Raw genomic sequence first — 57,045 nt, 5'->3', positions numbered from 1 at the left:
GCCTCGCGGTCCTCCCAGCACTCGTAGATGTTGGGGCAGCCGGCCTCCTGGCAGACGGTGTGCAGCCCCTCGCGCGAGACGAGCCCGCGCAGCTGGGTGTACTCCGGGCCCATCTTGGCCTTGACCTTGATCCACGGCGGCTTGCGCTCGATCGGCGTCTCGGCGTTGCGCGCCTCGATCCGCAGCATGCGTCGCCCCTCGGGGGCGACCGTCGCGGAACGCGCAGCCTGCGGGGTCGTCGTCGGCGCGGAGTGCTCGATCGTCACAAAACCGAGCCTACGCCCGACGGTTGCCGTCGATGAACGTCGGGCGACGGGCGTCACGTCGCAGATGTTGTGACACCGGACACCGGGGACGTCCGAAATGACGTCACAGCGCTCCGGTGGGGGTGCTAGCCTGCCCGGCAGAGCTGTGACGGAGCCGAGTAGCGCGTCGATCAGCCAGTGCAGAGAGCCGCCGGTTGCTGGAAGGCGGTCTGGCGCCGGCGCGTGAAGACCCTCCCGAGCTGCGGGAAGAACGGCGCCTGTGGGCGCCCGGTAGAACCCGCCGACTGGCCCACGTCACGGGCGACGAACGAGGCTCCCGCTCCGGCGGGGGCGAAGGTGTGGTGGCACCGCGAGGTTCCCGCTCGCCCACACCTCCCGGGGATCGCGTTGCGATCGATCGAGGAGGTAACCGCCGTGCAACGCATCCTGTCCTCCCAGCTCACCGCCCATGTCGGCGAGACCGTACGGCTCGCCGGGTGGGTGCACCGCCGCCGGCTGCTCAAGTCGGTGGCCTTCCTGATCGTGCGGGACGCCGCCGGCCTGGCCCAGGTCGTGCTCACCGACCCGGCCGCCCGGGCCGCCCTCGGGGAGCTTCCCGAGGAGAGCGTCGTCGAGGTCGTCGGCACGGTGGTCGCGAACGGCACCGCACCCGCCGGGGTCGAGCTGACCGACCCGACGGTACGACCGCTCGGCCCGCCCGCCGTGCCGCCGCCGTTCGACCTGTACCGGCCGGCGCTCACCGCCACGCTGCCGACCCAGTTGGACAACGCCCCGACGGCGCTGCGGCACCCGACCCGTTCGGCGGCGCTGCGGATCTCGGCGGCGGCGGTGGCCGGCTTCCGGGCCGCCCTCGACGCCCGCGACTTCGTGGAGATCCACACGCCGAAGGTGGTCGCCTCGTCCACCGAGAGCGGGGCGAACGTCTTCGCGCTGGACTGGTTCGGCCGGCCCGCGTACCTGGCCCAGTCGCCGCAGTTCTACAAGCAGCTGATGGTGGGCGTCTTCGAGCGGGTCTACGAGGTCGGACCGGTGTTCCGGGCCGAGCCGCACGACACCGTGCGGCACCTGGCCCAGTACACCTCGCTCGACGTCGAGCTGGGCTTCGTCGCCGACCACCGGGACGTGATGGCGGTGCTGCGCGACACCCTGGCCGGGATGCTCACCGCCGTGGCGGAGCGCGCCGGCGGCGCGGTGGCCACCCTGCGCCTCGACCTGCCGGCCGTGCCGGCCGAGATCCCCGCCGTGCACTTCACCGAGGCGCTGAAGATCGCCGGCGCGCCGGCCGACGAGCCGGACCTCGCCCCCGCCCACGAGCGGGCGCTGGGGGAGTGGGCCCGCGCCGAACACGGCTCGGACTTCCTCTTCGTCACCGGCTACCCGATGGCGAAGCGGCCCTTCTACACCCACCCGGACCCGCGGCGGCCGGCGTACTCGAACGGTTTCGACCTGCTCTTCCGCGGCCTGGAACTGGTCACCGGGGGGCAGCGGCTGCACCGGTACGACGACTACCTGGCGGCGCTGGCCGCGCGCGGCGAGCCGGTCGAGCCGTACGCGGGCTACGTGGAGGCGTTCCGGCACGGCATGCCGCCGCACGGCGGTTTCGCCATCGGGCTGGAACGCTTCGTCGCCCGGCTGGTCGGTGCGGCCAACGTCCGGGAGGTCACCGCCTTCCCCCGCGACCTGCACCGGCTGACCCCGTAGCGAGCGGGGCCCCTCGTCGGCGTACGGCTGTCGACGAGGGGCCCCGGCTCACCGCTGGGCCGGGGGCGCGATCGGCAGGTTCCGCTTGTGGGCGGTGGCGCGGTAGTGGGCCACCAGTGCCGCCTCCACCTCCGCCGGGACCGGTCGGCCCTCCAGGTAGTCGTCGATCTGGTCGTACGCCAGGCCGAGCGCGTCCTCGTCGAGCTTGCCCGGGGCGAGGCTCTCCAGGTCGGCGGTGGGCGCCTTGCCCACCAGGTCGGCGGGGGCGCCCAGCGCGGCGGCGATCGCCCGCACCCGGCGCTTGGTCAGCCCGGTCAGCGGGACGACGTCGGCCGCGCCGTCGCCGTGCTTGGTGAAGAAGCCGGTGACCGCCTCGGCGGCGTGGTCGGTGCCGACGACGAGTCCGCCCGTCGCGCCCGCGACCGCGTACTGGGCGATCATCCGCTGCCGGGCCTTGACGTTGCCGTGGACGAAGTCCCGCTGCCCGGCGTCGGCGAAGGTCAGCCCGGCTGCCTCCAGCGCTTCCAGGGCGGCGTCGGCGGCCGGCTTGATGTCGACCGTGAGCACCCGGTCGGGGCGGATGAAGGCCAGCGCCGCCTGGGCGTGCTCCTCGTCGACCTGCACCCCGTAGGGCAGCCGCATGGCCAGGAAGACCGCCTCGTGGCCGGCGGCGCGGGCCCGCTCGACGGCGAGCTGGCAGAGCCGGCCGGCGGTGGTGGAGTCGACCCCGCCGCTGATGCCGAGGACCAGCGTCCGCAGGCCGGTGTCGACCAGCCGGTCGGCGAGGAAGACCACCCGTCGTTCGATCTCGGTTTCCGCGTCGAAGCCCGCCGGCACCCGGAGCTCCTCGGCGATCTGTTGCTGCGTCGACATCACGTCGGTCATCGGGGGGTCCTTCCGTCGGTTGCCCGGTCTCGACAGGAGTCAACCTGCCCCCGGGCACGGGCGGTCAATCAGGTGGGCCCGATCGGCGCGAGGGCCGGCGGGCCGCTCAGGCGGGGCCGAGCAGGTCCCAGGAGTTGCCGGCGACGTCGCGGAAGACGGCGACCCGGCCGTACGGCTCGGTGCGCGGCGGCTTCACGAACTCGACGTCCGCCTCGACCATCCGGCGGTAGGTGGCGTCGAAGTCGTCAACCTGGAGGAAGAAGCCGACCCGGCCGTGGGTCTGGTCGCCCACGGCGGCCTCCTGCCGCTCGCCGTCGGCGCGGGCCAGCAGCAGCCCGGTCCCGCCGCCCGGCGGACGAACCACCACCCAGCGCTTCGGCCGCCCGTCGTTGGTCAGCGACGGGGAGTCCTCGGTCAGCTCGAAGCCGAGCACCTCGGTGAAGAAGGCGATGGCCGGGTCGTACTCGGCGACGACGAGGGTGACGAGATCGATCTGCACCGGACCGAGGGTAGGCCGTCCTCCGGCCAGCCGGGCGCGCGGCCGGGTCCTCAGACGGTGACGAGGGTGGACAGCCGCCGCTCCACCACCGGGAGCACGTCGGCGACGGTCACCGGACGGCCCAGCTCGGCGGTGAGCGAGGTGACCCCGACGTCCCGGAGGCCGCAGGGCACGATCCGGTCGTAGTACGACAGGTCGCAGTCGCAGTTGATGGCGAAGCCGTGCAGGGTCACGCCGCGGGCCACCCGGATGCCGATGGCGGCCACCTTGCGGGCCGGGCCCCGGTCGTCCTGCGGCACCCACACCCCGCTGCGTCCCTCGACCCGGCCGGCGGCCAGCCCGAACTCGGCGCAGACGTCGATCAGCAGCTGCTCGGTGCGCCGTACGTAGGCGACCACGTCGACCGGGTCGGGCAGCCGGAGGATCGGGTAGCCGACGAGCTGCCCCGGCCCGTGCCAGGTGATCTTGCCGCCGCGGTCGACGTCGACCACGGGAGTGCCGTCCATCGGCCGGTCCGACGGTTCGGTGCGCTTGCCGGCGGTGTAGACGCTCGGGTGCTCCAACAGCAGCACGGTGTCGCCCCGCTCGCCGGCCACCACCGACTCGTGCAGCCGGCGCTGCTCGTCCCAGGCGGCCTGGTAGTCGAGCAGGCCGGCGCGGACGGCCGTCACCCCGGAAGTCGTCGTAGTCACCCCGCCAGCCTAGCCCCGTCGGTGGCCGTCACCCGGGGTGAGCCTCGTCGCCATCGCGGCCCGACCAGCAGGGCGGTGACCAGCAGCGGGTCAGGCCGGCGGCACCTTCCACAGCCAGACGTCGTCGACCCGCTGCGGCTGGCCGAGCAGGGCGGTGGCGGTGCGGCGCAGGGCGTTCTCGTCCAGGTCGTACTTGGCGCCGTGCACCCGGTCGGGCAGCACGACCGCCTCGACGCCCCAGTACCGCAGGTCGGCCAGGGAGAGCCGGACGCTCCCCTCGGTGATGATCGGCACCAGACCGGTCCGTCCGGCCTGGTCCATCAGGGTGTCGAAGGTGCGCGGCGGCGGGCCGATCCGGCCCCGCCCGTCGGGGCCGCCCGGGCCGAGGAAGAAACCGGCCGGGATGCGGAACTCGCCCTGCCGGTGGGCGAGGGCGTACGCCTGCCAGCGCTGCCCGTCCGGGGTGACGTCCAGGGTCAGCGGCAGCGGGGTGAGCACCCCGTCGGGCGAGACGTGCTCGCGCCAGGTGCCGGCGGTGATGAACTCGGGGATCGGCTCGCGCGTGCTGGTCAGCAGCGGGACGGGCAGCAGCGGCAGCAGCGCCGCCGCGAAGCCCAGCGCCCACGCCGCCCGGGCGCCGCGCCGGCGCGGCGGCGCGGCCCGCAACCGGTCGATCGCGTACGCCAGCAGCACGCCGATCATCGGCGCGACCACCAGCGCCAACCGGGACGGCAGCGCGGCGTTGACCACCGGCAGGTCGTCGAGCAACCCGAACGGCAGCAGCTGCCCGGTGTGCCGCCCGTTCCACTTCGCCTGCGACCCCCAGGAGAGCACCGCGAAGACCATGGCGGTGCCGCCCAGCGCGGCGAGGGTGGCCCGGCGGCCCGGGTCGGCCCGCCGCCACAGCGCCACGAAGCAGGCGACGGCGAGGAGCAGCAGCGGCAGCCCGAAGAACGAGTTCTCCTCGGTCGGGTTGGGCGCCAGCGAGGTGCGCAACCCGGCCTCGCCGGCCAGCGAGCGCTGCGGGTAGGCCCCGAACGCGGCGATGTCCTCGGCGTGGATGACCGGGTCGAATCCGGTGCCGTGGAAGCGCTGCGGCCCGGCGAAGTGCAGCCAGAGCGGGTACGCCAGCAGCACCCCGGCCACCAGGGCGGCCACCCCGAGCCCGCGCAGGAAGGTGGGCAGCGCCGACCGGGCCTCGGCCCGTCGGGCCGGATGCAGCGACCAGATGGTGAGGAACACGCCCAGCGCCAGCGCGGTGAAGAAGAGCCCCTCGGCGGCGATGGAGAACGCGACCGCCACCAGCGCACCGAGGACGATCCCGCCGCGCAGCCAGCGCCCCGGCCGGCGCAGTACGAACACCGCGTGGACCAGCAGCGGCACCAGCCAGCCGGCGGTCCAGTTGAGGTGCGCGTTGGCATGCGACACCATGCCGGGGGAGTAGGCGATGAAGAGCGCGCCGAGCCCGGCGGCGAACCGGCTGCGGTCCAGGTGCCGGGAGAGCAGCCAGTACCAGGCCAGCGCGGTCGCGGCGAGGTTGAGGGTGAGGATCACCAGGAACGTCGCCGGCGGCCCGATCAGGTACGTCAGCGGGGCGAAGACCGCCGCGTACACGGTGACCGAGGTGTTGACCGCGAGGTTGACCCCGTCGGGAACGTTGATCAGGGTGGTGAAGAGCGGGTTCTCCCCGTGGGTGATGGCGTGCCCGCCGAAGGCGAGCAGCCACTCGAAGAGCGCCTGGTCGCTGGAGTTGACGGTGATCGCCCGGCCGTTCGGGTCCGACCAGAGGCCGCTGGTGACCCAGCCGGCCAGCAGCAGGGCGACGAGCGCCACGACCAGGTCGGCCCGACGATTCCGGCCGGTGGGCGCGGCGGTGGGCTGGTCGGCGTCCACGGTGGGGGAGGTCGGCACGGAGCGGACGTTACCAACCGGATCCGCCCCCACCGCCCGGACACGGGGCAAGGAGGACGCCTCCGGTGTCGGAGGGGGTCCCGGCGATCCCCACGCCCGCCGCGCACACATCGGCGTGGACGAATGTGTGAGCGGCGGCCATGTCGCAGGTCGGAAACACCGACGTAACGTCGCGGCAACTTGGAAGTGACCCAGTTCACACACCGCCACAGGAGGTCGCCGTGCGCCGCCCCGCATCCATCCTCGCCCGTCTCGCCGGCGCGGTCGCCGGGGTCGCGCTCGCCGCGACCGCCCTGGTCGCCGTCGCCGCACCCGCCCAGGCCGCCACCCTGACCCAGGTCACCGGCTTCGGCTCCAACCCCGGCAACCTCGCCATGTACGCCTACCGCCCGGACGGCCTGCCGGCCAACGCGCCGGCCGTCGTCCTGCTGCACGGCTGCACCCAGAACGCCGCCGGCTATTTCGCCAACTCCGGCTGGCGCAAGTACGCCGACCAGTGGAAGTTCGCCCTGATCGTGCCCCAGCAGTCCGCGTCCAACAACGCCAACTCCTGCTTCAACTGGTTCGAGGCCGGCGACACCGCGCGCGGTCAGGGCGAGGCGCTGTCGATCAAGCAGATGGTCGACCACGCCAAGGCCAACTACGCGGTGGACGGCAGCCGGATCCACGTCAGCGGGCTCTCCGCCGGTGGGGCGATGAGCGCGGTCATGCTCGCCACCTACCCCGACGTCTTCGCCGCCGGATCGGTGGTCGCCGGCCTGCCGTACCGCTGCGCCACCAGCACCGTCAACGCGTTCTCCTGCATGAACCCCGGGGTGGACAAGACCCCGGCCGCCTGGGGTGACCTGGTCCGGGGCGCGTACTCCGGCTACACCGGCCGCCGGCCCCGGGTGGCCATCTGGCACGGCACCTCCGACACCACCGTCGCCCCGCTGAACGCCACCGAGTCCCGCGACCAGTGGACCAACGTGCTCGGCGTCGGGCAGACCCCGACCAGCACGGCGTCGCTGCCCGCCGGCACCAGCCTGGAGGTGTACGGCAACGACGCGGTCCGGCTCTACCGGGTCTCCGGGATGGGGCACGGCACGCCGGTCGACCCCGGCACCGGCGCCGACCAGTGCGGCACCGCGACGTCGTACTTCCTGGACACCATCTGCTCGGCCTACCGGGACGCGCTCTTCTTCGGGCTCAACGGCGGCGTCACGCCGAGCCCCACGGCGACCGCGTCCCCCACGCCGAGCCCCACGGCCGCGCCGGTCTGCGTCACCGCCAACAACTACGCCCACGTCACCGCCGGCCGCGCCTACGCCTCCGGCGGCTACGCGTACGCCCTCGGCAGCAACCAGCGCATGGGTCTCTACAACACCTACGCCACCTCCACCCTCAAGCAGACCGCCCCCGACTACTGGGTGATCGGCTGCTGACCCCCTTTGATCATCAGGTTGTCGCCCCGACACCCCGCGGTGCGGGGCGGCAACGTCATGATCGACGGCGTCATTCGGTGAGGGCAGCCTGGAGGGCGCTGGTCAGGTCGGGGTGGTGGTAGTGGAAGTGGGCCCTGGTCAGCACGCCGGGCAGGACCCGGGTGCTGGTGAGGGCCTCCTGGGCGAAGCCGCCGAGGGCCACCTTGAGGGCCACCGCGGGGATCGGCATGATCGCGGGGCGGCGCAGCTGGCGGGCCAGCTCCCGGGTGAACTCGGCGTTGGTGACCGGGTTCGGGCCGACCCCGTTGACCGGGCCGGCGATGTCGCCCCGGTCGAGCAGGAACACCGTCGCGTCCAGCCAGTCCCGCATGGAGATCCAGGGTAGCCACTGCCGGCCGTTGCCCAGCTTTCCGGCGATGCCCAGCTTGAACGGGAGCAGCTGCGGCTTGAGCAGGCCGCCGTCGCGGTGCAGCGGCAGCCCGGTGCGCAGCCGCACCACCCGTACGCCGGCGTCCTCGGCCGGCCGGGTCGCCGCCTCCCAGACCCGGCAGACGTCGGCGAGGAAGCCCTCACCCGCCGGAGCGTCCTCCTCCACCACCCGGTCGCCGGTGTTGCCGTACCAGCCGACGGCGGAGGAGTTGAGCAGCACCGCCGGCCGGTCCGCGGCCGGCAGGCCGGCGATGGTGATGGCCAGGGTGCTGGTGGTGTCCACCCGGCTGGTCCGGATCAGCTGCCGGTACTCGTCGGTCCAGCGCTTGTCGCCGACCCCGGCGCCGGCCAGGTTCACCACCGCGTCGGCCCCGGCCACCACGGCCGGGTCGAGCTGCGCGGCGGACGGGTTCCACCGGTGTTCGTCGGAGGTGCGCGGCGCGCGCCGGACCAGCCGGGCGACCTGGTGTCCGTCGGCGGTGAGGCGGTCGACCAGCCGGGTGCCGAGGAAGCCGGACGCGCCGGCCATGAGGATCCGCATGCTCATATCTTCGGGTACGGGACACCGAACGGATGCGTTCACCCGCTTCACCGTTCTCCCCGCCGTCGGGCGGCCCGGTGGGGCGGCCGCGACCCGACCCGCCCCACCGGCCTCGTTTCCGGGCCTCGCCCCCGGCTCAGCCGACCGGCGCCCCGCGCAGGTCGGCGAGGAGGCGCTCCACCTGCGCGAACGCCTCGGCCGGCAGCGGGCCCCGGGCGAGCGTGCCGAAGTTCTCCTCGGCCTGCGCGACGGTGCGGCAGCCGGGGATGGGCACCGTCCGCGGGCTGCGGGCGAGCAGCCAGCCCAGCGCGCCCTGGGCGAGGGTACGACCGTCGGCGGTGAGCGCCTCCCGGATCTGGGCGACCCGGGCCGACCACTGCGGCGTGGGGCGCCCGTCGGCGAACCAGACCAGCCAGTCGGGGGCCCTCCCGCGCACGTCGTCCGGGCCCACGTTCCGGGTCGCGCCGGTGAGCAGGCCCATGGCGAGCGGCCCCCGGTTGAGGCTGGCCAGGTCGAGCGCGTCGCAGACCGCCAGCATCTCGGCGTTGTCCCTGAGCACCGACTCGTCGTGCTGGATCGCGGCGCAGTGCGGGCCGCCCTCGGCGAACGTCCGCGCCGACGCCGGGTTGTCGGTGCTCCAGCCGTACGCGCGGATCCTGCCCTGGGTGACCAGGGCCTCCAGGGTGTCGACCAGGTCGAGCGCGGCGGACGCCGGCAGCTCGTTGATGTGCAGCTGGTAGAGGTCGACATGGTCGGTGCCGAGCCGGCGCAGTGACTCCTCCAGGCTGGCCACCGCGTGGGCCGGGCTCGGGTCGGTGCCGATCCACCGCCGGGTCGCCTCGTCCGAGCGGTTGCCGAACTTGGTGGCGAGCACCGCGCGGTCGCGGCGGCCGGCGAGGGCGCGGCCGAGGACCCGCTCGCTGTGCCCGGCGCCGTAGTTGCTGGCCGTGTCGAAGAGGGTGACGCCGAGGTCGAGGGCGCGGTGGATGGTGCGCACCGACTCGTCGTCGTCCACCTCGCCCCAGCCGAACGGCTGGCCGCCGTCGCCCCACAACGGCCCGCCGATCGCCCAGCACCCCATGCCGACCGCGCCGACCTCGATGCCGCTGCGGCCCAGTGTCCGTGTCATCGTCATGCCGACCAGCATTCAACCTGGAGCGCGCTCCAGGTCAACCGCTAGCATCCGGCGACATGAGCGGATATTCCCCCTCGGAGGCCGCGAGCCGCAGCGGGTTCAGCCTCGACACCCTCCGCTACTACGAGAAGATCGGCCTGCTCAGCGACATCGGCCGTACCTCCGGCGGGCGCCGGGTCTTCACCGACGACGACCTGAGCTGGCTGCTGCTGTTCCGTTGCCTGCGCGACACCGGCATGCCGATCGCCGAGATGTGCCGGTACGCCGACCTCGCCCGGCAGGGAGAGCACACCGCGGGCGACCGCCAGGCCCTGCTGGAACGGCACGCGGAGCGGGTCGAGGAGCAGCTGCGCCTGCTCCGCCGCCAGTACGACCACCTCCGGGAGAAGATCCGCTTCTACCAGGGCGCCGACGGGGACCGGGGACGAGCGATCGGCTGATCCGTTTCCCGGGTCGGGTCTGCCGCTGACGCCGGCCGCAGGGGCCGCTCGGTGAGTCGCTTACGTCATCAGCTCCAAAGCGTCCGACAGGACGACCCGCCCGGCCCGCCGCCGGTGGCGCCGAGCCGCCGCCGGCCGTGTCGGCGCTCAGGCGTCCGCGCCGGCGGCCGGTGGTCCCGGCGACGCGAGGCGGGCCAGCACCGGGGCGAGCGGTTCGAGGGCGTCCCGGCGTACCACGAAGCGGGTGACGCCCCAGCGGCGCTCGTGCCCGGCGACCGCCGCGACGATCTCGTCGACGGTGCCGACCAGCACGAACGGCGTGGCGAGCAGCTCGGCGACGGTGAGGCCGACGTCGCGGGCGTGCGCCGCCGCGGCGGCCTCCGCGTCGTCGGTGACCACCACCCGCTGCACCAGCGCCTCCAGCGCGGGCGGGTCGTCCCGGCCCGCCGCGCCCGCGGCGACGCAGGCGAGCTGCGCCTCGATCTGGTCGGCCCGCCACCGCGCGTCGTGGCGGTGGCCGTCGGCGAGGGTACGCCCGAAGCCGGTCAGGCCGACCACGTCGGCGTGCGCGCCGGCCCAGCGCAGCAGCGTCGAGTTGGCGGTGCCCATGGTCAGCGGGATGCGCTCCTGCACCGGGCGCGGCGCGGTCAGCCGGGCCTCCCGGACGGTCAGCTCGGGGGAGTCCACGGTGACCTCCGCGCCGTCGAGCAGGGCGCGGACCGCCTCGGCCACCGCCACGCAGCGGCGTACCCGGCCGGCCACGTCCGGGCGTTCGCGGCCGACGGCGCGCCACTCCGCCGGGGTGTGGCCGGCGCCGACGCCGAGCCGGGCCCGCCCGCCGGAGACCAGGTCGAGGGTGGCCATGTCGGTGGCGAGCAGCAGGGGCTCGCGCACGCCCAGGTTCGACACGTACGAGCCGAGGCCGATCGTCGAGGTCACCGACGCGGCGGCGGCCAGCGCGACGAACGGGGAGGTCACGACGCCGGGGTGGTCGGCGGCGAGCAGCGCGGCGTAGCCGGCCGACTCGGCCCGCCGGGCCAGGTCGAGCCAGGTCGCCGCGTCGGTGGGGGTGGCCTGGAGCGAGAAGACGGTCACCGGGCCAGCCTGTACCGCCGAGGGGCCGCCGGCCAGCCCGGGCGGGCCGATTCTGCTGACCGGCGAATCCGCCCCCGCCGTGGGCCGGCTATGTCGAGGTGCCCATCCCGTCCGTCCCGGTCTCCTTCCACTGGGCCCGGTAGGCCGCCTCGTGCGCCTCGTGGGTGGTCTTCTCGTGGAAGACCACCTGGTGCAGCGCGCGCCGGCCCTCCTCCATGGTGACCACCTCGACCACCACCAGCCCGACGCAGATCGCGGTGAGCAGGGTGAGTGTGGCCAGCCCGGGCAGGTGGAAGCCGACCGGGATGCCGAGGGCGAGCAGGAGCACCGCGGCGACCCGGGTCCAGGACAGCGTGCGCAGCGTGCGCCACTGGAACAGCATGTTGCCGCACAGGTAGCAGATCACCCCGCCGAAGAGCAGGGGCACGCTCGGGCCGTGCGCCGGCTCCGTGAGCGGCACGGACGGGTCGGCGATGTCGTGGACGATGCCCTCCGAACCCAGGGCGAAGAGGATGATCCCGGCGATCATCGGCAGGTAGAGGTAGGCGTACGCGTCCCGGGCCATCGCCACCCGTTCCCGACCCTCGGCGACGTGCAGGGCGATCCGGGCGGCCGGCCCGATGACGTCGTAGTGGGCCCACCAGAGCGCGGCGGTGAAGAAGATGCCCAGCGTCGCCGCCGCGACCGCCGGCCAGGTCGGCGGCTGGCCGAGCAGGTTGCTGCCGACGCCGACCGAGATGACCGATTCGCCCAGCGCGATGATCAGGATGAGTTCGTAGCGTTCCGTCCAGTGCTCGGCTGACGCCACCCCCCAGCCCCCGGCGCCGCCCAGGAGACCGGACCCGTACTGGAGCACCACCACGCAGAGCCAGAGGCCGTCGCGCACCATGCCCGCCAGGTCGAGGTCGTCGATCCGGGCGGGGATCAACGCCGCGGCGAGCAGCAGGAGGGTGCTGAACACCATCTCCGGGGCGAACCGGATCAGCTGCCTGCGTTCCCGTGGGCTTTCCCGCACGACGTGCAGGTAGAGGACGAAGTGCACCGCGCGGATCACCACGTAGCTGACCGCCACGACCACCGGGCCGGCCGCGCCCGCGCGGGGGTCGGCGAACACCTGCGGCAGGGCCAGCGCGAAGCTGAACAGAGCCGCCATCCCGACGACCATCAGCACCGGTACGAAACCCTCGCCGAGCCGCACCCGGGTGGCCACCACGCTGTGCACCACCCAGGCCCACCAGAGCACCGCCAGGACCAGCATGCCGTGCAGCAGCGCCGAACCCGTGATCTCGACGGCGGTGGCCCGGGTGATGATGAAGAACGAGAAGACGAAGACCAGGTCGAAGAAGACCTCGAAGCGGTCCACCCGGGCGCCGGGGGCGACTGCGACGGCAGGCCCCAGCGTCCCGCGCCGCCTCCACTGCCCGCTGCCCACCCGTCCACTCTCGCAGCGCGCGGTCGGCCCGGAGGCGATTCCCTCAGCCTGCGGCGCGGTGCCGCAGGCCGTCCATCAGCAGGCCGGCAGCCGGCCGGCGAGGTCGCGTTGGCTCGGGTCGCCGTACGCGGAGCGAAACGGCGCAGGGCGCCCCGGTCGGTGTGACCGGGGCGCCCTGCGTACGCGGGAGAGTCAGAGGCCCAGCTCGGCCTCGAAGTTGCCACCCTCCAGGCGCTCCTTGACCGCGGCCAGGAAGCGGGCCCCGTCCGCGCCGTCGATCAGCCGGTGGTCGTAGGAGAGGGCCAGGTAGACCATCGAGCGGACCGCGACGACCTCACCCAGCTCCGGGTCGTTGACCACGACCGGGCGCTTCACCACGGCACCCGTGCCGAGCATCGCCGACTGCGGCGACGGCACGATCGGGGTGTCGAAGAGGGCGCCCCGGCTGCCGGTGTTGGTCAGCGTGAAGGTCGCGCCGGCGAGCTCGTCCGGGCTGATCTTGTTGGTCCGGGTGCGCTCGGCCAGGTCGGCGACGCGCTTGGCGATGCCGCCGAGGTTGAGGTCACCGGCGTTGTGGATGACCGGGACCAGCAGGCCCCGCTCGGTGTCCACGGCGATGCCCAGGTGCTCGGCGTCCGGGTAGGTGATCGTCCCACCCTCCAGGTCCATGCTGGCGTTGACGATCGGGTGCGTCTGGAGCGCCTCGACGGCCGCCAGGGCGAAGAACGGCAGGAAGGACAGCTTCACGCCGTGCCGCTGCTGGAAGGAGTCCTTCGCCTGGGCCCGCAGCTTGGCGATCCTGGTGACGTCCACCTCGATCACCGTGGTGAGCTGCGCCATCTCGTGCAGCGACTCGTGCATCCGCTTGGCGATGGCCTTGCGGATCCGGGGCAGCTTCTCGGTGGTGCCCCGCTTGCTGCTCGGCTGCGGCTTCGCGGCCGGCTTGGCCGGGGCCGCCGCGGCGGCCGGCTGCGGCGCCGGCGCGGCCTTGGCCGCCTTCGCCTTCTCCGCCGCCTCCAGCACGTCCTGCTTGCGGATCCGGCCACCGACGCCGGTGCCCTTGACCGAGGAGAGGTCGACGCCGTGCTCGCTGGCCAGCTTGCGGACCAGCGGGGTCACGTAACCGGCCGCCTCCTCGCCGCCACCCTGGGCGGGCGCGGAGGGACGCTGCGGGGTCGGGGTCGGGGCGGACGGCTGCGCCTCCCGCTCGGCCTTGACCGGCTCCGCCGCGACCTCGGCCTCCGCGGCCGGCTCGTTGTACGACATGCCCGGGGTCGGCTCCTCGACCTTGGGCTCCGGCTTCGCCTCGGCCTTCGGCTCCGGCTTGGGCTCCGGCTTCGGCTCGGCCTTGGGCTCCGGCTTCGGCTCGGGCTTCGCCTCGGCCGGGGCGGCTCCGGCCGCGCCGATGATCGCCAGGTCGGCGCCGACCTCGGCGGTCTCGTCCTCGGCGACCTTGATCTCCAGGACGGTGCCGGCCACCGGCGACGGGATCTCCGTGTCGACCTTGTCGGTGGAGACCTCCAGCAGCGGCTCGTCCACCTCGACGGTCTCGCCGACCTGCTTGAGCCAGCGGGTGACCGTACCCTCGGTCACGCTCTCGCCCAGGGCCGGCATCTTGACCGGGGTGCCCTCGCCCGACGGCGCCGGGGCGGCCGCGGCCTCCGGCTGCTGCGGGGCGGGCTGCTCCCGCTCCGGCTCCGGGCCGGTGCCCTCGGCGGCGGCGGTGGGCTCGGCGGCCGGCTCGGCCGCCTGCTGCGGGGCGGCCTCGCCGCCACCGGCCTCCTCGCCCTCACCGGCGATGACGGCCAGCTCGCTGCCCACCTCGGCGGTCTCGTCCTCGCCGACCACGATCCGGCTCAGCACACCCGCCGCGGGGGACGGGATCTCCGTGTCGACCTTGTCGGTCGACACCTCGAGCAGCGGCTCGTCGACCTCGACGGTGTCGCCCTCCTGCTTGAGCCAGCGCGTGACGGTGCCCTCGGTGACGCTCTCGCCGAGCCGAGGCATGGTGACCGATACCGGCATCTCTTATGACTCCTTCATTCCCCTGGTGCGATCTCGCCCGTCTGCCGCCGGACGCCGCGGAATAGGTTCTCGATCAGGCGTGCGCGTGCAGCGGCTTGCCGGCGAGGGCCAGGTGCGCCTCGCCCAGGGCCTCGTTCTGCGTCGGGTGGGCGTGCACGAGCTGCGCCACCTCGGCCGGGTACGCCTCCCAGTTGTAGATGAGCTGCGCCTCGCCGATGAGCTCACCGACCCGGGCGCCGACCATGTGCACGCCGACCACCGGGCCGTCCTCCACCCGGACCAGCTTCACGAAGCCGGCCGTCTTGAGGATCTGGCTCTTGCCGTTGCCACCCAGGTTGTAGTTGTAGGTCTTGATCTTGTCGGCGCCGTACTGCTCCTTGGCCTTCGCCTCGGTCAGACCCACCGACGCCAGCTCCGGGTCGGAGTAGGTGACCCGCGGGATGCCGGCCTCGTCGATCACGGCCGGGTTCTGGCCGGCGATCTCCTCGGCGACGAAGATGCCCTGCTGGAAGCCCCGGTGGGCGAGCTGGAGGCCGGGCACGATGTCGCCGACCGCGTAGACGTTCGGCACGCTGGTGCGCAGCCGCTCGTCGGTCAGCACGTAGCCGCGGTCCATCTTCACGCCCTGCTCCTCGTACCCGAGGTTGGCGGTGTTCGGGCCGCGACCCACGGCGACCAGCAGCAGCTCGGCCTCGACGGTGTCCCCGCCGGCGATGGTGACCTTGACGCCCTTCTCGGTCTTCTCGACCTTCTCGAACGGCTTGCCGACCTTGAAGTTGATCTTCCGCTTGCGGAAGGCCCGCTCCAGCGCCTTGGACGACTCCTCGTCCTCGGCGGCGACCAGGCGGGGCAGCGCCTCGACGATCGTGACGTCCACGCCGAAGGACTTCCACACGCTGGCGAACTCGACGCCGATCACACCGCCGCCCAGCACGATCACCGACGCCGGAACCCGGTCCAGGGTCAGCGCGTGGTCGCTGGTGATGATCCGCTCGCCGTCGATCTCCAGGCCGGGCAGGCTCTTGGCGTACGAGCCGGAGGCCAGGACGACGTTGCGGCCGGTGTAGCGCTTGCCGTCGACCTCGACCACGTTCTTGCCGACCAGCTTGCCGGCGCCGGCCACGAAGGTGATGTTCTTGGTGCCGCCCACCAGGCCCTGCAGGCCCTTGTACAGGCGGGAGATCACGCCGTCCTTGTACGAGTTGACCCCCGCCATGTCGATGCCGACCAGCTCGGCCTTGATGCCGAACTGCTCCGACTCGCGGGTCTGGTCGGCGATCTCCGCGGCGTGCAACAGCGCCTTGGTCGGGATGCAGCCGTTGTGCAGGCAGGTGCCGCCGAGCTTGCCCTTTTCGATCAGCGCGACGGAGAGGTCCAGCTGGGCGGCGCGCAGTGCGGTCGCGTAGCCGCCGCTGCCACCTCCGAGAATGACGATGTCGAAGGTCGCTTCGTTCGGCTCGCTCACGTCCAACTCCCAGGTCGCGTCGCTGCATCGGGGGGTCACGGCGGGGTCACAGGAACACACCCCACCTCGGTCATCTTGTCACTAGGGGATGCGCAGCGCGTACCGAGGTGCCCAACGACACGTCCTCGGGACGTACGCTTGGCACCGTCTTCGATGACGCCGGGGGAGGAGAGGGATCGGGTGGGGCTGTTCCGACGACGCAGGCGGACCGAGCCGGTCGGCCGGGACCGGGCCGCGGACCGCGGTGACCTGGACCACCTGGAGAACTTCGTCCGTACGCGGCGCGGCGTCGAGGCGTACATCGAGCCGCGGACCACGGTCACCGAGACCACGGTCATGCTGATCGCCGACGACGGGGAGTGGACCCGTCGCCGCATCGACGGCCCCGACGGCGCTCGGCGCTTCGCCCACAAGCTGGCGATCCCCGTCTACGACGTCCGCCTGATGGGTTATCCGCAGCGCATGCGCGACTACAACGAACGCCGCAAGCGCCGCCCCGAACTCTTCTGACGACCCGTCCCGGCCCTGCCTCGCCGCCCGGCCGGGCGTCCCTGCGCGGCGCGCGACTCGCGGCAGGTCGGGGTGTCCCGGCACCTGGACACCCCCACACGCGACAAGAGCGTGCGGGACGGCACGGCGGGGCGAGGTATCGCGCTCGCGAGCGATGGCGGCGGCGCCGACATGCTTGCTGCGCTTTGGACCTGATGACGTTGACGACTCAGCGTGCCGGTTGTCCCCGCTGTGGCGGTCCGCCAACCGTGATCAGCTGAGTCGTCTACGACATCAGCTCCAAAGGACCCGCGACAGAGTCGTCGGATCGGCAACTTCACTCCAGACTTCGATCGCCGGCCCCCGAAACGGGGCTGGCGAACCGTCAGCCTCGGGATCGGGATCGGCTCGGGACGGCCGAGGGTGAACGGGTCCTGACCGGCGTGCCGGGGCGGGGGACGCCGACGGGGCGCCTCCCGGGTGGGAGCCGCCCCGTCGAAGGTCGCGGGTGGGCGTCAGCCGTTGGCGGCGACGTCCTCGACCAGCTGCACCAGGGTGCGGACCGGTACACCGGTGCCGCCCTTGGTCCAGTAGCCGGTCGCCTCGCCCGAGTGGTAGCCCGGTCCGGCGATGTCGATGTGCGCCCAGGCCACGTCCTCGGTGACGAACTCGCGCAGGAACACCCCGCCCTGGAGCATGTGACCGGCCCGGTCCATGCCGGCGTTGACCTGGGAGATGTCCGCGACGTCGGAGTCCATGCCCTTGCGGACCTCGTCCGGCAGCGGCATCGGCCAGGCGGGCTCGCCGACGGACTCGCCGACGGCCCTGACCCGCTCGCACAGCTCGGGGGTGCCCATCACGCCGGCGATCCGCTTGCCCAGCGCGACGACCTGCCCGCCGGTCAGGGTGGAGGTCTCGAAGAGGTAGTCCGTACCGTCCTCGCAGGCCCGCGCCATCGCGTCGGCGAGGATCATCCGGCCCTCGGCGTCGGTGTTGAGCACCTCCACCTTCTTGCCGTTGTACATGGTGATCACGTCACCCGGGCGGTAGCTGGTGCCCGACGGCATGTTCTCCGCCATCGGCAGGTACGCGGTGACGGCCACCGACGGCTGCACCGCCGCGATCGCGATCATCGCCGCGCCGACCGCCGCCGCGCCCGCCATGTCGGACTTCATCTCCCACATGCCCTGGGCCGGCTTGATCGAGATGCCGCCCGTGTCGAAGGTGATGCCCTTGCCGACCAGCGCCACCCGCTTGCCGGTGCCGCCACCGGCGGGGGTGTACGTGAGCTTGACCAGGCGCGGCGGGGCCTCCGAGCCCTGCCCGACGGCGATGATGCCGCCGTACCCGCCGGCCCGCAGCGCCTCCTCGTCCAGCACCTCCACGCCGAGCCCGGCCTCGCGGGCGGCGGCGGCGACGGCCTCGGCGAAGGCCGGCGGACGCAGCTCGTTCGGCGCGGTGTTGACCCAGTCCCGGCTGGTGCGGACCGCGCCGGCCACCACCGTGGCCCGCTCGATCTCGCCCCGGGCGGTCGCCTCGGCCGCGTCCGGCACGGCGATCAGCACCTCGGCCACCGGCTCCCGGCGGGTCGGCTGCGGCTTGGTCTTGTAGCCGGCGAAGCGGTAGCCGCCGAGCAGCGCGCCCTCGGCGACCGCGCGCAGCGCGGCCGGGGCGTCGGCGTCGTCCGGCAGGGGCAGACTCAGCGCCACCCGCGGTGCCCCGGCCAGCGCCCGGACGGCCGCGCCGGCCGCCCGGCGCAGCGTCTCCGGGGCGGGGGCGGCGCCGGTCGGCTCCGGGCCGAGCCCGACGGCCGCCACGATCGGCGCGGTGACGGTGCCCAGCGTGGCCAGCTTGATCACCTCGCCCGGGCCGCCGGTCGCGCCGAGCAGCGCCAGCGTCTCGGTCAGCTTGCCGTCGAAGGCGGCCGCGATGCTCTCCGCGCCGTCGGCCAGCAGCAGGGTCCCGGTGGGGCCGTTCGTGGCGGCCGGCTGTCCGGTCTGGCTGTGCACGCCGATCACGATCGCGTCGACGGCGAGCTCGGCCGGGTCGGTGTCGACCAGGCTCAGGGTGGTGCGGGGCGATGTCACTGAAGCTACTCCGGGCGGGCCGGGCCGGTCGCGTCGTCGCGGACCAGCGATGAAGGTCTCCGGCGGCAACCTACCCGCCGGACGTCGGGTGCGTCCCGCCGTTGTTCATGACGGGTCCCGCCGATGCTAACCACCGGTGCGGCCACGGGTAAGTTGCCACCCATGACGGACGTGACCTCCGACGCCGCCGCGACCCGGCTGCGCCGTTCCCCGCTGCACGAGCGGCACACCGCTCTCGGCGCCAAGTTCGCCCCCTTCGGGGGATGGGAGATGCCGCTGGAGTACGCCGGCGGCGGCGTGCTGAAGGAGCACACCGCGGTGCGGACGGCCGTGGGCGTCTTCGACGTCTCGCACCTGGGCAAGGCGCGGGTCGCCGGCCCGGGCGCCGCGGCGTTCGTCAACGCCTGCCTCAGCAACGACCTGGGCCGGATCGGTCCCGGCCGGGCGCAGTACACGCTCTGCTGTGACGAGGCCACCGGTGGCGTGGTGGACGACATCATCGCCTACCTGCACGACGACGAGCACGTCTTCCTCATCCCGAACGCGGCGAACACCGCCGAGGTGGTGCGTCGGCTGCGCGCCGCCGCGCCGGCCGGGATCACCGTCACCGACGAGCACGAGGCGTACGCCGTGCTGGCCGTGCAGGGCCCCCGCTCGGCGGAGCTGCTCGGCGCGCTGGGCCTGCCGGTGGCGCACGACTACATGAGCTTCTCCACCGCGACGCTGGAGGGCGCCGAGCTGACCGTGTGCCGCACCGGCTACACCGGTGAGCTGGGCTACGAGCTGGTGGTGCCGGCGGAGCACTCGGTGGCCGTCTGGGACGCCCTCTTCGCGGCCGACGCCGAGCTGCGGGCCTGCGGCCTGGGCGCCCGCGACACCCTGCGCACCGAGATGGGCTACCCGCTGCACGGGCAGGACCTGTCGCTGGAGATCACCCCGCTGCAGGGCCGCTCGGGCTGGGCGGTCGGCTGGGGCAAGCCGGCCTTCTGGGGCCGGGACGCGCTGCTCGCGGAGAAGGCGGCCGGTCCCCGGCGTACGCTGCGCGGCCTGGAGGCCGTCGACCGTGCCATCCCGCGCCCCGGGATGACCGTCCTGCTGGGCGACGACCGGGTCGGCGTCATCACCAGCGGCACCTTCAGCCCCACGAAGAAGCAGGGCGTCGCCCTGGCCCTGCTGGACACCGAGCCGGGGATCGCCGACGGCGACCTGGTCGAGGTCGACATCCGGGGCCGCCGCGCCCAGATGCGCGTCACCCGACCCCCCTTCGTCCAGCCCTCGGTGAAGTAACCCCCGACCCCGTTCGTCTCGTTGATCATGAGGTTGTTGTCGCTCGCCTCGGCGTGTCGCGGCAACAAGTTCATGATCAACAGGGCCGGGGCCGGGGGCGGGGCCGGAGTCGGGCCGTGGGTGGGTGCGGTCAGGCGGGGGGTTCGCCGGCGTCCAGGACGGCCTGGGTCCAGCCGCCCTCGATGACGCCGGTGCCGTCGAGGATCGCCCAGTCGACGATGTCGCTCGCCTCCACCACCACCGGGGAGCCGATCCGCACGGTCGGGTCGGTGTTGGCGTCGCTGGCGCTGTGGCCGACGATCCGCTCCGGCGCCTCCCACGAGGTCACCCCCGCCCAGACGTACTCCGGGCCCTCGTCGCCGGGGAGGCCGTACTTCACCACCAGCTGCGACTCCGGCGGCAGGTCGTCGGCGAGGAAGCGGGCCCGGATGCCGTCCAGCCCGGCCCGGGCGGTGGCGACCGCCCTGCTCATCGCGTCGCCCGGGCGGGCGTAGCGGACGTCCGGCTGGATGCCGGAGAAGAGCGTCGCGCAGGCGGCGGCGAAGTACTTGCCGGCCGGCCCGGTGTGCCCCGGCGGCGGGCGCAGGCTGAGAAACGAGTCGCCCTCCGGGTCGGTGGCCGGGTCCAGCTCCAGCCGGAGCAGCACCGGGGCGGTCGCGCCGTGCTGCTCCGGGTTGCCGTACGCCACCGCGATGTCGTGCCCGGTGACGGTGGCCAGCACCGGCAGCTGCACGAACGCGGGCACCTCGTCGCCGGCCAGCCCGTCGGTCCAGTCCCGCAGCAGCCGTCGCGCCGCCCCGGTCATCACCGCGCCCCAGGCCCGGGTGAGGTGGTCCGGCACGCCCTGGGTCTGCAACTCCAGCAGCCCGAACCGGCGCAGCCCCTTGGTGGTGAACCAGAGCCCCTCCGCGTCGGAGGAGTAGGGGACGAGTACCCAGTCGACCAGGCGTACCCGGCCCTGCGCGTCCGGCAGCGAGCGCAGCGCGGCCGCCGGGTCCAGGAACTGCAGGCCGAACACGTCCACCACATCACCGTCGACCGACTCGGCGACCGCCGCGGCGACCGCCCGGGCCGACCACTCGTGCGCCGGCGGCCACCCCGGCCGGTACTCGGCCTGCACCACCACCAGGTGGCTCGCCGCGGCGAGGCGGCCCAGCTGCGCCTCGGTGGCGCCGAACGCGGTGAGCAGGTCCGGCGGCAACTGCGGGAACTCGTCGACCGTCCGGGTGTCCACGGTCATCAGCGGGCTGTCGAGCATCTGCCGGGCCAGCCCGTGCACCGGCTCGGCCAGCCGGCCGGCCAGGGCCTGCACCGCCGTCTTCGGGCTCACCCGCGGCAACCCCGCCATCGGCACCAGGTAGGTCGCGCTCAGCGACTCCGGAACCGGAACGGGCAGGAAGTCGTCCGTGATGAGCAAGTCGTCCCCCGGGTGGCCGCGCCGGTGCTGTCGGGGCAAACGCTACCCGCCGCCACCTGTCCGGTTCAGCCGGACAGCACCAGTCCCAGGTAGACCAGCGTGGTGACGACCTCCACGGTGGCGCCGAGCACGTCGCCGGTGACCCCGCCGAGCCGACGTACCACGTGGCGCAGCAGCCCCACCGCGACGGCCGTGGCGGCCAGCACGGCGACCGGCCCCTGCCACGGGCGGCCCGGCACGGCCGGCACCGCCGCGAGCGCGACGGCGGCCGTGCCGACGGCCAGCGCGACCGGCCCGACGGTCCCGGCGACCAGCGCGCCCAGCCCCTCCGGCCGGGCCGCCGGCACACCCCGCCGGCAGGCCACCGCCACCCCGAGCCGCCCCGCCGCCGTCGCCGCGACCACCGCCGCGAGCGCCGCCGGCCAGGACCGCCCGACCAGCTCCGCGAGCGCCGCCGTCTGGAGCAGGAGTACGACCACCAGCGCGGCCACCCCGAACGGCCCCACGTCCGGCTTCTTCATGATCTCCAGCGCCGCCGCGCCCCGCCGGTACGACCCCAGCGCGTCGACGGTGTCGGCCAGCCCGTCCAGGTGCAGTCCCCGGGTTAGCAGGGCGGCGCACCCCACGGTGACCCCGGCGGCGACCAGCGGCGGGGCGAGCGCGCCGAGGAGCAGCAGCACCCCCGCCAGCACCGCGCCGAGCAGCGCCCCGACCAGCGGGGCGAGCGCCATCGCGGTGCCCGCGACGCTCCGGTCGATCCGGCCCGCCCGCACCGGCAGCGTGGTGAAGGTGGTCAGCGCCAGCCGCAGGCCGTCGGTGCGGCCCGGCTCAGCCGGCACGCCAGCCGGACGGGTCGCGCTCCGGCTCCGGCCCGGTGCTGGTGGGGCCGGGCCCGGCCGGTTCGGGTTCGGTGAAGTCCGGCTCGGGGAAGTCCGGCCCGGTGCTGGCCGGGCCGGGGCCCGCCGGTTCCGGTTCGGTGAAGTCCGGCTCGGTGGTGGCCGGCCCCGGACCGGCGGGCTCCGGCTCGGTGAAGTCCGGTTCCTCCTCGCCGCCGCCGAGCCGGGGGTGCACCGGCAGGGCGGCGGCCAGCGCCAGCACCGACCGCAGCAGCGGCAGCGCGGCCAGCGCGTTCGCCCCCTCGCCCAGGTCGAGCCGCAGGTCCAGCAGGGGGTTCAGGCCGAGCACGTCGGCGGCGAGCCGGACGGCCGGGTGGCCGCCGTGGTCGGCCAGCAGGCACCAGTGCCGGGCCTGCCCGGCCAGGTCCCGGCTCACCATGCCGGCGGCCAGACCGACCGGGCCGTCGAGCAGCACCGGCACCCGGCGGGCGGTCGCGCCGAGCAGCACGCCGGTGGCCACCGCGATGTCGCCGCCACCCAGCTCGGCCAGCACGTCCTTGGCGTCCCGGGGGGAGCGCCGGGTCCGGTGCAGCGCGTCCCGGACCGCCGCGCAGCGGACCATCCACGCCGCGTCGTCGATCTCGCCGTTGGCGGTCACCACCCGGCCCAGCACCGCCGGGGGCTCCGCGCCGGCGGTCGCCGCGAGCACCGCGGCGGCGGCGGCCTCGGTGCCGGCGCCGCACGCTCCCAGCACCAGCAGCTCCACGCCCGCGTCGGCGGCCTCCTCGGCGAGCCGCCAGCCGTGCCGCAGGGCCGACTCGACCGCGGCGGGGCTCACCGCCGGCCCCTCCTCGATGGGAGCCGCCGAGGGGGCGTCCACCACCTGGAGGCTCGCGCCGCTCTCCGCGGCCAGCCGGGCCAGCGCGCCTCGCCCCGCGCGGGCCTGCCGGGCCCGCCGCGACGACTCGCCGGGCACCGTGCCGGCGGCGGCGCCGCCCTCGTGGTCGCCGTGCAGCAGCAGCACCCGCACCGAACCCCAGGCGCGGGGGGTCGCGGTGCCCTGGGTGGCGGCGGCGAAGCCGACCACCCGCTCCAGCACGCCCAGCCCGGCCCCCGGCACGTCCAGGCTGGCGAGCCGGTCGATGGCCTGCGGCCCGGCGTACTCGTCGGGCATCGGCAGCTCCATGCCGGGCTGGATGACCAGGCCGGTGGCGACCATCGGCAGCGCCATGGTGGGCGCCGCCCACGCGGTGCCGTCGCCGCCGGCCTTCCCGCCGGTGCTCGCCGGCACGGTGGGGGTCAGCACGTCCGGCAGCGGGGTCTCCGGCTCCGCCGTCGTTCCGTTGGCGCGGGTCGAGGGCGCGGCCTGGGTGGGTACGCCGGTGGCGCGCGGCCCGGCGGCGGGCTTGAGCCAGACCGGTTGGCCGGCGATCACCAGCGCCACCGCGTCGCAGGCGTCGGCGACGGCCCGGTTCGCCGCGCCGAGCGCGTCGGTGAACGCCCGCCCCAGCGGAGTGGTGGGCACCAGCGAGAGCCCCACCTCGGGGCTGACCAGCACGATCCGCGCCGCGCTGTCGCGGACCGCGGCGGCCAGCTCGGCGATGGTGGCCACGTCGTCGGCGGGCTGGTGGGCCGGGTCGAGCAGCACGGTCACCCAGCCGCCCAGATCGTCCACGAGCAGCGTCTCGTTCGGGCCGGCGGAGGAGATCACGTCGGCGAGCCGGCGGGGATCCGTCGCGGTCTCCTCGGTGGTCCAGCCGCCGGGCCGGCGATCCCGGTGCGCGGCCAGCCGGGCGGCCCACTCGGCGTCGCCCGGGTCGGCGTCGGCGGCCGTCGCCACGTAGCGGACGGTGGGGGCGTCGGCCACCAGGGACTCGGCGAACTCCGACTTGCCCGAGCGGATACCGCCGAGCACCAGGATCGTGTGCCACCCGTCAACGGACATGCCCGTACCTTAAAGCCGCCGGGCGCGGAGCCGCCCGCCGGCCCGTGTCCGGTCGCCGTGCGCGAACCGCCGCCGCCACCGGCGCCGCCGGTCTCCGCGCCCCACGTCACGCGGGTACCGCCGGCCCCGGCGCGAAGTGGCCGATGGCCGCCCCCGGTGCCGGTGGGGGTGAGCGTCGGGCCGTCGCGCGACCGGCCGACTACGCTTGCGGGGGTCCGTCCCCCGGGGACGGTGGAGCGGCGAGGGGAGACGCGGCATGGCGTGGAGCTGGCGGTACGAGGGCACGGACGGCGCGTCGGTCGAGGGACCGGCGGAGACGTTCGGCAGCCAGGCGGACGCCGAATCGTGGATCGGCCAGACCTGGCGGGAGCTCGCGGCGTCCGGCGTCACCTCGGTCGCGCTGGTGGAGGACGACCGGGTGGAGTACCGGATGAGCCTGCTGCCGACGGCGGAGTGATGGGCTACGACCGCCCGGGGGGTGAGCCGCTGGTTCTCGGCGTGCCCAGGGCGGCGTTCCGGCCCAGCCCGATCTTCCTCGCTCTGGTCGCGCTCTTCGTGGCCTCCGGGGTGATGGCCTGGAACGGGTACGGCAACGTCCGGTTCGACATCTTCCTCTTCGTCGTCTCGGGCTGGGTGGTCTCGCTCTGCCTGCACGAGTACGCCCACGCGGTGGTCGCGTTCCGGGCCGGCGACCGGGACATCGCCCACCGGGGCTACCTGACGCTGAACCCGTTGAAGTACAGCCACCCGCTGCTGTCGATCGCGCTGCCGGTCGTGGTGGTGCTGCTCGGCGGCATCGGCCTGCCCGGCGGCGCGGTCTGGGTGGACCGGCACGCCATCCCGGGTCGGCTGCGGCACACCCTGGTCAGCCTCGCCGGCCCGGCCACCAACGTGCTGTTCACGCTGGTGCTGGTGGCGGCGCTGCGGATCGGCTCGGAGGTCTTCGGCGGGCCGGTCCAGTTCTGGGCCGGGGTGGCGTTGCTGGCGTTCCTGCAGCTCACCGCGAGCGTGCTCAACCTGCTCCCGGTGCCCGGGCTGGACGGCGGCAACATGATCCAGCCCTGGCTGAACCCGCAGTGGCGGCGGATGTACGACATGTTCGCCCCGTACGGCTTCATCCTGCTCTTCGTGCTGCTGTGGAACCCGCGCATCGGCGGCTGGTTCTTCGGCGCCGTCTTCGCGGTCGGCGACCTGCTCGGCCTGCCGAGCTGGCTCTACGCCCTGGGCCTGGACCAGATCCGCTTCTGGCAGGGCTGAGCGGCCCGCTGGCCGGTCCGGCCGGCCCCGACGGGCCGGCCGGACCGGGTGGGCGTCAGGGCCGCTGGGCCGGGCTCTCGGTCTTCGCCGGGTCGCGCTCGGTGACCGGCTCGACGATCTCGTCGATCGCCTTCATCAGCTCGGCGTCGAGCTTCACCCCGGCCGCCTTGACATTGTCGTGCACCTGCTCCGGGCGGGAGGCGCCGACGATCGCCGAGGAGACGTTCGGGTTCTGCAGCACCCAGGCCAGGGCGAGCTGCGGCATGGTCAGCCCGGCCTGCTCGGCCAGCGGCTTGAGCCGCTGCACCCGGGTCAGCACCTCGTCGGTCAGCCACTGGGCGATGAACCCGGCGCCCGACTTCTCGTCGGTGGCCCGGGAACCGGCCGGCGGGGGCTGACCCGGCAGGTACTTGCCGGAGAGGACGCCCTGCGCCATCGGCGACCAGACGATCTGCCCGACGCCCAGCTCCTCGCTGGCGGGGACGACCTCGGCCTCGATGACCCGCCACAGCATCGAGTACTGCGGCTGGTTGGAGACCAACGGGATGCGCAGCTCACGGGCGAGCTGGTGGGCCTCGCGGAGCTGCGACGCCTTCCACTCGGATACGCCGATGTAGTGGGCCTTGCCGGCGTGCACGATGTCGGCGAAGGCCTCCATCGTCTCCTCCAGCGGGGTGCTGTAGTCGTACCGGTGGGCCTGGTAGAGGTCCACGTAGTCGGTGCGCAGCCGGCGCAGCGAGCCGTTGATCGACTCCATGATGTGCTTGCGGGACAGGCCGCGGTCGTTGCGACCCGGGCCGGTGGGCCAGTAGACCTTCGTGAAGATCTCGACGCCCTCACGGCGCTCGCCGGCGAGGGCCTTGCCGAGCACCTCCTCGGCGCGGGTGGCCGCGTACACGTCGGCGGTGTCGAAAGTGGTGATGCCGGTGTCCAGGGCGGCCCGGACGCAGGCCAGCGCCGCGTCCTCCTCCACCTGGGAGCCATGGGTGATCCAGTTGCCGTACGAGATCTCACTGACCAGCAGGCCGGAGCGGCCTAGGTGTCGGAATTCCATGCCCCGACCCTAGCCCGACCGGATCATGAACACCGGCCAGCGGGTCAGAGCACCGGGTGGGCGTCGGTCAGCAGCCGGTCCAGCTCGGCGACGACCGCCTCCCGCCCCGGGTGCACCGGGTCGATCAGCGGCTCGCCGCGCCGGTCCAGCGCGCCCCAGCGGCCGGCGCCGTCCGAGACCAGGAACGCCACCGGATGGATCACCAGCGCCCGGTGGGCCGGCTGCACCAGCACCTTGCCGTTGCGGTCCACCACGCCCCGCCGACCGGCCAGGTCCACCACGGCCAGCCCCTCGTCGGTGAAACCGTCGAAGCGGCGGCCGTCGACCAGGGTGGTGGCGAAGCCGTGGTACCGGCCCGGCACGATCATCCGGCCGTAGCGGTCCACCGCGCCCCAGCCGCCGCGGCGCACCGCGGCCACGCCGCCACGGAACGGCCGGACCTCCTCGAAACCCGCCCCCGGCACCACCACGGTGTCCTCGGCGTCGATCGCCATCCAGTCGGCCTCACCGCCGCGCGACACCCAGGCCAGGCCGTCGGCGAAGGCCCGCACCGCCGCGTACGACGGGCCGATCAGGGTGCCGCCCCGCTCGTCGATCAGCTCCCAGCCGGGGGAGTCGACGCGGCGTACCCAGGCCATCCCCTCGTGGAACGGCTGCGCCTCGGCATACTCGTAGCCGAGCACCAGCTCGCCGTCGGCGTCGGCGTACCCCCAGCGGTCCAGGCCGCCGTCGTGCGTGGGCACCGGCGACCGGCGGCCGCGCCGCACCTCCTCCCGGCTCCGGGGGTACGGCCCGAAGCCGCCCCGCGAGGTCGCCCGCGCGTGCACGGCGTCCAGGCCGGTGCGGATCCGTGCGGTCAGCTCCGGGTCGTCGCCGCGGCGCAGGTCGAGCGCCCGCTCGAAGTGCTCGCACGCCTCCATCAGCCGTCCCTGGTCGTAGCAGGACCGGCCCGCGTGCTCGTGCAGCGCCGCCCGCAACGGGGCCGGCAGCTCGGTGGAGTTGGCCTCGGCGAAGAGCCGGTCCGCCTCGGCGAACTCACCCCGCCAGCGGAGCACCTGTGCCAGCCGGGCGCGGGCCAGCGCCGTCCGGCGCAGCTCGCCCGTCGCCTCCGCGTACGTCAGGGCGAGCCGCCCGTCGGCGAGCGCGTCGTCCAGGTCACCGACGATGCGGGAGGCCACCGCACGCAGGCTCAGCAGCCGGGCCCGGGCGCGGTTGTCGAGGGACGCGCCGAGCTTCTCGGTCAGCCGGCGCCGCAGCACCCGCAGCTCGTCCGGGTCGTCGGCCACCTCCCGCAACGTCTCCGGGTCCAGCCGCCACCGGTACGCGGCCAGGACCTGCTCCGGGTCGCCCTGCAGGACGGCCGGGTTCACGCTCTTCGACGCGCCGCCCGGGGTGTCGGTGGCCGGCTTGACCGGCTCCTGGGGAGCGTCCGTGGCCGCCGGAGCCCGCTCCTGCGGGGCGTCCGGGGCCGGCTGGTCCTGCTCGCCCGGGGCGTCCGGGGCCGGCTGGGCGTGTTCCTGCGGGGTGTCCGTGGCCGGGGCCGGCTGGGCCTGGTCCCGATCGGCGTCGGTGGCCCCGGCGGAGGGCTGCTTTCCGGTGCCGTCCATCGGGGTGGCCCCGACCGGGGGCGGTACGGCGGCGCCGTCGCCCGCCGTGGCGGTGGTGGCCCGGTCCTGCTCCCGCGTTCCGGGCGGAGTCGCCGTGCCGGTCCCGTCGGTGGTGAGCCGTTCCCGCGTTTCCTGCGCCGCCGGGGTGGCGACATCGGGTGCGCTCGGCGGCTCCGGCGTCGGCTGGCCGGTCGGCGGCTTCGGCTCCGACGGCGGCTGGCCGGTCGGCTGCTCCGGGATGGCGATGCTGGCCGCTGTGGACAGTTCCTGGTGCGGCGCTGCCGGGGCGGCGGTGGGCGGGCCCGGCTGGTCCGGCTCCGGAGGGCTCTGCGGGGTGACGGCGGGCCGGTCCGGCTCCTCCTGCGGGGTGCCGGCCGGGGGCGGGGTGGACCGCTGTCGTTCCTGGGTGTCCAGCGGCGGCAGTGCGTCCTGGGTGGACGCGGCGACACGCGCCGCGGGCTCGGCGGCGTGGTCGAGCGGCGCGCCGGTCAGGCGGTCGGGCGACGGCGCGTCCGGTTCGGCGGTGGAGGACGCGGGGTCGGCCGTGGGCGGGTCCGGCAGCGGCACTGCCGAGGCCGGCGCCGGGCCCGCCGGTGCGACCTGACCCGCCGAGGACTCGGCCGACGCCGGTCCGGTCCCCGGGTGCGTCGGCGCGGTCTGCGCCGGCGCGGTGTCCGGTCGGGCCGCTGCCGGTTCGTTCCGCGTCGGGGCGGCCGGCGGCGTGACCTGGTCGAGGGGTCCGGGCACCTGCTCCGGGATCGGCGGAGCCGCAGCCACCGGCGCGGGAACCGGGGTCTGCGTCGACGACTCGTGCGGGGCCGGTCGGGCGACCAGCGGAGCCGGTGGCCCGGAGACCGGGGCGGGTGGCCCGGAGACCGGGACCGGTGGCGCGACGGTTCCCTCGTGTGGCTCGAACGGCCGGGCCGGTGGCGCGGAGACCGGGCGCGCCGGCGTCACGGCGCCGGGGGACGCCACCGACGGGGTCGGCGTGACCTGCTGCGCCTCGTCCTCGTCGGCAGGGGCGGCCGGTGCGAGGTCGTCGTCTGACCGCGCCTGCTGTGGGGTGGACACCGGCCGTGCGGTCGCCGGGTCCGGTGCCGCGGCGGGCGGCACCGGGGCCGACTGCCGGGAGGGCGCCGATGCGGTCGTCGGCTCGTGCGAGTCAGCCGACATCGCTGCAAGGGCTGAGGCGGCGGGTGGGGCCGACACCGGCCGTGTGTCGGCCAGCTCCATGGAGCCAGCCGCCGGCGCGGGCGGTGCCGAGGTGGGCCGGGCCGCCGGCACTTCCGGATCGGCGGCCCGGGTCGGGGTCGGGGCCGGGGGAGCCGACACCGGGCGGACGAGCGGCGCGGGGACTGGTGCGGTGGGCGGCCCGGACAGCTCGGTCCGCTGGTCCGGCGGGGACGAGACCGGCGCAACCGGTCCGGCCGGCGCGGCCTCGCGGCCCGGGAACGGGCGCTCCTCTGCCGGCGAGGCGAGCGCCGGGGCTCCGGCCGGGGTCGACGCGTCGTTCGCGACCGGGGCCGGCTCGTCCTTGCCGGTCGGCTCAGTGGTCGCCGGCACCGGCTTGGCCGGACTGAACCAGGCTTCGGCGCTGTTCGGCGCGGACGTCCGCGCCGGCGGCGGCGCGGGTTCGGGCGTCGGGGCCGGTGGCACGTACCGGCGCGGCCGGTCGGGCGTGATGGCGAGCCCCGAGGTGGCCGGCGGGCCGGCGGGTGGCGTCGACGGCTCGGGGCCGGCCGGCGGCGTGGCGGCGGCCGGCGGCGTGGTGGCGGATGGCCCCGAGACGGGCCCGCCGGAGACGGGCCTGACGGAGGCGGCGGCTCCCGAGACCGGCGCGTCCGGGACGCCGCGACCCGGGCCGGACGGCACGGCGCCACGCCCGGCGGAGGCCGGCGGCGCGGTGCCGGGAACGACGCCCGGCGGCGGGACCGGCCGGCCCGGCTGGTGCCCCTGCTGTCCGCGCGGCCCCGCCGCCGGCACGCCGGAGACGGGACGACCGGGGAAGGACCCACCGGAGACCGGTGCTCCGGAGACGGGACGGCCGGGGTAGGGCCCGCCGGAGGTGGGGGCCCCGGAGACGGGTGCGCCGGAGACGGGTGCGGGCGAGGTGGGCGCCCCGGAGACGGGGCGGCCCGGGTAGGGCCCGCCGGAGGTGGGGGCCCCGGAGACGGGTGCGCCGGAGACGGGTGCGGGCGAGGTGGGCGCCCCGGAGACGGGGCGGCCCGGGTAGGGCCCGCCGGAGGTGGGGGCCCCGGAGACGGGTGCGCCGGAGACGGGTGCCGGCGAGGTGGGCGCCCCGGAGACGGGGCGGCCGGGGTAGGGCCCGCCGGAGGTGGGGGCCCCGGAGACCGGGGCGCCGGAGACGGGCGCCGCCCAGGTCGGGGTGCCCGGGACCGGCCGGCCCGGGACCGGCCCGCCGGAGGTGGGGGCGCCCGAGGTCGGCCGACTCGGCGCGACCGGCCCGGACCAGGGCCCACCGGAGGTGGGCGCGCCGGAGACGGGTGCGCCGGAGACGGGTCGCGTCGGCGCGCCCGCCGTGCGCGCGGCGGGGCGCTCGTCGTACCGGGACGGACGGGCGTCCGGGTGGATGTGCGGGGTCGGCTCGGCCGGTCGGCCGTGCTCGGGTCGTGGCTCCGGACGCCGGTCGTCCCGGCCGTGCTCCGGTCGGGCCGGTCCGGTCGGGGGCCGGTGCCCGCCGTCGCGGTCCGCACCGGGTCGCGCCCAGTGCTGCTCGCGGTACGCCTCGCCGGCCGGTGCCGCCTCACGGCCGCGCCGGTCCGGGTACGTCTCGGCGGGCGGGACGGCCTCGCGGGGCCGCCGCTCCGGGTACGTCTCGGCCCGGGCCGCCGCCTCGCGGGGCGGGCCCCACCCGTCGGGCTGCCGTCGCTGGTCGGGCTGCCGTCGCTCGTCGTACCCCGGCTGCCACCGCTGGTCGGGCACCTGCCGGGCCGGGCGGGAGCCGTCCTCGTGGTCGCGGGCGGCCGGCGGGCGTTCCGCGTGGTCCCGGCGCGGCTGCCAGCGCTCGGCCTCGTCCCGGTACCGGGACGGGCCGTCGCGTTCCGCGTCGTCCCGGTACCGGGACGGGCCGTCCCGCTCGGGACGGGCGCGGCGGTCGGCCGGGCCGGGGAACTGGTCGTAGGGGTCAGCGGGTGCACCCCGGCGTCGGCCGTCGTCGACGGGCCGGCGGTCGTACCCGGGGCGCTCCGGGGCGGCGGGCCGGCGCGGCGGCAGTCCCTCGTCCGGCTCGGGCATCCAGCCGGGCTCGGCGCCGCGCGCCGGTTCGGGCCGGGGGCCGGGGGAGACCGGGGTGATGTCGGGCGCGACCCGCCCATGCCCGGGCCGGGCCTCGTACCGGTCGGGGACGCCCCGGTCGCGGTGCCACGCCGCCTCACGGGACCGGTCGTCCGGGCGCGCGTCGACCCGGCCGGGCCGCTCGTCGGGGCGCGCGTCGGAGCGGCCTGCCGGGGCGGCCTGCCGGTCGGTCTCCGGGCGGCGTCGCTCGCGCTTCCAGGTCAGCTCCGGCGCCGGTGGCCGGTACAGGTCGTGGTTGTCGGGTCGCTCGGCCGGCCGCTCGTCGGGTGCGGGACCGCCCCACCGGGGCCGTTCCTCCTCGTGGTCCTCCCAGGACCGGCCCAGGTACGTCCCGTCGGGGCGGGTCGGCGCCAGCGGGGGCACCTCGGCCCGGCCCACCGCGCCGGCGCGTCCGCGGGGCGGGGGCGCGTGCCGGGTGCCGATGTCGCCGGGGTAGCGCTGGCCGGGGAACTGGGGGTGCCACTCGGTGGTCGGTTCGACCACCCAGGACGGCTCGGCCGGATCGTGCCAGCGGTCGCGGTAGCCGCCCGTCATCGGGGGGCTCCGTCGCCGCGCGTGCGCCGCGCCCCGATGCCCGGCTCGCGTCGCTCGCTCACGGCGGTTGTCACCTCGTTGCAAATTGTCGTGCCGGGCGCCTCCGGGTGCCGGTAGAGTCGCCCGATCCGGCACACCGTGGCTGCGGATGGAGGGTAGCGGCGTGGGCTCGGTCACCGCCACTGTGGCACCGCCCACGGACCCAAACGTTATCCGATGGTTTCGGACATTCTGGGCGATATCCCGTGCGGGCTTCCGACGATACGCCACCTACCGGCAGGCCGCCGTGGCGGGCGTGGTCACCAACTCGGTCTTCGGCTTCCTCCGCTGTTACCTGCTGCTCGCCGTCGCCGGGACCGCCGGCGCCGTCGGCGGGTACGACCGCGCCCAGCTCGCCACCTTCGTCTGGGTGGGGCAGGGCCTGCTGGCGGTCGTCCTGCTCTGGGGCTGGACCGACCTGGCCGACCGGATCCGGACCGGGGACATCGCCGTCGATCTGCTCCGGCCGGTCCCCCCGGTGACCAGCTACCTCGCCACCGACCTGGGCCGGGCCGGGTACGCCGCGCTGGCCCGGCTGGTGCCGCCGGTGCTGGTCGGGCCGCTCTTCTTCGACGTCCACCTGCCCACCCGGTGGCCGACCGTACCGCTCTTCGCGCTCTCGGCGGTGACCGCGGTCGTGCTCTGCTTCGGCTGCCGGTTCCTGGTCAACGCCAGCGCGTACTGGTTGCAGGACGTCCGGGGCCCGATGATCCTCTGGACCGTCGGCTCCGGCGTGCTGGCCGGGCTCTACTTCCCGCTGCGCTTCCTGCCCGAGGGCCTCCAGTGGGCGCTCTGGCTCGGCACCCCGTTCCCGAGCCTGCTCCAGACCCCGCTCGACGTGCTGGTCGAGCGGGACCCGCCCGGCACCCAGCTGGGCCTGGTCGCCCTCCAGCTCTGCTGGACGGTGGCGATCCTGGTCGCCTGCCACCGGGTGCAGCGCCGGGCCGAGCGACGGCTGGTGGTGCAGGGTGGCTGAGGTCGGCGGCACGATCGCGGCGTACCGGGCGCTGCTGCGGGCCCAGGCCCGGTCGCAGACGGCGTACCGGACGTCCTTCGTCGTCGACGTGCTGGGCAACGTCGGGTCGACCGTGTTCGACGTGGTCACCGTGCTGGTGATCTTCGGGGTCACCCGGGAGCTGGGCGGCTTCACCCTCCGCGAGACCCTCGTCATGGTGGGGCTCTCCTCCTGCGCGTTCGCCACCGCGGACCTGCTGGTGGGCAGCATCGAGCGGCTGCCCCGCTACGTGCGCACCGGCCTGCTCGACGCGGTGCTGGTCCGCCCGCTCGGCGCGCTGCCCCAGCTGCTGCTGATGGACCTGCCGCTGCGCAAGGTGTCCCGGGCGCTGTTCGGGCTGCTGGTGCTCGTGGTGGCCCTGGTCTCGGCCGGGATCGAGTGGACGCCCGGCCGGGCGGTGCTGGCCGTCGTCGCGCCGCTGGCCGGGGTGGTCTTCTTCGGTGCGCTCTTCGTGGCCACCGCCACCGTCTCGTTCTGGTGGGTCGAGTCGGGGGAGCTGGCCAACTCGATCACCTACGGTGGGCGGGACTTCACGTCGTACCCGGTCACGGTCTTCGAGGGCTGGTTCCGCGCGGCCTTCGCGTACGGCCTGGGGTTCGCCTTCGTCAGCTACCAGCCGGCGCTGGCGCTGCTCGGCCGGACCGACCCGCTCGGCCTGCCGTCCTGGGCGGGGTGGGCCGCGCCGGCCGTCGCGCTGGTCGCCGCCGCCGGCGCGGCCGCGGCCTGGCGCACCGGCGTCCGCCACTACCGGAGTACGGGGTCATGAGCGTCATCGAACTGCGGGGTCTGCGCAAGGAGTTCACCGTCCGGGTCCGGGCCGGCCGGCTGCGCCGGGAAAAGCGGCTGGTCACCGCGGTCGACGGGGTGGACCTGCGGGTGGAGCGGGGCGAGATGCTCGGCTACATCGGCCCGAACGGCGCCGGCAAGTCCACCACCCTGAAGATGCTCACCGGCGTGCTCACCCCCTCGGCGGGGGAGGTACGGGTCTGCGGCCTGCGTCCGGTCGCCGAGCGCACCCGGCTCGCGCTGCGCATCGGCGTGGTCTTCGGCCAGCGCTCGCAGCTCTGGTGGGACCTGCCGCTGCGCGACTCGTTCGACCTGCTCCGGCACGTCTACCGGGTGCCGGCCGGCGCGCACGCCGCCCGGCTGCGCCGCTGCCGGGGGCTGCTCGACCTCGACGCGTTCCTGGACACCCCGGTCCGGCAGCTCTCCCTCGGGCAGCGGATGCGGGGTGAGCTGACCGCCGCCCTGCTGCACGGCCCGGAGGTGCTCTTCCTCGACGAGCCGACGATCGGGCTGGACGTGGTCAGCAAGCAGGCCGTCCGGGACTTCCTCGGCGAGCTGGGCCGGGCCGGGGACACCACGCTGGTGCTCACCACCCACGACCTGGCCGACATCGAACGGCTCTGCCGTCGGCTGGTCGTGATCGACCACGGCCGGGTGGTGCACGACGGCTCGATCGCCGACCTGCACGCCCGCTACGGCTCCCGCCGCCTCGTCGTCGCCGAGCTGGACGCCGCGCTGGCCGCGCCGCCGGAGCTGCCCGGCGCGCCGTTGCACCGGGTCGAGGCCGACGGCCGGCGGCTGGTCTACGCGCTGGAGTCGGCCGGGGTGGCCGAGGTGGTGTCCGGGCTGGCCGGACTGGCGACGCTGCGGGACATCTCGGTGGTGGAGCCGGACATCGAAGAGGTGGTGACCCGGCTCTACCAGGGGCGGGACGGGCCGGCGGCCAACGTCGCCGGGGCGGCGGGGGCCCCTGCCCGACCCCGGTCGGGAGCGGTCAGACCGGGTCGCCGATGTTGACCCGCGGCGCGGGGGCGCGCATCCGACGGAAGGTGATCGACCGCATGATCGCGTAGAGGTAGAGCGACGCCATCCGCTCGCCGCTGTTCGGGAAGCGCTCCCGGACCAGCTTCCTGATCTTGCGAGAGATCAGGATCGAGTCGACCACCACACCGAACGCGAGCAGGCCCCACACCACGTTCGAGGCCAGCCGGATCGCCGGCGGCATCGCCGCGTTCGACCCGATCAGCACGATCAGCGCGCCACCGAAGAACCAGGTGCCGACGGTACGCCGGGAGTCGACCACGTTGCGGGCCAGCAGCCGCTCCGGGCCCCGGTCCCGGGGGCCGCCCTCGCGGCGGAACTCCGCCGCGGCCTCGGCCCGGGCCACCCGGCGCCGCTCCCGCGCCTCCTGCTTGGTCAACGGCTTGGTCGGACCGGCCGGCCGGCGGCCGGCGACCGGCCGCTTCGGGGTCTCCCGGCCCTTGGCCGGGGTGTAACCCCGGGCGGGCGCGGCGGCCGGCTCCTCGGTCGCCACCGGGGCGGAGGAGTCGGGGAGGTCGGCGGACTTGCGGCGAAACAGCGACGGCACGAGGTGAAGGGTAGCCAAACGCCGGCGCCCGGTGCACATCACGGTGCACCGGGCGCGCGGTGGGAGCGGGGCGAGGTCGGTTACGGGCGCTCGACGTGCGCGCCGAGGCTGGCCAGCTTCGCCTCGAAGTCCTCGTAGCCGCGGTTGATCAGGTCGACGCCGTACACCCGGGAGGTGCCCTCGGCGGCGAGCGCCGCGATCAGGTGGCTGAACCCGGCGCGCAGGTCCGGGATGACCAGGTCGGCGGCGTGCAGCTTGCTCGGGCCGGCGATCACCGCGGAGTGCTTGAAGTTGCGCCGGCCGAAGCGGCACGGGGTGCCGCCGAGGCAGTCCCGGTAGACCTGGATGTTGGCGCCCATCGTGTTCAGCGCCTCGGTGTAGCCCAGCCGCTGCTCGTAGACCGTCTCGTGGACGATCGACAGGCCCCGGGCCTGGGTCAGCGCGACGACGAGCGGCTGCTGCCAGTCGGTCATGAAGCCCGGGTGCACGTCGGTCTCCAGCGCCACGGCGTTGAGCTCGCCGCCCGGGTGCCAGAACCGGATGCCGCCCTCCTGCCCCGGGTCGCCCAGCTTCGGCGGGCGGGCGTCGGTGACCTCGTACTCGCCGCCGACGGAGCGGAAGATGTTCAGGAAGGTCATCATGTCGGCCTGCTGCGCGCCGAGCACCTCGACGTGGCCGCGGGTGGCCAGCGCGGCCGCCGCCCAGCTGGCCGCCTCGATCCGGTCGGGGATCGGCCGGTGGGTGTAGCCGTGCAGCTTCTTCACACCCTGGATCTCGATCACCCGGTCGGTGTGCACCTTGATGATCGCGCCCATCTTCTGCAGGATGCAGATCAGGTCGATGATCTCCGGCTCCACCGCCGCGTTGCGCAGCTCGGTGACGCCCTCGGCCATCACCGCGGTCAGCAGCACCTGCTCGGTGGCGCCGACGCTCGGGTAGGGCAGGGCGAACTTGGTGCCGTGCAGCCCGTTCGGCGCCGACAGGTGCAGCCCCTCCGGGGTCTTCTCCACGGTCGCGCCGAACTCGCGCAGCGCCTGGAGGTGGAAGTCGATGGGGCGCGGGCCGATGTGGCAGCCGCCGAGGTCCGGGATGAACGCGTGGCCGAGCCGGTGCAGCAGCGGGCCGCAGAACAGGATCGGGATCCGGCTGGATCCGGCGTGCACGTTGATCTGGTCGGTGCTGGCGCTCTCGACGTTCGCCGGGTCGAAGACGAGCTCGCCCTCCTCCTGGCCGTCGGTGACCTTCACCCCGTGCAGGCCGAGCAGGCCGCGGACCACCTCGACGTCGCGGATGCGCGGAACGTCGAACAGTCGGCTGGGGCTGTCACCCAGCAGGGCGGCGACCATCGCCTTGGAGACCAGGTTCTTCGCGCCGCGCACGCGGATCCGCCCTTCCAGCGGAGTACCTCCGTGTACGACCAGGACGTCGTCGGTCAACGCAACCTCCAGCGCGCGTCAGGTGGTGCCATGTGTCGAGGGTGGGACAAGCTGTCCAGCTACCCGGAACGGCGCCGGGTCAAAACGGCCGCCGTGCGTCATCGCCCCGGCAGCATAGCCCTCGGTGACGGAAATGGAATCGGTCACATCACCAGTGCGGGCACGAACTGGGGTGTCCGGTGCGTATCCGTACCAGCGATGTGACCGAGGGTGATCAAGAGGCGGCGGGCGGCGCGATGACGGCGCCCGGCAGGGCGAGCATCTGGTCCAGCGCCACCCGGGCGTGGTGCGCGGTGTCCGGATCGACCGTGATCTGGTTGACCACCCGACCGGCGACCAGCTCCTCCAGCGCCCAGACCAGGTGCGGCAGGTCGATCCGGTTCATCGTCGAGCAGTAGCAGACCGCCTTGTCCAGGAACATGATCTGCTTGTCCGGGTGCGCCAGCGCCAGCCGGCGGACCAGGTTCAGCTCGGTGCCGACCGCCCACGCCGAGCCGGCCGGGGCCGCCTCGATGGTCTTGATGATGTACTCGGTCGAGCCGACGAGGTCGGCGGCGTTGACCACCTCGTGCCGGCACTCCGGGTGGACCAGCACGTTGACCCCGGGCACCCGCTCGCGGACGTCGTTGACGCTGTCCAGCGTGAAGCGGCCGTGCACCGAGCAGTGCCCGCGCCACAGGATCATCTTCGCGTCGCGCAGCTGCTCCGGGGTGAGCCCGCCGTTCGGCTTGTGCGGGTCGTAGAGGACGCAGTCGTCCAGCGAGAAGCCCATCTCCAGCACCGCCGTGTTGCGGCCCAGATGCTGGTCGGGGAAGAAGAACACCTTCGAACCCTGCTCGTACGCCCACTCCAGGGCCCGCCGGGCGTTGGACGAGGTGCACACCACGCCGCCGTTGCGCCCGACGAAGCCCTTGATGTCCGCCGAGGAGTTCATGTAGGTGACCGGGACCGTCTCCTCGGCGATGCCCAGCTCGGTGAGCACGTCCCAGGCCGTCTCGACCTGCGACAGCACCGCCATGTCCGCCATCGAGCAGCCGGCGGCCAGGTCGGGCAGGATCACCTTCTGCGCGTCCGAGGTGAGGATGTCCGCGCTCTCGGCCATGAAGTGCACGCCGCAGAAGACGATGTACTCCGCCTCGGGGCGGGCGGCCGCCTCGCGGGCCAGCTTGAACGAGTCGCCGGTCACGTCGGCGAACTGGATCACCTCGTCGCGCTGGTAGTGGTGACCCAGCACGAACACCTTCGTGCCGAGCGCGGCCTTGGCCGCCGCGGCGCGGGCCACCAGATCGGGGTCGCTCGGTGCCGGCAGGTCGCCCGGACACTCCACGCCACGCTCGGTGGCGGGGTCGCTGCCGCGGCCGAGGAGCAGCAGCGCAGTGGCGGTGTTGGAGGGTTCCACCCAGGTCGAAGTCACGCCCTCATGGTCCCACAGCGGCCCGGTTGCGCAGCTGTGGCCGGTGTGGCCTGCGGCACTGTCCCACGCCGGTGTGGCCTGCCACACTGCCAGGCATGCGCGTGCTGCTCTGTCCGGACAAGTTCGCCGGCACCCTGGCCGCCCAGGACGTCGCCGTCGCCGTGGCGGAGGGCTGGCGCACCGTCGCCGCCGCCGACGACCTGCTCATCCGGCCGCTCGCCGACGGGGGTCCGGGCTTCGTCGCGGTGCTCGCCGACGCCCTCGGCGGACGCCGGATCCCGGTGCCGACCGTCGATCCGCTCGGCCGGCCCGCCGCCGGTGAGATCCTGCTCACCGCCGACGGCGTCGCCTACCTGGAGAGCGCCCAGGCGTGCGGGCTGCACCTGCTCTCCGCCGCCGAGCGCGACCCGAAGGCGACCACCTCGTACGGGCTGGGCGCGCTGGTCACCGCCGCGGTGGAGCACGGGGCCCGGACCGTGGTGATCGGGCTGGGCGGCTCCGGCACCAACGACGGGGGCGCCGGACTACTCGCCGCGCTCGGGGCCACCCCGCTGGACGGGACCGGCCTGGCCCTGCCGTACGGCGGGGCGGCGCTGGCCGCCGTCGCCGCGCTCGACGGGGCGCCCCGGCTGCGCGGGGCCACCCTGGTCGCCGCCACCGACGTGGACAACCCGCTGCTCGGGCTGCACGGCGCCAGCAGCGTGTACGGCCCGCAGAAGGGCGCCGGCCGGGCCGACGTGCTGCTGCTCGACGCCGCGCTGGAGCGCTGGGCGGAGGTGCTCGAACGGGACCTGCCGGGGTGCCCGCCGGGGCTGGGCGCGCTGCCCGGCGGCGGGGCGGCCGGCGGTCTCGGCGCCGCGATCCTCGCCCTCGGTGGCCGTTGCGAGTCCGGTATCGACCTGGTCACCCGGGCGATCGGGCTGGACGCCGCGCTCGACGCCGCCGACCTGGTGATCACCGGCGAGGGCTCCTTCGACCACCAGTCGCTGCGCGGCAAGGTGGTCGCCGGGGTGGCCGGCGCGGCCCGGGACCGTGGGGTGCCCTGCGTGGTGCTGGCGGGACGGGTGAGCACCGGGAGGCGGGAGGCCGCCTCCGCCGGGGTGACCGAGGCGTACAGCCTGGTCGAGCACTTCGGCGGGGAGGAGCGCGGCGGGGTCGAGGCGGCGATGGGCCGGCCGGCCGAGGGGCTGCGCGCGCTGGGCGCCCGGCTGGCCCGGCAGTGGAGCCGCTGAGGCCCGTCCGCCCCACCCGCCCCGCCCGACGGCGTCGCCGCCCGGCCCGGCCGCTCCGCCCGCCGGCCCGCCGGCGTGCGGCGCGGGTCACCGCGACGGGTCACGGCCCCCGGGTGAGCCCGGCCGCGACGGCGTACGATCGGATCTGGACCACACCGGGAATCACTGGACGACGCGCGACGTTGGCCAGTGCGTCCGGACCCAACCGCGCAGGGAGATTTCCACGTGACCACGCCAGCGCAGACCGAGTCGACCGAGGCCAAGGCCCCTACTTCCGTCGTCCTCACCGACGTCGCGGCGCAGAAGGTCAAGGCCCTGATCGAGCAGGAGGGCCGCGACGACCTGCGGCTCCGGGTCGCGGTGCAGCCGGGTGGCTGCTCCGGCCTGCGGTACCAGCTCTTCTTCGACGAGCGTTCGCTCGACGGTGACGTCGTCACCGACTTCGACGGTGTCGAGGTCGTCGTCGACCGGATGAGCGCCCCCTACCTCGCCGGGGCGACCATCGACTTCGCCGACCGCATCGACGCCCAGGGCTTCACCATCGACAACCCCAACGCGGGCAGCTCCTGCGCCTGCGGCGACTCCTTCAGCTGAGTCGCCCCGAACCCCTGCGACGGGGCCGTCCCTCCCGGGCCGGCCCCGTCGCTCGTTCCCGCGCCCGTACCTGCGGTTGTGGTGCCTTGTCACCCTTCTCTCGCCCTGTGCACCCCACCGGAACTGCATGATCGACCGGACCGGGGATGGGGTCAGGGGCGGGCCGGTAGGCTGACCGCGCCGTGTTCCCGACCCTGAAGGTTGACATGAAGATCGCCGTGACCGGCTCGATCGCGACCGACCACCTGATGAGCTTCCCCGGTCGCTTCGCCGACCAGCTCATCGCCGACCAGCTGCACAAGGTGTCGCTCTCCTTCCTCGTGGACGAGCTGGTCCTCCGTCGTGGCGGCACCGCCGCGAACATCGCCTTCGGGATGGCCCAGCTCGGGCTCCGTCCGGTCCTGCTCGGCGCGGTCGGCGCCGACTTCGCCGACTACCGGTCCTGGCTGGAGCGGCACGGGGTGGACTGCGACTCGGTGCACGTCAGCGAGGTGGCGCACACCGCCCGCTTCGTCTGCACCACGGACACCGACATGTGCCAGATCGCCTCCTTCTACGCGGGGGCGATGAGCGAGGCCCGCAACATCGAGCTGCTCCCCGTCGCGCAGCGGATCGGCGGCCTGGACCTCGTCCTGGTCAGCGCCAACGACCCGGCCGCGATGATCCGCCACTCCGCGGAGTGCCGGGAGCGCGGCTACGCCTTCGTCGCCGACCCGTCCCAGCAGCTCGCCCGGATGGACGGCTCGGACGTGCTCGGCCTGATCGACGGCGCCGACTACCTGATGACCAACGAGTACGAGAAGTCGCTGCTGCAGAGCAAGGCGGGGCTCAGCGACGAGCAGCTGCTGGACCTGGTGAAGGTCCGGGTCACCACGCTGGGCAAGAACGGCGTGGAGATCGCCGGCCGGGAGATCGGCGTCATCCACGTACCGATCGCCCGGGAGATCCAGGCCATCGACCCGACCGGCGTCGGCGACGGCTTCCGCGCCGGCTTCTTCGCCGCGCTGAACTGGGGCGTCACCCTGGAGCGGGCGGCCCAGGTGGGCTGCCTGCTGGCCACCCTGGTGCTGGAGAACTTCGGCGGCCAGGAGTACGAGGTGCGCCGTGACCTCTTCGTGAAGCGCCTCGCCGAGTCGTACGGGGACGCCGCCGCCGAGGACGTGCGGCCGCACCTGCTGCCATGAGTCAGGTACTGGTCGCCTTCGCCGGGCTGCCGGGGGTGGGCAAGAGCACCCTGGCGGCCCGGGTCGGCGTGGCCCGGTCGGCGCCGGTGCTGCCGGTCGACCCGATCGAGCGGGCGATGGCCCGGTTCGGGCTGGTCGGCGACGTGCCCGGGATGGCCGCGTACGGCGCGCTGGCCGGGCTGGCCGAGGTGCAGCTCGGGCTGGGCCTGAGTGTGGTGATCGACGCGGTCAACCCGGTCGCGAGCGCGCGGGGGCTCTGGTACGACCTGGCCGAGCGGGCCGGGGTGCCGCTGCGGGTGATCGAGGTGCACTGCGGGGACGAGGCGGAGCACCGCCGCCGGGTGGAGGCGCGGCTGCCGGCCGAGCCCGACCCGCTGACCCCCACCTGGGACCAGACCCTGCTGCGCCGCGCCGAGTTCGAACCCGTCATCGGCCCCCGGCTGGTCGTCGACACCTCGGTGGACATCGACCCACTCCCCGCCATCCTCACCTACCTCACCTGAGCATCCGCCCCACCGGGGGTCAGTGGGTGCGGCGGACGTCGTAGGCGGGGCCGGGGGTGGCGGCGAGGAACTCCTGGCCGCGCAGGCGGCACCAGGCGGGGATGTCGACGGCGGCGGCGGGGTCGTCGGCCCGGACCCGCAGGACCGCACCGACCGGCAGCTCCGACAGGCGACGGGCCAGCGCGATCACCGGTAGCGGACAGCGCTGCCCCCGGCAGTCCAGCACCTCCGTGGGCTCGCTCACAGCCCCACCACCCCGGCCTCGGCCCGCAGCCCCGCGACGATCCCGGGCAGCTCGGTCAGGAAGCGCTCCACGTCCGCCTCGGTGGTCTCCCGGTGCAGCGAGACCCGGACGTTGCCGTGCGAGAGCACCCCCATGGCCTCCAGCACGTGCGAGGGCCGCAGCGTCGAGGAGGTGCAGGAGGACCCGGAGGAGACGGCGAAGCCGCGCCGGTCCAGCTCGTGCAGCAGCACCTCGCCGTCGACGTACAGGCAGGAGAAGGTGACCAGGTGGGGGAGCCGGTCGACCGGGTCGCCCACCACCTCGACGTCCGGCACCTCCGCCGCCACCCGGGCCCGGATCCGGTCCACCAGCGGCGCCAGCCGGGCCGCCTCCGCCGCGGCGTCGGCCGCCGCCGCGCGCAGGCTCGCCGCCGCCGCCACCACCGCCGGCAGGTTCACCACCCCCGGGGTACGCCCCGACTCCCGCTCGTCGGCGGGCCAGGGCGACTCCCACCGGGTGCCCTTGCGGACCACCAGCAGCCCCACCCCGGGCGGACCGCCCCACTTGTGCGCGCTGGCGGTCAGCACGGACCAGCCCGCCGGCACCGGCGCCCGGCCCACCACCTGGGCCGCGTCCACGTACAGCGGCACCCCCGCCTCCGCGCAGGCGGCGGCGGCCTCGGCGACCGGCTGGACGGTGCCCACCTCGTGGCTGGCGGCGATCAGCGCGGCGAACGCGACTCCGGGCGCCCGCACCGCGTCGGACCAGGCCGGCAGGTCGAGCCGGCCGAGCCGGTCCACCGGCACCGACACCGCCGCGCCGCCGGCCGCGACGTGCCGCTCGGCGGCGTGCAGCACGGCCGAGTGCTCGATCGCCGAGTGCACCAGGGTGGGGCCGGTCCGGCGCCGGCCGGCCAGGCCGCCGAGCACGGCGGAGTGCGCGGCGGCCGTACCGCTGGGGGTGAAGGAGAGCTCGTCGGCGCGGACGCCGAGCGTCTGCGCGGTGGCCTCGCGGGCGGCGTCGAGCAGTTGGCGGGCCCGTCGCGCCGGGGAGTACAGCCGCGCGGGGTCGGCCCAGCCGTCGTCGAGGGCGGCCAGCAGCGCCTGCCGGGCGACCGGGTGCAGCGGCGCGGCGGTGGCCGCGTCCAGGTAGACCGGGGAAGGGCTCACGGCTGCTCACGCTATCGCGCCGGTATGCCCAGGATTCCCCGATGGGGGCGGGAAGTGACCCCAACACGGCCGACCCCCCCATGGTCGAGTAATCTGCGACCGTCGGTGACGCCTTTGCCGTCGGTGTTGAGGGAAACCCACCGCGGCGCGCTAGGGAGGCAGGACCAGGTGGTCGCAAGGAGTTCGGAGGTACGGCCGTCGGCCGTACGGCACAGCGCTTCCCCAGGAGCCGGTGGACGCCGGCGGCGTGGTGCTGGTCGGCTCGCCGGGCTCGGTCTCGGCGGAGCTGCGCTGCTGGTTCTGCTCACCGGGTGTGACGTCGGCAGTGCGGTGGACGGCTTCGGCTGGCCGCAGGGCGGCATCACCCCGGAGTCGCGCCGGATGTACGACCTGTGGATCGCGTCCTGCATCGCCGCCCTCGCGGTCGGCGTCTTCGTGTGGGGCCTGATCTTCTGGTGCGTCGTGCGCTACCGCAAGCGCGGCAACGAGCTGCCGGTGCAGACCCGCTACAACATGCCGATGGAGTTCCTCTACACCATCGCGCCGATCCTCATCGTCTCCGTGCTCTTCTACTACACGGCGGTGGTGCAGACCGACGTGGTCCGGACGACGAAGAACCCGGACGTCACCGTCGAGGTCGTCGCCTTCAAGTGGAACTGGCAGTTCAACTACCGCGACGGCCAGGGCACCGAGGCCAACACCGTCGCCTCGGTGCTGGGCACCAGCGAGGTCATCCCGGTGCTGGTCCTGCCGACGGACCGGTCCATCCGGTTCGAGGAGACCAGCCGCGACGTCATCCACTCCTTCTGGGTGCCGGAGCTGCTGTTCAAGCGGGACGTCATGCCGGGCAACGTCCGCAACGTGTTCGAGGTCTCGAAGCTGCAGACCGAGGGCGCCTACGTGGGCCGCTGCGCCGAGCTGTGCGGCAGCTACCACGCCTTCATGAACTTCGAGCTGCGCGTGGTCTCCCCGGAGAAGTACGACCAGTTCCTGGCGGCCAAGCGGGACGGCAAGTCGACGCAGGAGGCGCTCAGCGCGATCGGTGAGGAGCCGTACGCGCAGACCACCAAGCCGTTCGAGACGCGGCGCAACACCGCCAACTTCAACCCGGACAACGCGTCCGCCGGCGCGGGAAAGTGAGGGATCCGGCATGAAGACTGAGTGGCGTATCTTCCTGGTCATCGCCGCGTTCCTGCTCGGCGCGGCCATCCTCTACGGCGTCTGGACCTACGGCGACGGCGGCCGGGTCGAGTGGGTCGGCACGGTGGGCCTGCTGCTGTCGTTCCTGCTCTGCGCGATGTGCGGCGGCTTCTTCTGGTTCGTCTCCCGCCGTATCGACCTGCGGCCGGAGGACCGCCCGGACGGCGAGATCGCCGACGGCGCGGGCGAGATCGGCTTCTTCAGCCCGGGCAGCTACTGGCCGTTCGGCCTGGCGCTCGCCGCCGCGGTGGCCGGTCTGGGCCTGGTGTACTGGCAGTTCTGGCTGCTGGGCGTCGGCCTGGTGGCGGTCATCCTCGCCGCCTGCGGCCTGCTGTTCGAGTACTACACCGGCACCCGCCGCACGGCCGAGCACTGATCCGACGGCTTTCTTCGTAGGCCCGCGTCCCCACTCCGGGACGCGGGCCTACGCGTGTGTGCGGTCAGGAGCACGCCGGCCCCGGGCTAGCGCCCGCCCCGGCGGTGCAGGCTGGCCGTGCGGTGCTGGGTGGCCGTGCTCATGCTGGTGGCCGCGCCCGTGTTGGTGGCCGCGCTCGTGTTGGTGGTCGTGCCCGTGTTGGTGGTCGTGCCGTGGTGGCCGCGCCCGTGTTGGTGGTCGTGCGGCTTGGTGGCCGTGCCGTGCAGGGGGTCGTGCCCGTGTCGGCGACCGCGGGGGTGCTGGTCGTCGTGCGGTGGAGTGGTCGTTCGGTGCTGGTGGGCGAGCCACGGTGGCGGTGGCGCGACCTGGTTGCTGCGCTTTGGACCTGATGACGTGAATGACTCAACGCCGCGCGTGCGTCTGCGCCTGCGCCCCCGCCCGGCGCCCCGCTGCCGGGCCGCGGTTTGCGGCGTGTCGGGGTGTTCGGCGACGGGGAAAGCCCCACACGCCGCAAACGGTGGCGGTTCGCCTTCCGCGGTCAGGGCGATCGCCATGTGCGTGGTGGTCGCGGCCCCGCCCCGTCGCTGCCTCCGCAACTGCTCTACCGCTCCGTCGCGCTCTGCATGGCCCCGGTTTTCGGCGGGTCGTGCTGTCGCCGGCGTGATCGTCGAGCCGCCGCGCCGATCGTGATCCGCTGATTCGTTTACGACATCAGCTCTAAAGGATCCGCAACAGGGTCGTGGGGGTCCGCATCTCCGCTCCGTTTCCGCTCGGGTTGGGCCGGCCGTCTCCCGTAGGCGCTGTCCGGCCGCGACGGCCGTCGGCCTGGAGGGGCCGGGCTCGGGACGGCCGACGGTGAGCTGGTCCTGACAGCCTGGCCGGGCAGGCGTAATCCCTCGACGGGAACCGCTCGTCGTGGACCAGGGACGAAGGCAGGGGAGGGCCGCGCAGGGCGGGGGCCGCGTAGGGCGGGGCCAGCGTAGGGCTGGGAAGGGCGGGTAGGGCGGGGGAGGGCTGGGAAGTGCGACGTAGGGCGGGCGAGGGCTTGGAGGGCGGCGCAGGGCGGGAGGGCCGGCGGAGGGCCAGGGAGGGTGGCGTGGGCCGGGGAGGGCGGCGCAGGGCCGGGGAGGGCGGCGCGGGGCGGGCCGGGAGGGGTCAGGCCGCGCGGCGGCGGGGACCGGACTGCCGGCGACGCGCGGCGAGCTGCGGGGCGCGGAAGGCGAAGGTGGCGATCAGCACGGCCACGCCGCAGCCGGTGCAGATCAGCTCCGGGCAGTCAATGCCGTGGCCGTCCGCGCAGGGCGGGGCCTCGAACGGCTGAACGCCCTCGCAGCTGTCGCAGTAGAGCTCGCGGTCCGACACGGGCGTCTCCTCTCGCTCCGGCGTTCCCCGACGGGCAGCACCGCCATCGGTGGAAAACGGAAAATTACTCCCGTGTAGTTTGGCACGCCCCTCCGACACTTTCGGGCACGCCACCCTCGCCCGGTCGTTCAGCCCGCGTGGGCGACCTCGATCCAGCGCTCCAGGACGGCGGCCGCCGCACCGGAGTCGATCGACTCGGCGGCCCGGTCCAGGCCGGCCCGCAGCGCCCCGGTCAGGTCCCCGTCCAGCGGGCCCTGGGTGGCCAGCGCGGCGGCGGAGTTGACCAGGACGGCGTCGCGCACCGGCCCGGTCTCGCCGGCCAGCAGCCGACGGGCCACGCCGGCGTTGTACGCCGCGTCTCCGCCCCGCAGGTCGGCCAGGGTGGACCGGGGTACCCCGAGATCGGTGGAGTCCACCAGCGCCTCCGTGACGGCGCCCTCCCGGGCCACCCAGAGGCGGGTCGGGGCGGCGGTGGTGAACTCGTCCAGGCCGTCCTCGCCGCGCATCACGATCACCGAGTCGCCGCGAGCGGCGAAGACGGCGGCCATCACCGGGGCCATCCGCCGGTCGAAGCAGCCCACCGCGCCGGAGCGGGGGCGGCCCGGGTTGGTCAGCGGGCCGAGGAAGTTGAACGCGGTGGGCACCCCCAGCTCGCGTCGGACCGGCCCGGCGTGCCGCATACCCGGGTGGAACCGGGGCGCGAAGCAGAAGCCGATGCCGGCCTCGGACACGCAGCGGGCCACCGCCTCCGGGTCCAGGTCCAGCGGCACACCGAGGAACTCCAGCAGGTCGGCGGTGCCGCAGAGCGAGGAGGCCGCGCGGTTGCCGTGCTTGACCACGCGTACGCCCGCGCCGGCCACCACCAGCGCGGTCATGGTGGAGATGTTCACCGTGTGGGCGAGGTCACCGCCGGTGCCCACCACGTCCAGCGCGGTGCGGCGCACCTCCTCCGGGAGCTTCACCTCCACCGACCGGCCGAGCATCGCCTCGACCAGGCCGGCCAGCTCGGCGGGAGTCTCACCCTTCGCCCGCAGCGCGACCGCGAAGCCGGCGACCTGGGCGGGGCTGGCCGCGCCGGCCATGATCTCGTCCATCGCCCAGGCGGTGTCGCCGGTGGAGAGCTCCTCACCGCGCAGCAGCGCGTTGAGCAGGTGCGGCCAGGTCCGATCGCCCATGGCGGGCCTCCCGAGCGGGCGTGAGGTGCGGGTGGGACGGATCGCGCCCGTCACCCCGGGCGCCGGGGGCGCCGCCGAGCGCGGTGACTCAGGCGGCGGCGTGCGTACGCAGCAGCTCGGCGACCGTGGTGCCGGTGGTCACCGGGTCGAGCGGGTGCACCAGGGTGGCGTCGACCTGCGCGTACGCGGCGAGCCATCGGTCGGCGGCGCGGGCGATCACCACGCAGGTCGGCGGGGCGTCGTCACGGTCGTCCTTGATCTGCCGGGCGATGCCGATGCCGCCGCCCGGGGACGCCTCACCGTCGAGGAGCATGAGGTCGATCTCATAGTCGTCGACCAGCCGGATGCACTCCGCATAGGCGGAGGCCTCGACGAACTCGATCTCCAGACCGGGCGCGGGACGGGTGCCGACGGCCAGCCGCATCCGGTCCCGGACCTGCGGGTCGTCGCTGTAGAGCAGGACGGTGCAAAGACGATCGCTCATCGCTGGACTGGCTCCCACCTCGTAGCTGCCCGCTGATCGTACCGGTCGGTGTGGCGTACCTGACATCCCGCCCGCCGGGGCCCGGCGGACGCCGCCGTCGGCGCAGCTCAGGGTTGGGCGACCGGGGGTGGGGCGGCCTGCGCCGCGGCGGCGCGCTCGCGGGCCTCCTGGCGGTCCAGTTCGCGGTCGAGCCGGCGGGCCTCCCGCTCCGACTGCTTGACCCACTGCAGCACCAGCACCGCGAGCATCGTCACACTGACGAACTCGCCGCCGGCCCAGAGGACACCGCCGGCGACCACCTGGTCGTCCCAGGGGTCCGACCAGCTCAGGCCGAGCGACGGGTACCAGTCGCCGCCGAAGAGCGTGGTGCTCTGCATGATGGTGAGCCCGAGCACGGTGTGGAACGGCACGGAGAGCACCATCAGCAGCGCCCGCCCCGGGTACGGCCACCGCCCGGGCAGCGGATCGAGGCCGAGCAGCGGCCAGAAGAACACGCAGCCGGTCATGATGAAGTGCGCGTGCACCAGCTCGTGGGCCCAGGCGTGTTCGAGGGTGTAGCGGTACAGGTCGGTGAAGTAGAGCGCGAACGGGTTCACCACGAAGATGGCGAACGCCACCAGCGGGAAGCTGTAGATCCGGGCGATCCGGCTGTGCACGACCGCCAGCAGCCGCTTGCGGGGGCGCACCGGCAGGGTGCGCAGGGCCAGCGTGACCGGAGCGCCCAGGGCCAGGAAGATCGGCGCGATCATCGACAGCACCATGTGCTGGATCATGTGCACCGAGAGCAGCGCGGTGTCGTACGCGTGCAGTCCGCTCACCGTGACCGACGCGATACCGCCCAGGCCGGGGCCGAGGAAACAGACCGTGCGGACGACCGGCCAGCGGTCCCCGCGCAGCCGGAGCCGGTGGACGCCGTAGAGGTAGAGACCGGCGGCCAGCACCAGTCCGAGGGCGAGCCAGCTGTCCAACCGGGTCTCGGTGAACACCCGGGCGATGGTGAAGGGCGGCGGAACGGCCTCGCCCCCCGCCGCCAGGGTCGACGGGGCGACCGAGGTGGCGGCGAAGATCGGATCGACGTGCAGCACGCTTTTCAGGGTAGGTCAGGCGAACCGGACCACCCGGATCGGGCCACGGAAGGCGACGGTTTGCCACCCCGCTGATGGCCGGCCCCGGTCAAGGGCAATAATGACCGCGTGACTGCGGCCCCAGCCATTGACAAGAGCCGGATCCACTCCCTGACCCGACCCAACATGGTCAGCGTCGGGACGATCGTGTGGCTCTCCAGCGAACTCATGTTCTTCGCGGCGCTGTTCGCGATGTACTTCTCGATCCGCGCTGCGGCGCCGGAGCAGTGGGAGAAGCACACCGAGCACCTCAACATCCCCTATGCGACCACCTTCACGGTGATCCTGGTGTTGTCCTCGGTGACCTGCCAGCTCGGTGTCTTCGCGGCCGAGAAGGGTGACGTCCACGCCCTGCGGCGCTGGTTCACGATCACCTTCGTGATGGGCCTGATCTTCGTGCTCGGCCAGGTGAACGAGTACCGCGAGCTGGTGCACGAGGGCGTGAAGATCAACGAAGACGGCTACGGGTCGATGTTCTACCTGACCACCGGCTTCCACGGCCTGCACGTGACCGGCGGTCTCATTGCCTTCGTCATCTTCATGATCCGCACGACCATGGGCCGGTTCACCCCGGCGCAGGCCACGTCGGCCATCGTCGTCTCGTACTACTGGCACTTCGTCGACGTCGTGTGGATCGGGCTCTACGCCATGATCTACTGGCTTCAGTGATCTTGGCGCGTCACGTACCGCGCCGCTGCTCCGTCCCCTGAGACAAGGTCCAACCGGTTAAGGACACAGGTCATGACTTCTGACAACGACCGCCGAAGCGGTCTGCTCGCGCGCCTGCGCGGGCGGCCCGTGGCGCGCAGCAGGGGCCGCCGCCGGCTGGGCGCCGCGGTCCGGCTGATCGCCGCGCTCGCGCTGGCCGGCGGCGCCTACACCGCTTTCGCCCCGGGCGTGCAGGCGCAGGAAAACCCGCCGCTGACCGGCGCCGCAGCCGAGGGCAAGGCGCTGTTCGACGTGAGCTGCGTGACCTGCCACGGTCGCAACGCGCAGGGCGTCGAGGGTCGTGGCCCGAGCCTGATCGGGGTCGGCGCCGCCTCCGTGGAGTTCCAGGTCGACACCGGCCGCATGCCGATGGCCCGCCAGGAGGCCCAGGCCCAGCGCAAGCCCCCGGTCTTCACCGACGAGCAGGTGCGCCAGCTCGGCCAGTACATCCAGGAGCTGGGTGGTGGCCCGCAGGTCCCCGAGGGTGAGCTCCGCGAGGGCGCCAACCTGGCGACCGGTGGTGAGCTGTTCCGGATCAACTGCTCGCAGTGCCACGCCTTCGGCGGTGGCGGCGGCGCGCTCTCCTCGGGCAAGTTCGCCCCGAGCCTGCGCCCGGCGAGCGACCGGCAGATCTACGCCGCCATGCTGAGCGGCCCGCAGAACATGCCGGTCTTCGGCGACAACCAGATCTCCCCGGAGGAGAAGGCGGACATCATCGCCTACATCCAGGAGACCCTGAAGCAGGGCGAGGACCAGGGCGGCTTCAACCTCGGCCGGTACGGTCCGTCCACCGAGGGTCTGGCGATCTTCCTGGTCGGCATCGTCGCGCTGGTCTTCGCCAGCCTGTGGATCGCGGGCAAGTCGTGACCGAGCCGAACATCAGTACCATTGCCGTGGTGCCGGTTCGCGGCACCGCCCGTAGCGAGGTGACGGCATGAGCACCCACACCGAGCCCCAGGCCCCGCGGGGTCCGGAGCCGCTCGACGTCCTCGATCCCCGGCTGTCCCGGTTCGACATCGTCCAGGAGGGCGCGCGCCGGGACGACATCGAGATCGTGCACTACGAGGAGCAGGTGGCTCCGGGCAGCAAGGCCGAGCGCCGCCTGACCCGGCTCGTCGCCGGGTTCTTCCTGCTCACCGGTCTCGCGTCCACCGCGTTCCTGGTCGTCTACATCTGGTGGCCGTGGCACTGGGAGGCCGGCCGCGGCGGGGACAAGTGGTACACCCCGCTGCTCGGCCTCACCCTCGGCGTCGCGCTGCTCGCCATCGGCTTCGGCATCCTGACCTGGGGCAAGAAGTTGCTGCCCAAGGAGGTCTCGATCCAGGACCGGCACGACCAGCCGGGTTCTCCGGAGGATCGCAAGATCACCGGTGAGACCATGCTCTACCTGGCCGACGAGATGGGTGTGCGGCGTCGTCCGCTGCTCGGTGTCTCGCTGGTCGCCGGTCTGCTGCCGGTGGGCGCGGTCGCCGCGGCCCCGCTGGTCGGTGGCCTGATCTCCCAGCCGCACAAGAACAACCAGATGTTCACCACCGGCTTCGCGCCGGCGGACGGCGGTCGACGGATCCGGCTGGTCCGCGAGGACGGTCGACCGATCCGCCCGACCGACATCAGCGCCGGTGGTCAGCTGACCGTCTTCCCCGGCATCGAGCACGGTGTGAGCAACAAGCACGCCGACTCGCCGACCCTGCTGATCCACCTGCGGGAGTCGGACGCGCAGCAGTCCCGCGAGGCCAACGCCCGGGTCGGGCACGGCGACTACATGTGGGGCAACTACGCGGCGTACTCCAAGATCTGCACGCACGCCGGCTGCCCGGCGAGCCTGTACGAGCAGCAGACCAACCGGCTGCTCTGCCCGTGCCACCAGAGCCAGTTCCTGATCACCGACAACGCGCGGCCGATCTTCGGCCCGGCCAGCCGACGGCTGCCGCAGCTGCCGATCGAGGTGGACGAGGAGGGCTTCTTCGTGGCGAAGTCCGACTACACCGAAACCGTCGGCCCCGACTTCTGGGAGCGGCCATGAAGCGCCGAAAGTTTGACGTAGCAGCGGTGCCGGGCAAGGCCGCCGGGGAAGTGGACGACCGCTTCCAGGTGGCCACCCCGCTGCGCAAGCTGCTCAACAAGGTCTTCCCGGACCACTGGTCCTTCCTGCTCGGCGAGATCGCGCTCTTCTCGTTCGTCGTGCTGCTGCTGACCGGTGTGTTCCTGACCTTCTTCTACGAGCCGGCGATGACCGAGGTCATCTACAACGGCAGCTACGCCCCGCTGCGGGGCACGCCGATGTCGGCCGCGTACGCCTCCAGCCTGGACCTGTCGTTCGACGTCCGGGGTGGCCTGATCATGCGGCAGATGCACCACTGGTCGGCGCTGCTGTTCATGGCCGCGATCGTGGTGCACATGCTCCGGGTCTTCTTCACCGGCGCGTTCCGCAAGCCGCGTGAGACGAACTGGATCATCGGTTCGCTGCTGTTCTGGGTCGGCTTCCTGGCCGGCTTCACCGGCTACTCGCTGCCGGACGACGGCCTCTCCGGCACGGGCCTGCGGATCGCCTCGGCGATCATGCTCTCCATCCCGGTGATCGGCTCCTGGCTGACCTCGTCGATCTTCGGCGGGGAGTTCCCCGGCGAGATCATCATCAGCCGGTTCTTCATCGCCCACGTGCTGCTCATCCCGGGCCTGCTGGTGGCGCTGATCAGCGCCCACCTGGCGCTGGTCTTCAAGCAGAAGCACACCCAGTGGCCCGGCCCCGGCCGGACCAACGAGAACGTGGTCGGCGAGCGGATGTTCCCCCGCTACGCGCTCAAGCAGGGCGGCTTCTTCATGGTCGTCTTCGGCGTGATCGCGCTGATGGGTGGCCTCTTCCAGATCAACCCGATCTGGTACTTCGGCCCGTACGAGGCGTGGGTGGTCTCGGCCGCCAGCCAGCCCGACTGGTACGTCATGTTCCTCGACGGCTCGACCCGCCTGATGCCGGCCTGGGAGGTCAACATCCCGATCGGCGACGGCTACGTCATTCCGCCGCTGTTCTGGCCGACGGTCGTCCTGCCGGGCATCCTGGTCGCGATCTCCCTGTTCTACCCGTTCATGGAGGCGCGGCACCTCAAGGACCGCAAGCACCACAACCTGCTCCAGCGGCCGCGGGACGTCCCGGCCCGCACCGCGGTGGGCGCCATGGCCGTCGCGTTCTTCGTGGTGCTGACCCTCTCCGGCGCGAACGACGTGATCGCCGACAAGTTCCAGATCAGCCTCAACGCGATGACCTGGGCGGGCCGGATCGGCCTGCTGGTGGCCCCGCCGCTTGCCTACTACGTCACGTACCGGCTCTGCCTCGGTCTGCAGCAGCACGACCGCGAGGTGCTGGCCCACGGCGTGGAGACCGGCATCATCCGGCGCCTGCCGGACGGCCGTTTCGTCGAGGTGCACCAGCCGCTGACCTCGGTCGACGGGCACGCCGACGGGCACGGTCAGCTGGACTACGTCGGCTGGGTGGTGCCGAAGAAGATGAACCGGCTCGGCGCCCTCGGCCCGGCCATCCGGGGCTTCTTCTACCCGATCGAGAAGCCGGCGGAGGCGCCGGTCTCGCCGGGCCACCCGCCGGTCGAGCCCCGACCGGAGCGGGAGGAGATCAGCAGCGGCGAGCGCCGGCGCTGACCCCCGACGCACCTGAGCGTGGCGCCCGCCGGAGTTTCCGGCGGGCGCCGCGTCCGTTTCCGGGCCGGTCGTCCTGCCGCGCCGCCACATCCGGGCGACCCGCCCACGAACGGGTGGACACGCAGGAATAAGCCCCGTCAGCCGGGTATCCGTGCGGTCCAACGAATCGGGGAGGGAACATGTTGGGAATCAAACGCCTCGGCCTGCTGGCCGCGCTGGTGGTGATTGGCCTCGCGCCCGCCACGGCGGTACAGGCCGCGGCACAGCCGTCGGCGCAGGACACCCAGTACCTGCAGGCGGTGCACCAGGTGAACCTGTTCGAGATCACGGCCGGCGACCTGGCCCGGCGGAAGGCCCAGAGCGAGGACGTCAAGCGGCTGGGCGAGATGTTCCGGACCGACCACACCCAGCTCGACCAGACGGTGCAGAGCACCGCGCAGCAGCTCAACGTGACGCTGCCCAGTGAGCCGACCGCGGATCAGCAGCAGGTGCTCGACCGGCTCGGCAACCTCGACGGCGCCGAGTTCGACCGGCAGTGGGTGACCGCGCAGTTGGCCGGCCACGTCCAGGCCATCCAGGCCACGCAGACCGAGATCTCGCAGGGCACCGAGCAGTCGGTCGTCCAGCTGGCGCAGAACGCGCTGCCGATCCTCCAGGCGCACTACGACGAGCTGGTGACCCTGGCCCAGCAGCTGGGCGTCCCGGTGCCGCAGACCAGCGCCACCGGCACCCCGAGCCCGGGTGGCACCACGACGCCGGGTCCGGGTGCTCCGGTGCCCCCGGCTCCGGGTGGCACCGGCACCGAGCAGCCGGCCCCGGGTGGCACCATCACCAACTCGCCGGCTCCGGGTGACGGCTGACATCACCGTACGGCCGATGGCCGGTCCGCCCTTCCGGGTGGGCCGGCCATCGCCGTGCGTGGGTGGCGCGGCGGCCGCGCCGTCAGTCGGCGCCGGCCAGCCCGATCGCGAACGCCTCCTCCAGGTCGTGCTGGGAGTAGGCCCGGAACGCGATGTGCGACTCCGTGTCGATCACCCCGGGCACCTTGGAGATGCTGCCGGCGATCACCTCGGCGATCTGCTCGAACTCCCGCACCCGGACGATGGCGATCAGGTCGACGTGACCGGCCACCGAGTAGACCTCGCTGACGCCGGGCAGGTCGGCCAGGGTCTCGGCCACCTCCGGGATCGAGTCGGTGGCGCAGTCGATCAGGACGATCGCGGTGATCACTGGACGATTCTCCGTTCGTCGACGTCGTGGCTCATGCTAGATGCTGACCGGTTCGCCCGGAGCGGGACCGCCCCGGCCGCTCACGCCGCCGGCACGGTCCGCCCGTCGCCCGTCCGGACCACGTCGCGCAGCCGTTCACCCGCCTCGACCGTCGCGCCCGGCCAGAGCACCGCGCGCGCCACGTCGCCGTGCACCACCGCTCCGGCGCCGACCACGGACCGCCGCAGCGGGCCGCTCACCGTCGCCGTCGGGTCGACCAGGCTGTCGCCGCCGGCGGCGTGCAGGTTGGCGGCCAGGTAGTCGGCCGGGGTGCCGGTGTCGTAGAAGACGCCCGGATAGGAGACCACCGCCAGGGCGCCCGCCGCCTCGGCCGGCCGCCACACCGCCCGGACCAGGTCGCCGAAGGTGGGCGGCAGGTCCCGGACCAGTCGCCAGGGCAGCAGGGAGAACCCGGTGAAGTCGTGCCCGTCGAAGGTGCCCGGCGCCGTCGGGTCCGCGGCGGGCCGACCGAGCAGGCGTACGGTGCGCCCGTCCCAGCCGGCCAGCAGCGCCGCGATGTCGGGCCCCGGCGCGGCCCCCGGGTCGGCGAGGTACGCGTCGGCGTTGCCGACCAGCACCCCCCGCCCGGCGATCCAGTCCCGCAGGTTGCCGATGCCGCCGGCCGTGCCGAGCGGTTCGCCCGGTTCGACCGAGCGGTGCGCCCGGTCACCGACGTGCGCGACGACCTGGTCGGCGAGGTAGGCGGCGTTGACCGCGACCCGGTCCGGGCCGGTCAGCCCGAGCCCGGCCAGCCGGGCCAGCGCCCGGTCCAGCAGCGGGACGTTGCCGACGGGGCAGAGCGCCTTGGGTACGCCGGTGGTGAGCGGCCGCAGCCGGGTGCCCTCGCCCGCGGCGAGCACCACCGCGCAGATCCCCGCCCCGGCCCGCGCCGGTTCGCGCCCGTCGGCGGTCACGCCGCCGGCTCGCCGGTCGGCGGGACCTTCCCGGCCATCGGACCGATGCCGTAGTGGCCGAGCAGGTTGGCGGTGGCCCGGCTGAGCCGGGGCAGGTCGTCCAGCGGGTGCCAGACCGCCTCGAGAACCTCGGCGCCGTCGACCTTCAGCGTGGTGGTGGAGGCGGGCACCTCCGTCTCGAAGACCACGTCCACCCAGCCCCCGGCGTGCACCAGGGCGTTCGGCACGGCCGGGCGGAGCCGCTCCGGGGCGAGCCGGATGCCGGACTCCTCGTGCAGCTCGCGGGCGGCGCCGACGACCGGGGGCTCGCCGCGCTGGAGCAGCCCGGCGGGGAGGCTCCAGCTGTGCCCCGGGGGCTGCCGCAGCAGCAGGATGCGGCCGTTCCCCTCCGCCTCGCTGTCCCGGACCAGGGCGACCGCGCCGACGATGTACTTCGGTACGGCCAGCCGGACGAGCCGGCGGCGCATCGTCACCGGCAGCCGGTAGAAGACCTTGTAGGCGACGGCCCGGCCGGTGGCGCGCGAACGGGGGATCATGACTCCAGGCTATGCCGTGCGGGGCCCGCCGTGGCGGGCGGGGCGACCGCGCGGGCTGGGCCGTGGCGCTGCCTGGTCACTGCCGGTGGTCCACCAGGTCGATGAGCTGACGGACCACCGTGTCCGGTTCGATGGTCCGGTCGAAGACGGCCACCAGCAGGGTCTCCAGGTCGGGGTAGCCGAGCTCCTCGGACAGGCGCAGCAGCGGCAGGTCGCTGGCCAGCCCCCGGTCGTGTTTGCGCAGCGCCAGCCCGATGGTGGCCCGGCCCAGGCGGACCTTGTCGGTGATGGAGATGCCCGGCTCGGTGTGCTCGGCGAACCAGCGGTTGATCTGCATCTGGGCGTGCGGCGACTTGACGAAGCCGAGCCACTCCCGCCGGGGACCACGGGGCGCGGCGTCGGCCTCGAAGCCGCTCTCGGCGTCGTTCTCGGTGTAGATCTCCACCACGTCGCCCTCGTCCAGTTCGGACGACAGGGGGACCAGCCGGCCGTTGATCCGGGCGGCCAGGCAGTGGTCGCCGCGCTCGGCGCCCAGCTCGTACGCCAGGTCGACCGGGGTGGCGCCGGCGGGCAGCACCACCTGGCGGCCGTCGGCGACCACCTGGATCTGCGCCTCCGCCAGGTCGCAGCGCAGCGACTGGAGGAACTGGGCCGGGTCGGGGGCCTCCTGCTCCCAGTCCAGCACCCGGCGCAGCCAGGAGAGCTGGCCGGGCCGGGCGGTGTCGCCGGAGGAGCGGGGGAAGCGGAACTCGGCGGCGATGCCGTACTCGGCGGCGCGGTGCATCTCCCGGGTGCGGATCAGCACCTCGACGGTGCGGTCCTGCGGCCCCAGGACGCTGGTGTGCAGCGACCGGTAGAGGTTGTTCTTCGGTGAGGCGATGAAGTCCTTGAACCGGCCGGGCACCGGACGCCAGCGGCCGTGCACCGCGCCGAGGGCGGCGTAGCAGTCGGTGGCCGGCCCGTCCACCACGATCGCGATCCGGGGCAGGTCGTACGGGGCCGAATGTCCGCCGGCGACGGTGTCCTTCCAGATCGAGTAGAGGTGCCGGGGGCGCGGGCCCACCTCGGCGTCAACCCGGCTGCGGCGCAGCGCCACCCTGGCCTGGGCCACCACGTCGTCGAGGTAGGCGTCCCAGCCGGGCCGATCGTGCACGTGCCGGGCGATCCGGGCGTGCTCCTCGGGCTCCAGGTGCAGCAGCACCACGTCGTCCAGCTCGCGTTTGAGGGTCTGGATGCCGAGCCGGTCGCAGAGCGGGACCAGCACCTCCTGGGTGGCCCGGGCGATGCGCTGCCGG

General features: G+C 74.1%; 51 protein-coding genes (2 of these 51 only partly in view). 21 read left to right on the top strand and 30 right to left on the bottom strand.

The genetic code is table 11. From position 1 onward, the window contains the following. Positions 1-323 carry the beginning of a lipoyl synthase gene (gene lipA / locus V6U79_RS16775; RefSeq protein ID WP_334531146.1) on the bottom strand. The gene continues 727 nt to the left of window position 1, outside the view, so only the first 323 of its 1,050 coding nucleotides appear in the window; it begins with the start codon at positions 321-323; its stop codon lies off the left edge, out of view. Positions 324-680: 357 nt separating this feature from the next. Here lipA and aspS point away from each other — a divergent pair, with 357 nt between their 5' ends. Continuing rightward, on the top strand, positions 681-1,967 hold the full coding sequence (aspS, locus tag V6U79_RS16770) for an aspartate--tRNA(Asn) ligase (protein ID WP_334615155.1): 1,287 nt from the start codon (positions 681-683) through the stop codon (positions 1,965-1,967). A 48-nt stretch (positions 1,968-2,015) separates the two neighbouring features. Here aspS and nadE read toward each other — a convergent pair whose 3' ends face one another. The 4 genes from nadE to V6U79_RS16750 all read right to left on the bottom strand — a co-directional run bounded on the left by nadE (position 2,016) and on the right by V6U79_RS16750 (position 5,954). Then, entirely contained in the window at positions 2,016-2,852 is an 837-nt protein-coding gene (gene nadE / locus V6U79_RS16765) for an NAD(+) synthase (protein ID WP_334615154.1), read from the bottom strand. 106 nt (positions 2,853-2,958) lie between these two features. Then, on the bottom strand, positions 2,959-3,351 hold the full coding sequence (locus V6U79_RS16760; RefSeq protein ID WP_334531155.1) for a VOC family protein: 393 nt from the start codon (positions 3,349-3,351) through the stop codon (positions 2,959-2,961). Positions 3,352-3,401: 50 nt separating this feature from the next. Continuing rightward, on the bottom strand, positions 3,402-4,043 hold the full coding sequence (gene lipB, locus V6U79_RS16755; protein ID WP_334531158.1) for a lipoyl(octanoyl) transferase LipB: 642 nt from the start codon (positions 4,041-4,043) through the stop codon (positions 3,402-3,404). Between the two features lie 90 nt (positions 4,044-4,133). Then, complete coding sequence (locus tag V6U79_RS16750; protein ID WP_334615153.1) at positions 4,134-5,954, bottom strand: DUF6311 domain-containing protein; 1,821 nt, start codon at positions 5,952-5,954, stop codon at positions 4,134-4,136. Positions 5,955-6,175: 221 nt separating this feature from the next. Here V6U79_RS16750 and V6U79_RS16745 point away from each other — a divergent pair, with 221 nt between their 5' ends. Continuing rightward, a complete protein-coding gene (locus V6U79_RS16745) occupies positions 6,176-7,378 on the top strand; it encodes an extracellular catalytic domain type 1 short-chain-length polyhydroxyalkanoate depolymerase (RefSeq protein ID WP_334531164.1) in 1,203 nt (400 codons plus the stop codon). Between the two features lie 70 nt (positions 7,379-7,448). Here V6U79_RS16745 and V6U79_RS16740 read toward each other — a convergent pair whose 3' ends face one another. Then, complete coding sequence (locus V6U79_RS16740; RefSeq protein WP_334531167.1) at positions 7,449-8,348, bottom strand: TIGR01777 family oxidoreductase; 900 nt, start codon at positions 8,346-8,348, stop codon at positions 7,449-7,451. Positions 8,349-8,484: 136 nt separating this feature from the next. Beyond that, the gene (locus tag V6U79_RS16735; RefSeq protein WP_334615152.1) at positions 8,485-9,483 is read right to left on the bottom strand and encodes an aldo/keto reductase; all 999 of its coding nucleotides are present in this window, start codon (positions 9,481-9,483) and stop codon (positions 8,485-8,487) included. A gap of 56 nt (positions 9,484-9,539) precedes the next feature. On the opposite strand from V6U79_RS16735, the gene V6U79_RS16730 reads away from it, so the two are divergent. Beyond that, the gene (locus V6U79_RS16730; protein WP_334615151.1) at positions 9,540-9,923 is read left to right on the top strand and encodes a MerR family transcriptional regulator; all 384 of its coding nucleotides are present in this window, start codon (positions 9,540-9,542) and stop codon (positions 9,921-9,923) included. Between the two features lie 147 nt (positions 9,924-10,070). On the opposite strand, the gene V6U79_RS16725 is transcribed toward V6U79_RS16730, so the two are convergent. From V6U79_RS16725 to lpdA, 4 genes are all read right to left on the bottom strand, one after another. Beyond that, positions 10,071-11,018, bottom strand: a complete 948-nt coding sequence (locus V6U79_RS16725; protein ID WP_334615150.1) for an LLM class flavin-dependent oxidoreductase — start codon at positions 11,016-11,018, stop codon at positions 10,071-10,073. 88 nt (positions 11,019-11,106) lie between these two features. Beyond that, positions 11,107-12,450, bottom strand: coding sequence for a low temperature requirement protein A (locus tag V6U79_RS16720; RefSeq protein WP_334615149.1), 1,344 nt, complete (start codon positions 12,448-12,450; stop codon positions 11,107-11,109). A 192-nt stretch (positions 12,451-12,642) separates the two neighbouring features. After that, on the bottom strand, positions 12,643-14,475 hold the full coding sequence (gene sucB / locus V6U79_RS16715; RefSeq protein WP_334531182.1) for a 2-oxoglutarate dehydrogenase, E2 component, dihydrolipoamide succinyltransferase: 1,833 nt from the start codon (positions 14,473-14,475) through the stop codon (positions 12,643-12,645). A gap of 73 nt (positions 14,476-14,548) precedes the next feature. Beyond that, positions 14,549-15,979: a dihydrolipoyl dehydrogenase gene (gene lpdA, locus V6U79_RS16710; RefSeq protein ID WP_334531184.1), complete on the bottom strand. Its 1,431-nt coding sequence runs from the start codon at positions 15,977-15,979 to the stop codon at positions 14,549-14,551. A 141-nt stretch (positions 15,980-16,120) separates the two neighbouring features. Between lpdA and V6U79_RS16705 the strand changes: the two genes are divergently transcribed. After that, positions 16,121-16,450, top strand: coding sequence for a hypothetical protein (locus tag V6U79_RS16705; RefSeq protein WP_334531186.1), 330 nt, complete (start codon positions 16,121-16,123; stop codon positions 16,448-16,450). A gap of 494 nt (positions 16,451-16,944) precedes the next feature. On the opposite strand, the gene V6U79_RS16700 is transcribed toward V6U79_RS16705, so the two are convergent. Continuing rightward, positions 16,945-18,516, bottom strand: a complete 1,572-nt coding sequence (locus tag V6U79_RS16700) for a leucyl aminopeptidase (protein ID WP_334615148.1) — start codon at positions 18,514-18,516, stop codon at positions 16,945-16,947. 162 nt (positions 18,517-18,678) lie between these two features. Between V6U79_RS16700 and gcvT the strand changes: the two genes are divergently transcribed. Next, on the top strand, positions 18,679-19,803 hold the full coding sequence (gcvT, locus tag V6U79_RS16695) for a glycine cleavage system aminomethyltransferase GcvT (RefSeq protein ID WP_334615147.1): 1,125 nt from the start codon (positions 18,679-18,681) through the stop codon (positions 19,801-19,803). 130 nt (positions 19,804-19,933) lie between these two features. On the opposite strand, the gene V6U79_RS16690 is transcribed toward gcvT, so the two are convergent. From V6U79_RS16690 to V6U79_RS16680, 3 genes are all read right to left on the bottom strand, one after another. Continuing rightward, entirely contained in the window at positions 19,934-21,220 is a 1,287-nt protein-coding gene (locus V6U79_RS16690) for a DUF2314 domain-containing protein (RefSeq protein WP_334531192.1), read from the bottom strand. 65 nt (positions 21,221-21,285) lie between these two features. Next, positions 21,286-22,059 (bottom strand): adenosylcobinamide-GDP ribazoletransferase, encoded by a 774-nt coding sequence (gene cobS, locus V6U79_RS16685; protein ID WP_334531195.1) that lies wholly within the window; start codon positions 22,057-22,059, stop codon positions 21,286-21,288. Next, positions 22,049-24,001 carry a bifunctional adenosylcobinamide kinase/adenosylcobinamide-phosphate guanylyltransferase gene (locus V6U79_RS16680; protein ID WP_334615146.1) on the bottom strand — a complete coding sequence of 651 codons (1,953 nt, stop codon included), beginning with the start codon at positions 23,999-24,001 and terminating at the stop codon, positions 22,049-22,051. Before V6U79_RS16680 ends, cobS begins: the two co-directional genes overlap by 11 nt. 256 nt (positions 24,002-24,257) lie before the next feature. Between V6U79_RS16680 and V6U79_RS16675 the strand changes: the two genes are divergently transcribed. Together V6U79_RS16675 and V6U79_RS16670 are read left to right on the top strand one after the other, a co-directional pair. Beyond that, on the top strand, positions 24,258-24,458 hold the full coding sequence (locus V6U79_RS16675; protein ID WP_334531201.1) for a hypothetical protein: 201 nt from the start codon (positions 24,258-24,260) through the stop codon (positions 24,456-24,458). Continuing rightward, entirely contained in the window at positions 24,458-25,258 is an 801-nt protein-coding gene (locus V6U79_RS16670; RefSeq protein ID WP_334615145.1) for a site-2 protease family protein, read from the top strand. The genes V6U79_RS16675 and V6U79_RS16670 overlap by 1 nt, the downstream gene beginning before the upstream one ends. 55 nt (positions 25,259-25,313) lie before the next feature. Here the strand turns inward: V6U79_RS16670 and V6U79_RS16665 are convergent, their stop codons facing one another. Both V6U79_RS16665 and V6U79_RS16660 read right to left on the bottom strand, forming a co-directional pair. Then, a complete protein-coding gene (locus V6U79_RS16665; protein WP_334615144.1) occupies positions 25,314-26,312 on the bottom strand; it encodes an aldo/keto reductase family protein in 999 nt (332 codons plus the stop codon). Positions 26,313-26,356: 44 nt separating this feature from the next. Beyond that, positions 26,357-31,768 (bottom strand): WG repeat-containing protein, encoded by a 5,412-nt coding sequence (locus tag V6U79_RS16660; protein WP_334615143.1) that lies wholly within the window; start codon positions 31,766-31,768, stop codon positions 26,357-26,359. A 163-nt stretch (positions 31,769-31,931) separates the two neighbouring features. On the opposite strand from V6U79_RS16660, the gene V6U79_RS16655 reads away from it, so the two are divergent. From V6U79_RS16655 to V6U79_RS16645, 3 genes are read left to right on the top strand one after another with little or no spacing between them, the layout of a single operon-like run. Then, positions 31,932-32,783, top strand: coding sequence for an ABC transporter permease (locus V6U79_RS16655; protein ID WP_442933792.1), 852 nt, complete (start codon positions 31,932-31,934; stop codon positions 32,781-32,783). Beyond that, positions 32,776-33,588, top strand: a complete 813-nt coding sequence (locus V6U79_RS16650; protein ID WP_334615141.1) for an ABC transporter permease — start codon at positions 32,776-32,778, stop codon at positions 33,586-33,588. Before V6U79_RS16655 ends, V6U79_RS16650 begins: the two co-directional genes overlap by 8 nt. Further along, positions 33,585-34,625 (top strand): ABC transporter ATP-binding protein, encoded by a 1,041-nt coding sequence (locus V6U79_RS16645; RefSeq protein ID WP_334615140.1) that lies wholly within the window; start codon positions 33,585-33,587, stop codon positions 34,623-34,625. Before V6U79_RS16650 ends, V6U79_RS16645 begins: the two co-directional genes overlap by 4 nt. On the opposite strand, the gene V6U79_RS16640 is transcribed toward V6U79_RS16645, so the two are convergent. The 3 genes from V6U79_RS16640 to nadA form a co-directional block, all read right to left on the bottom strand. Continuing rightward, positions 34,603-35,235 carry a DUF3043 domain-containing protein gene (locus V6U79_RS16640; protein WP_334615139.1) on the bottom strand — a complete coding sequence of 211 codons (633 nt, stop codon included), beginning with the start codon at positions 35,233-35,235 and terminating at the stop codon, positions 34,603-34,605. The genes V6U79_RS16645 and V6U79_RS16640 overlap by 23 nt on opposite strands. Positions 35,236-35,276: 41 nt before the next feature. Continuing rightward, positions 35,277-36,632 carry a UDP-N-acetylglucosamine 1-carboxyvinyltransferase gene (gene murA / locus V6U79_RS16635; RefSeq protein WP_334531225.1) on the bottom strand — a complete coding sequence of 452 codons (1,356 nt, stop codon included), beginning with the start codon at positions 36,630-36,632 and terminating at the stop codon, positions 35,277-35,279. 214 nt (positions 36,633-36,846) lie between these two features. Further along, the gene (nadA, locus tag V6U79_RS16630) at positions 36,847-38,046 is read right to left on the bottom strand and encodes a quinolinate synthase NadA (protein ID WP_334531228.1); all 1,200 of its coding nucleotides are present in this window, start codon (positions 38,044-38,046) and stop codon (positions 36,847-36,849) included. Positions 38,047-38,141: 95 nt separating this feature from the next. Here nadA and V6U79_RS16625 point away from each other — a divergent pair, with 95 nt between their 5' ends. The 4 genes from V6U79_RS16625 (at position 38,142) to V6U79_RS16610 (ending at position 41,559) form a co-directional block, all read left to right on the top strand. Beyond that, complete coding sequence (locus V6U79_RS16625; RefSeq protein WP_334615138.1) at positions 38,142-39,278, top strand: glycerate kinase family protein; 1,137 nt, start codon at positions 38,142-38,144, stop codon at positions 39,276-39,278. A gap of 225 nt (positions 39,279-39,503) precedes the next feature. After that, positions 39,504-39,872 carry an iron-sulfur cluster insertion protein ErpA gene (erpA, locus tag V6U79_RS16620; protein ID WP_179801104.1) on the top strand — a complete coding sequence of 123 codons (369 nt, stop codon included), beginning with the start codon at positions 39,504-39,506 and terminating at the stop codon, positions 39,870-39,872. Between the two features lie 206 nt (positions 39,873-40,078). Then, entirely contained in the window at positions 40,079-41,056 is a 978-nt protein-coding gene (locus tag V6U79_RS16615; RefSeq protein ID WP_334531255.1) for a carbohydrate kinase family protein, read from the top strand. Further along, positions 41,053-41,559 (top strand): P-loop nucleotide/nucleoside kinase family protein, encoded by a 507-nt coding sequence (locus V6U79_RS16610; RefSeq protein WP_334615137.1) that lies wholly within the window; start codon positions 41,053-41,055, stop codon positions 41,557-41,559. The genes V6U79_RS16615 and V6U79_RS16610 overlap by 4 nt, the downstream gene beginning before the upstream one ends. 19 nt (positions 41,560-41,578) lie before the next feature. On the opposite strand, the gene V6U79_RS16605 is transcribed toward V6U79_RS16610, so the two are convergent. After that, positions 41,579-41,803, bottom strand: a complete 225-nt coding sequence (locus tag V6U79_RS16605; protein WP_334615136.1) for a sulfurtransferase TusA family protein — start codon at positions 41,801-41,803, stop codon at positions 41,579-41,581. Further along, positions 41,800-42,951, bottom strand: coding sequence for a cysteine desulfurase family protein (locus tag V6U79_RS16600; protein ID WP_334615135.1), 1,152 nt, complete (start codon positions 42,949-42,951; stop codon positions 41,800-41,802). Before V6U79_RS16600 ends, V6U79_RS16605 begins: the two co-directional genes overlap by 4 nt. Before the next feature lie 168 nt (positions 42,952-43,119). Between V6U79_RS16600 and ctaC the strand changes: the two genes are divergently transcribed. Together ctaC and V6U79_RS16590 are read left to right on the top strand one after the other, a co-directional pair. Further along, a complete protein-coding gene (gene ctaC / locus V6U79_RS16595; protein ID WP_334531246.1) occupies positions 43,120-44,091 on the top strand; it encodes an aa3-type cytochrome oxidase subunit II in 972 nt (323 codons plus the stop codon). Between the two features lie 10 nt (positions 44,092-44,101). Continuing rightward, complete coding sequence (locus V6U79_RS16590; protein ID WP_334531248.1) at positions 44,102-44,527, top strand: cytochrome c oxidase subunit 4; 426 nt, start codon at positions 44,102-44,104, stop codon at positions 44,525-44,527. A gap of 1,155 nt (positions 44,528-45,682) precedes the next feature. On the opposite strand, the gene V6U79_RS16585 is transcribed toward V6U79_RS16590, so the two are convergent. The 4 genes from V6U79_RS16585 to V6U79_RS16570 form a co-directional block, all read right to left on the bottom strand. Further along, positions 45,683-45,889: a hypothetical protein gene (locus V6U79_RS16585; protein WP_334615134.1), complete on the bottom strand. Its 207-nt coding sequence runs from the start codon at positions 45,887-45,889 to the stop codon at positions 45,683-45,685. A gap of 128 nt (positions 45,890-46,017) precedes the next feature. Further along, positions 46,018-47,064 carry an anthranilate phosphoribosyltransferase gene (gene trpD, locus V6U79_RS16580; protein WP_334529417.1) on the bottom strand — a complete coding sequence of 349 codons (1,047 nt, stop codon included), beginning with the start codon at positions 47,062-47,064 and terminating at the stop codon, positions 46,018-46,020. 88 nt (positions 47,065-47,152) lie between these two features. After that, the gene (locus V6U79_RS16575) at positions 47,153-47,548 is read right to left on the bottom strand and encodes a response regulator (protein ID WP_334615133.1); all 396 of its coding nucleotides are present in this window, start codon (positions 47,546-47,548) and stop codon (positions 47,153-47,155) included. Positions 47,549-47,655: 107 nt separating this feature from the next. Further along, positions 47,656-48,633 carry a cytochrome c oxidase assembly protein gene (locus V6U79_RS16570; protein ID WP_334615132.1) on the bottom strand — a complete coding sequence of 326 codons (978 nt, stop codon included), beginning with the start codon at positions 48,631-48,633 and terminating at the stop codon, positions 47,656-47,658. 108 nt (positions 48,634-48,741) lie between these two features. Here V6U79_RS16570 and ctaE point away from each other — a divergent pair, with 108 nt between their 5' ends. The 5 genes from ctaE (at position 48,742) to V6U79_RS16545 (ending at position 53,891) form a co-directional block, all read left to right on the top strand. Next, positions 48,742-49,341 (top strand): aa3-type cytochrome oxidase subunit III, encoded by a 600-nt coding sequence (ctaE, locus tag V6U79_RS16565; RefSeq protein ID WP_334529408.1) that lies wholly within the window; start codon positions 48,742-48,744, stop codon positions 49,339-49,341. 72 nt (positions 49,342-49,413) lie between these two features. Next, the gene (qcrC, locus tag V6U79_RS16560) at positions 49,414-50,247 is read left to right on the top strand and encodes a cytochrome bc1 complex diheme cytochrome c subunit (RefSeq protein WP_334529404.1); all 834 of its coding nucleotides are present in this window, start codon (positions 49,414-49,416) and stop codon (positions 50,245-50,247) included. A gap of 67 nt (positions 50,248-50,314) precedes the next feature. Next, a complete protein-coding gene (qcrA, locus tag V6U79_RS16555) occupies positions 50,315-51,403 on the top strand; it encodes a cytochrome bc1 complex Rieske iron-sulfur subunit (protein WP_334529401.1) in 1,089 nt (362 codons plus the stop codon). Further along, complete coding sequence (gene qcrB, locus V6U79_RS16550) at positions 51,400-53,031, top strand: cytochrome bc1 complex cytochrome b subunit (RefSeq protein WP_334529398.1); 1,632 nt, start codon at positions 51,400-51,402, stop codon at positions 53,029-53,031. Before qcrA ends, qcrB begins: the two co-directional genes overlap by 4 nt. 179 nt (positions 53,032-53,210) lie before the next feature. Further along, positions 53,211-53,891 (top strand): DUF4142 domain-containing protein, encoded by a 681-nt coding sequence (locus tag V6U79_RS16545; RefSeq protein WP_334529395.1) that lies wholly within the window; start codon positions 53,211-53,213, stop codon positions 53,889-53,891. An 82-nt stretch (positions 53,892-53,973) separates the two neighbouring features. Here the strand turns inward: V6U79_RS16545 and V6U79_RS16540 are convergent, their stop codons facing one another. From V6U79_RS16540 to V6U79_RS16525, 4 genes are all read right to left on the bottom strand, one after another. Next, positions 53,974-54,261 (bottom strand): Lrp/AsnC family transcriptional regulator, encoded by a 288-nt coding sequence (locus tag V6U79_RS16540; protein WP_334529392.1) that lies wholly within the window; start codon positions 54,259-54,261, stop codon positions 53,974-53,976. An 80-nt stretch (positions 54,262-54,341) separates the two neighbouring features. Next, complete coding sequence (locus V6U79_RS16535; protein WP_334615131.1) at positions 54,342-55,214, bottom strand: nucleotidyltransferase family protein; 873 nt, start codon at positions 55,212-55,214, stop codon at positions 54,342-54,344. Then, entirely contained in the window at positions 55,211-55,750 is a 540-nt protein-coding gene (locus V6U79_RS16530) for an NUDIX hydrolase (protein WP_334529386.1), read from the bottom strand. Before V6U79_RS16530 ends, V6U79_RS16535 begins: the two co-directional genes overlap by 4 nt. Positions 55,751-55,826: 76 nt before the next feature. Next, positions 55,827-57,045: the 3' portion of a RelA/SpoT family protein gene (locus V6U79_RS16525; RefSeq protein WP_334529426.1), read on the bottom strand. 569 nt of this gene lie beyond the right edge of the window; 1,219 of the gene's 1,788 nt are visible here — the last part of the coding sequence; its start codon lies beyond the right edge, outside the window — the gene reads right to left on this strand; the stop codon is at positions 55,827-55,829.

Origin of the sequence: Micromonospora psammae (assembly GCF_036902725.1) — a bacterium.
Taxonomy (GTDB): domain Bacteria; phylum Actinomycetota; class Actinomycetes; order Mycobacteriales; family Micromonosporaceae; genus Micromonospora.
This window is presented reverse-complemented; position numbering and strand designations above follow the sequence as displayed.

Coding starts and splice junctions, on each gene's coding strand:
- V6U79_RS16545 (WP_334529395.1), top strand. CDS start 53,211: ATGTTGGGAATCAAACGCCTCGGCCTGCTGGCCGCGCTGGTGGTGATT.
- V6U79_RS16640 (WP_334615139.1), bottom strand. CDS start 35,235: ATGTGCACCGGGCGCCGGCGTTTGGCTACCCTTCACCTCGTGCCGTCG.
- V6U79_RS16645 (WP_334615140.1), top strand. CDS start 33,585: ATGAGCGTCATCGAACTGCGGGGTCTGCGCAAGGAGTTCACCGTCCGG.
- nadE (WP_334615154.1), bottom strand. CDS start 2,852: ATGACCGACGTGATGTCGACGCAGCAACAGATCGCCGAGGAGCTCCGG.
- V6U79_RS16615 (WP_334531255.1), top strand. CDS start 40,079: ATGAAGATCGCCGTGACCGGCTCGATCGCGACCGACCACCTGATGAGC.
- sucB (WP_334531182.1), bottom strand. CDS start 14,475: ATGCCGGTATCGGTCACCATGCCTCGGCTCGGCGAGAGCGTCACCGAG.
- V6U79_RS16575 (WP_334615133.1), bottom strand. CDS start 47,548: ATGAGCGATCGTCTTTGCACCGTCCTGCTCTACAGCGACGACCCGCAG.
- V6U79_RS16625 (WP_334615138.1), top strand. CDS start 38,142: ATGCGCGTGCTGCTCTGTCCGGACAAGTTCGCCGGCACCCTGGCCGCC.
- V6U79_RS16740 (WP_334531167.1), bottom strand. CDS start 8,348: ATGCGGATCCTCATGGCCGGCGCGTCCGGCTTCCTCGGCACCCGGCTG.
- gcvT (WP_334615147.1), top strand. CDS start 18,679: ATGACGGACGTGACCTCCGACGCCGCCGCGACCCGGCTGCGCCGTTCC.
- qcrA (WP_334529401.1), top strand. CDS start 50,315: ATGAGCACCCACACCGAGCCCCAGGCCCCGCGGGGTCCGGAGCCGCTC.
- V6U79_RS16530 (WP_334529386.1), bottom strand. CDS start 55,750: ATGATCCCCCGTTCGCGCGCCACCGGCCGGGCCGTCGCCTACAAGGTC.
- V6U79_RS16730 (WP_334615151.1), top strand. CDS start 9,540: ATGAGCGGATATTCCCCCTCGGAGGCCGCGAGCCGCAGCGGGTTCAGC.
- V6U79_RS16680 (WP_334615146.1), bottom strand. CDS start 24,001: ATGTCCGTTGACGGGTGGCACACGATCCTGGTGCTCGGCGGTATCCGC.
- trpD (WP_334529417.1), bottom strand. CDS start 47,064: ATGGGCGATCGGACCTGGCCGCACCTGCTCAACGCGCTGCTGCGCGGT.
- V6U79_RS16735 (WP_334615152.1), bottom strand. CDS start 9,483: ATGACGATGACACGGACACTGGGCCGCAGCGGCATCGAGGTCGGCGCG.
- qcrB (WP_334529398.1), top strand. CDS start 51,400: ATGAAGCGCCGAAAGTTTGACGTAGCAGCGGTGCCGGGCAAGGCCGCC.
- V6U79_RS16665 (WP_334615144.1), bottom strand. CDS start 26,312: ATGGAATTCCGACACCTAGGCCGCTCCGGCCTGCTGGTCAGTGAGATC.
- V6U79_RS16590 (WP_334531248.1), top strand. CDS start 44,102: ATGAAGACTGAGTGGCGTATCTTCCTGGTCATCGCCGCGTTCCTGCTC.
- V6U79_RS16675 (WP_334531201.1), top strand. CDS start 24,258: ATGGCGTGGAGCTGGCGGTACGAGGGCACGGACGGCGCGTCGGTCGAG.
- V6U79_RS16610 (WP_334615137.1), top strand. CDS start 41,053: ATGAGTCAGGTACTGGTCGCCTTCGCCGGGCTGCCGGGGGTGGGCAAG.
- qcrC (WP_334529404.1), top strand. CDS start 49,414: ATGACTTCTGACAACGACCGCCGAAGCGGTCTGCTCGCGCGCCTGCGC.
- V6U79_RS16670 (WP_334615145.1), top strand. CDS start 24,458: ATGGGCTACGACCGCCCGGGGGGTGAGCCGCTGGTTCTCGGCGTGCCC.
- V6U79_RS16660 (WP_334615143.1), bottom strand. CDS start 31,768: ATGACGGGCGGCTACCGCGACCGCTGGCACGATCCGGCCGAGCCGTCC.